This is a genomic window from Sedimentitalea arenosa (assembly GCF_016428585.1).
Taxonomy (GTDB): domain Bacteria; phylum Pseudomonadota; class Alphaproteobacteria; order Rhodobacterales; family Rhodobacteraceae; genus Sedimentitalea; species Sedimentitalea arenosa.
In genome coordinates, this window is record NZ_JAELVR010000013.1 from 1 (window position 1) to 56442 (window position 56442).

54 protein-coding genes and 1 pseudogene (1 of these 55 only partly in view) are annotated in these 56442 nt (G+C 64.8%); 25 read left to right on the forward strand and 30 right to left on the reverse strand.

Going from position 1 to position 56442, the window contains the following annotated elements:
- Positions 1 to 123, reverse strand: a pseudogene (locus tag JF290_RS17500) (S-(hydroxymethyl)glutathione dehydrogenase); the annotation flags it as partial.
- 165 nt (positions 124 to 288) lie between these two features.
- Here JF290_RS17500 and JF290_RS17505 point away from each other — a divergent pair.
- Complete coding sequence (locus tag JF290_RS17505) at positions 289 to 903, forward strand: hypothetical protein (protein WP_199026199.1); 615 nt, start codon at positions 289 to 291, stop codon at positions 901 to 903.
- Between the two features lie 4 nt (positions 904 to 907).
- On the opposite strand, the gene JF290_RS17510 is transcribed toward JF290_RS17505, so the two are convergent.
- Positions 908 to 1954, reverse strand: a complete 1047-nt coding sequence (locus tag JF290_RS17510) for a quinoprotein relay system zinc metallohydrolase 2 (RefSeq protein WP_199026200.1) — start codon at positions 1952 to 1954, stop codon at positions 908 to 910.
- 128 nt (positions 1955 to 2082) lie between these two features.
- On the opposite strand from JF290_RS17510, the gene JF290_RS17515 reads away from it, so the two are divergent.
- The gene (locus JF290_RS17515) at positions 2083 to 2895 is read left to right on the forward strand and encodes a quinoprotein dehydrogenase-associated SoxYZ-like carrier (protein WP_199026201.1); all 813 of its coding nucleotides are present in this window, start codon (positions 2083 to 2085) and stop codon (positions 2893 to 2895) included.
- 20 nt (positions 2896 to 2915) lie between these two features.
- Here the strand turns inward: JF290_RS17515 and JF290_RS17520 are convergent, their stop codons facing one another.
- The 15 genes from JF290_RS17520 to JF290_RS17590 form a co-directional block, all read right to left on the reverse strand.
- Positions 2916 to 3266, reverse strand: coding sequence for a hypothetical protein (locus JF290_RS17520; protein ID WP_199026202.1), 351 nt, complete (start codon positions 3264 to 3266; stop codon positions 2916 to 2918).
- Positions 3263 to 3916 carry a hypothetical protein gene (locus JF290_RS17525; protein WP_199026203.1) on the reverse strand — a complete coding sequence of 218 codons (654 nt, stop codon included), beginning with the start codon at positions 3914 to 3916 and terminating at the stop codon, positions 3263 to 3265. The genes JF290_RS17520 and JF290_RS17525 overlap by 4 nt, the downstream gene beginning before the upstream one ends.
- Positions 3917 to 4003: 87 nt before the next feature.
- Complete coding sequence (locus tag JF290_RS17530) at positions 4004 to 6250, reverse strand: hybrid sensor histidine kinase/response regulator (RefSeq protein WP_199026204.1); 2247 nt, start codon at positions 6248 to 6250, stop codon at positions 4004 to 4006.
- A complete protein-coding gene (locus tag JF290_RS17535; protein ID WP_199026205.1) occupies positions 6247 to 7416 on the reverse strand; it encodes an FIST N-terminal domain-containing protein in 1170 nt (389 codons plus the stop codon). The genes JF290_RS17530 and JF290_RS17535 overlap by 4 nt, the downstream gene beginning before the upstream one ends.
- 7 nt (positions 7417 to 7423) lie before the next feature.
- Positions 7424 to 8149, reverse strand: coding sequence for a response regulator (locus JF290_RS17540; RefSeq protein WP_199026206.1), 726 nt, complete (start codon positions 8147 to 8149; stop codon positions 7424 to 7426).
- A 58-nt stretch (positions 8150 to 8207) separates the two neighbouring features.
- Complete coding sequence (locus tag JF290_RS17545) at positions 8208 to 9431, reverse strand: urease accessory UreF family protein (RefSeq protein ID WP_233155512.1); 1224 nt, start codon at positions 9429 to 9431, stop codon at positions 8208 to 8210.
- On the reverse strand, positions 9425 to 10114 hold the full coding sequence (locus JF290_RS17550) for a tetratricopeptide repeat protein (RefSeq protein WP_233155519.1): 690 nt from the start codon (positions 10112 to 10114) through the stop codon (positions 9425 to 9427). The genes JF290_RS17545 and JF290_RS17550 overlap by 7 nt, the downstream gene beginning before the upstream one ends.
- Positions 10111 to 11025 (reverse strand): VWA domain-containing protein, encoded by a 915-nt coding sequence (locus JF290_RS17555; protein ID WP_199026207.1) that lies wholly within the window; start codon positions 11023 to 11025, stop codon positions 10111 to 10113. The genes JF290_RS17550 and JF290_RS17555 overlap by 4 nt, the downstream gene beginning before the upstream one ends.
- Positions 11022 to 11972, reverse strand: a complete 951-nt coding sequence (locus tag JF290_RS17560) for a VWA domain-containing protein (protein WP_199026208.1) — start codon at positions 11970 to 11972, stop codon at positions 11022 to 11024. The genes JF290_RS17555 and JF290_RS17560 overlap by 4 nt, the downstream gene beginning before the upstream one ends.
- Positions 11965 to 12336, reverse strand: coding sequence for a hypothetical protein (locus JF290_RS17565; protein ID WP_199026209.1), 372 nt, complete (start codon positions 12334 to 12336; stop codon positions 11965 to 11967). Before JF290_RS17565 ends, JF290_RS17560 begins: the two co-directional genes overlap by 8 nt.
- Entirely contained in the window at positions 12333 to 13217 is an 885-nt protein-coding gene (locus JF290_RS17570) for a DUF58 domain-containing protein (RefSeq protein ID WP_199026210.1), read from the reverse strand. The genes JF290_RS17565 and JF290_RS17570 overlap by 4 nt, the downstream gene beginning before the upstream one ends.
- Positions 13214 to 14173 (reverse strand): AAA family ATPase, encoded by a 960-nt coding sequence (locus JF290_RS17575; RefSeq protein ID WP_199026211.1) that lies wholly within the window; start codon positions 14171 to 14173, stop codon positions 13214 to 13216. The genes JF290_RS17570 and JF290_RS17575 overlap by 4 nt, the downstream gene beginning before the upstream one ends.
- A 91-nt stretch (positions 14174 to 14264) precedes the next feature.
- Positions 14265 to 15149 carry an isocitrate lyase/PEP mutase family protein gene (locus tag JF290_RS17580; protein WP_199026212.1) on the reverse strand — a complete coding sequence of 295 codons (885 nt, stop codon included), beginning with the start codon at positions 15147 to 15149 and terminating at the stop codon, positions 14265 to 14267.
- 43 nt (positions 15150 to 15192) lie between these two features.
- Positions 15193 to 16986, reverse strand: a complete 1794-nt coding sequence (locus JF290_RS17585; RefSeq protein WP_199026213.1) for a TRAP transporter permease — start codon at positions 16984 to 16986, stop codon at positions 15193 to 15195.
- 70 nt (positions 16987 to 17056) lie between these two features.
- Positions 17057 to 18007 carry a TAXI family TRAP transporter solute-binding subunit gene (locus JF290_RS17590; protein WP_199026214.1) on the reverse strand — a complete coding sequence of 317 codons (951 nt, stop codon included), beginning with the start codon at positions 18005 to 18007 and terminating at the stop codon, positions 17057 to 17059.
- 231 nt (positions 18008 to 18238) lie between these two features.
- Between JF290_RS17590 and JF290_RS17595 the strand changes: the two genes are divergently transcribed.
- The 6 genes from JF290_RS17595 to JF290_RS17620 are packed head-to-tail and all read left to right on the forward strand — an operon-like array spanning position 18239 to position 24868.
- Positions 18239 to 19831, forward strand: coding sequence for an ABC transporter substrate-binding protein (locus JF290_RS17595; RefSeq protein ID WP_199026215.1), 1593 nt, complete (start codon positions 18239 to 18241; stop codon positions 19829 to 19831).
- A 56-nt stretch (positions 19832 to 19887) separates the two neighbouring features.
- Positions 19888 to 20997, forward strand: coding sequence for a M24 family metallopeptidase (locus JF290_RS17600; RefSeq protein WP_199026216.1), 1110 nt, complete (start codon positions 19888 to 19890; stop codon positions 20995 to 20997).
- Positions 20991 to 21998, forward strand: coding sequence for an ABC transporter permease subunit (locus tag JF290_RS17605; RefSeq protein ID WP_199026217.1), 1008 nt, complete (start codon positions 20991 to 20993; stop codon positions 21996 to 21998). The genes JF290_RS17600 and JF290_RS17605 overlap by 7 nt, the downstream gene beginning before the upstream one ends.
- Entirely contained in the window at positions 21999 to 22904 is a 906-nt protein-coding gene (locus JF290_RS17610; protein ID WP_199026218.1) for an ABC transporter permease subunit, read from the forward strand.
- Positions 22905 to 22907: 3 nt separating this feature from the next.
- On the forward strand, positions 22908 to 23885 hold the full coding sequence (locus JF290_RS17615) for an ABC transporter ATP-binding protein (protein WP_199026219.1): 978 nt from the start codon (positions 22908 to 22910) through the stop codon (positions 23883 to 23885).
- Positions 23882 to 24868, forward strand: a complete 987-nt coding sequence (locus tag JF290_RS17620) for an ABC transporter ATP-binding protein (protein ID WP_199026220.1) — start codon at positions 23882 to 23884, stop codon at positions 24866 to 24868. The genes JF290_RS17615 and JF290_RS17620 overlap by 4 nt, the downstream gene beginning before the upstream one ends.
- Here JF290_RS17620 and JF290_RS17625 read toward each other — a convergent pair.
- Both JF290_RS17625 and lpdA read right to left on the reverse strand, forming a co-directional pair.
- Positions 24859 to 26463 carry an FMN-binding glutamate synthase family protein gene (locus tag JF290_RS17625; RefSeq protein WP_199026221.1) on the reverse strand — a complete coding sequence of 535 codons (1605 nt, stop codon included), beginning with the start codon at positions 26461 to 26463 and terminating at the stop codon, positions 24859 to 24861. The genes JF290_RS17620 and JF290_RS17625 overlap by 10 nt on opposite strands.
- A gap of 199 nt (positions 26464 to 26662) precedes the next feature.
- Positions 26663 to 28057 carry a dihydrolipoyl dehydrogenase gene (gene lpdA, locus JF290_RS17630; protein WP_199026222.1) on the reverse strand — a complete coding sequence of 465 codons (1395 nt, stop codon included), beginning with the start codon at positions 28055 to 28057 and terminating at the stop codon, positions 26663 to 26665.
- Positions 28058 to 28236: 179 nt separating this feature from the next.
- Between lpdA and JF290_RS17635 the strand changes: the two genes are divergently transcribed.
- Positions 28237 to 28680 carry a DUF6674 family protein gene (locus JF290_RS17635; protein WP_199026223.1) on the forward strand — a complete coding sequence of 148 codons (444 nt, stop codon included), beginning with the start codon at positions 28237 to 28239 and terminating at the stop codon, positions 28678 to 28680.
- Here JF290_RS17635 and JF290_RS17640 read toward each other — a convergent pair.
- The 4 genes from JF290_RS17640 to JF290_RS17655 form a co-directional block, all read right to left on the reverse strand.
- Positions 28677 to 29255: a DUF924 family protein gene (locus tag JF290_RS17640; protein WP_199026224.1), complete on the reverse strand. Its 579-nt coding sequence runs from the start codon at positions 29253 to 29255 to the stop codon at positions 28677 to 28679. The two genes, JF290_RS17635 and JF290_RS17640, sit on opposite strands and share 4 nt — an antisense overlap.
- Before the next feature lie 106 nt (positions 29256 to 29361).
- On the reverse strand, positions 29362 to 30633 hold the full coding sequence (locus JF290_RS17645) for an MFS transporter (RefSeq protein WP_199026225.1): 1272 nt from the start codon (positions 30631 to 30633) through the stop codon (positions 29362 to 29364).
- Positions 30634 to 30745: 112 nt separating this feature from the next.
- On the reverse strand, positions 30746 to 31792 hold the full coding sequence (queA, locus tag JF290_RS17650; RefSeq protein WP_199026226.1) for a tRNA preQ1(34) S-adenosylmethionine ribosyltransferase-isomerase QueA: 1047 nt from the start codon (positions 31790 to 31792) through the stop codon (positions 30746 to 30748).
- Between the two features lie 54 nt (positions 31793 to 31846).
- Positions 31847 to 35212 carry an AsmA-like C-terminal region-containing protein gene (locus JF290_RS17655; RefSeq protein ID WP_199026227.1) on the reverse strand — a complete coding sequence of 1122 codons (3366 nt, stop codon included), beginning with the start codon at positions 35210 to 35212 and terminating at the stop codon, positions 31847 to 31849.
- An 86-nt stretch (positions 35213 to 35298) separates the two neighbouring features.
- Between JF290_RS17655 and JF290_RS17660 the strand changes: the two genes are divergently transcribed.
- The 5 genes from JF290_RS17660 to JF290_RS17680 all read left to right on the forward strand — a co-directional run bounded on the left by JF290_RS17660 (position 35299) and on the right by JF290_RS17680 (position 39595).
- Positions 35299 to 35760: a peroxiredoxin gene (locus JF290_RS17660; RefSeq protein ID WP_199026228.1), complete on the forward strand. Its 462-nt coding sequence runs from the start codon at positions 35299 to 35301 to the stop codon at positions 35758 to 35760.
- 211 nt (positions 35761 to 35971) lie between these two features.
- Positions 35972 to 36616, forward strand: a complete 645-nt coding sequence (locus tag JF290_RS17665) for a DUF6778 family protein (RefSeq protein ID WP_199026229.1) — start codon at positions 35972 to 35974, stop codon at positions 36614 to 36616.
- A gap of 96 nt (positions 36617 to 36712) precedes the next feature.
- Positions 36713 to 37546: a ferritin-like domain-containing protein gene (locus tag JF290_RS17670; protein WP_199026230.1), complete on the forward strand. Its 834-nt coding sequence runs from the start codon at positions 36713 to 36715 to the stop codon at positions 37544 to 37546.
- 188 nt (positions 37547 to 37734) lie between these two features.
- Positions 37735 to 39108 (forward strand): DUF5930 domain-containing protein, encoded by a 1374-nt coding sequence (locus JF290_RS17675; RefSeq protein ID WP_199026231.1) that lies wholly within the window; start codon positions 37735 to 37737, stop codon positions 39106 to 39108.
- On the forward strand, positions 39056 to 39595 hold the full coding sequence (locus JF290_RS17680; protein ID WP_199026232.1) for a bactofilin family protein: 540 nt from the start codon (positions 39056 to 39058) through the stop codon (positions 39593 to 39595). The genes JF290_RS17675 and JF290_RS17680 overlap by 53 nt, the downstream gene beginning before the upstream one ends.
- Positions 39596 to 39679: 84 nt before the next feature.
- On the opposite strand, the gene JF290_RS17685 is transcribed toward JF290_RS17680, so the two are convergent.
- Together JF290_RS17685 and JF290_RS17690 are read right to left on the reverse strand one after the other, a co-directional pair.
- Positions 39680 to 40228, reverse strand: a complete 549-nt coding sequence (locus JF290_RS17685; protein WP_199026233.1) for a peptidylprolyl isomerase — start codon at positions 40226 to 40228, stop codon at positions 39680 to 39682.
- On the reverse strand, positions 40221 to 40727 hold the full coding sequence (locus JF290_RS17690; RefSeq protein ID WP_199026234.1) for a peptidylprolyl isomerase: 507 nt from the start codon (positions 40725 to 40727) through the stop codon (positions 40221 to 40223). The genes JF290_RS17685 and JF290_RS17690 overlap by 8 nt, the downstream gene beginning before the upstream one ends.
- A gap of 134 nt (positions 40728 to 40861) precedes the next feature.
- Between JF290_RS17690 and JF290_RS17695 the strand changes: the two genes are divergently transcribed.
- The 6 genes from JF290_RS17695 (at position 40862) to JF290_RS17720 (ending at position 47309) form a co-directional block, all read left to right on the forward strand.
- Positions 40862 to 42052: a phosphoglycerate kinase gene (locus tag JF290_RS17695; RefSeq protein ID WP_199026235.1), complete on the forward strand. Its 1191-nt coding sequence runs from the start codon at positions 40862 to 40864 to the stop codon at positions 42050 to 42052.
- 119 nt (positions 42053 to 42171) lie between these two features.
- Complete coding sequence (locus JF290_RS17700; protein ID WP_199026236.1) at positions 42172 to 43065, forward strand: fructose bisphosphate aldolase; 894 nt, start codon at positions 42172 to 42174, stop codon at positions 43063 to 43065.
- Positions 43066 to 43165: 100 nt separating this feature from the next.
- Complete coding sequence (locus tag JF290_RS17705; RefSeq protein ID WP_199026237.1) at positions 43166 to 43465, forward strand: FtsB family cell division protein; 300 nt, start codon at positions 43166 to 43168, stop codon at positions 43463 to 43465.
- A 90-nt stretch (positions 43466 to 43555) separates the two neighbouring features.
- A complete protein-coding gene (gene pdhA, locus JF290_RS17710; protein WP_199026238.1) occupies positions 43556 to 44566 on the forward strand; it encodes a pyruvate dehydrogenase (acetyl-transferring) E1 component subunit alpha in 1011 nt (336 codons plus the stop codon).
- Between the two features lie 12 nt (positions 44567 to 44578).
- Positions 44579 to 45973 (forward strand): pyruvate dehydrogenase complex E1 component subunit beta, encoded by a 1395-nt coding sequence (locus JF290_RS17715; RefSeq protein ID WP_199026239.1) that lies wholly within the window; start codon positions 44579 to 44581, stop codon positions 45971 to 45973.
- A gap of 10 nt (positions 45974 to 45983) precedes the next feature.
- Positions 45984 to 47309: a pyruvate dehydrogenase complex dihydrolipoamide acetyltransferase gene (locus tag JF290_RS17720; RefSeq protein WP_199026240.1), complete on the forward strand. Its 1326-nt coding sequence runs from the start codon at positions 45984 to 45986 to the stop codon at positions 47307 to 47309.
- Positions 47310 to 47342: 33 nt separating this feature from the next.
- Here JF290_RS17720 and cysE read toward each other — a convergent pair whose 3' ends face one another.
- Positions 47343 to 48155 carry a serine O-acetyltransferase gene (gene cysE / locus JF290_RS17725; RefSeq protein ID WP_199026241.1) on the reverse strand — a complete coding sequence of 271 codons (813 nt, stop codon included), beginning with the start codon at positions 48153 to 48155 and terminating at the stop codon, positions 47343 to 47345.
- 456 nt (positions 48156 to 48611) lie between these two features.
- Between cysE and JF290_RS17730 the strand changes: the two genes are divergently transcribed.
- Positions 48612 to 49439: a DUF1194 domain-containing protein gene (locus JF290_RS17730; RefSeq protein ID WP_199026242.1), complete on the forward strand. Its 828-nt coding sequence runs from the start codon at positions 48612 to 48614 to the stop codon at positions 49437 to 49439.
- A 144-nt stretch (positions 49440 to 49583) separates the two neighbouring features.
- Here the strand turns inward: JF290_RS17730 and JF290_RS17735 are convergent, their stop codons facing one another.
- Positions 49584 to 50807 carry a cytochrome P450 gene (locus tag JF290_RS17735; protein ID WP_199026243.1) on the reverse strand — a complete coding sequence of 408 codons (1224 nt, stop codon included), beginning with the start codon at positions 50805 to 50807 and terminating at the stop codon, positions 49584 to 49586.
- Between the two features lie 101 nt (positions 50808 to 50908).
- On the opposite strand from JF290_RS17735, the gene JF290_RS17740 reads away from it, so the two are divergent.
- The gene (locus JF290_RS17740; protein ID WP_199026244.1) at positions 50909 to 51274 is read left to right on the forward strand and encodes a TfoX/Sxy family DNA transformation protein; all 366 of its coding nucleotides are present in this window, start codon (positions 50909 to 50911) and stop codon (positions 51272 to 51274) included.
- Here the strand turns inward: JF290_RS17740 and ndk are convergent.
- Positions 51241 to 51663 (reverse strand): nucleoside-diphosphate kinase, encoded by a 423-nt coding sequence (gene ndk / locus JF290_RS17745; protein ID WP_199026245.1) that lies wholly within the window; start codon positions 51661 to 51663, stop codon positions 51241 to 51243. The two genes, JF290_RS17740 and ndk, sit on opposite strands and share 34 nt — an antisense overlap.
- Before the next feature lie 139 nt (positions 51664 to 51802).
- On the opposite strand from ndk, the gene JF290_RS17750 reads away from it, so the two are divergent.
- From JF290_RS17750 to JF290_RS17760, 3 genes are read left to right on the forward strand one after another with little or no spacing between them, the layout of a single operon-like run.
- Positions 51803 to 53647, forward strand: a complete 1845-nt coding sequence (locus tag JF290_RS17750) for an ABC-F family ATP-binding cassette domain-containing protein (protein WP_199026246.1) — start codon at positions 51803 to 51805, stop codon at positions 53645 to 53647.
- Positions 53644 to 54264 carry a MarC family protein gene (locus JF290_RS17755; protein WP_199026247.1) on the forward strand — a complete coding sequence of 207 codons (621 nt, stop codon included), beginning with the start codon at positions 53644 to 53646 and terminating at the stop codon, positions 54262 to 54264. Before JF290_RS17750 ends, JF290_RS17755 begins: the two co-directional genes overlap by 4 nt.
- Positions 54265 to 54315: 51 nt before the next feature.
- Positions 54316 to 54897, forward strand: a complete 582-nt coding sequence (locus JF290_RS17760) for a retropepsin-like aspartic protease family protein (RefSeq protein WP_199026248.1) — start codon at positions 54316 to 54318, stop codon at positions 54895 to 54897.
- Here JF290_RS17760 and JF290_RS17765 read toward each other — a convergent pair.
- Positions 54889 to 55359, reverse strand: coding sequence for a DNA polymerase III subunit chi (locus JF290_RS17765; protein ID WP_199026249.1), 471 nt, complete (start codon positions 55357 to 55359; stop codon positions 54889 to 54891). The two genes, JF290_RS17760 and JF290_RS17765, sit on opposite strands and share 9 nt — an antisense overlap.
- A gap of 1 nt (position 55360) precedes the next feature.
- Positions 55361 to 56442, reverse strand: partial view of a leucyl aminopeptidase gene (locus JF290_RS17770; RefSeq protein WP_199026250.1) — the 3' portion only. The gene runs 403 nt beyond the window's last position; the window shows 1082 of its 1485 coding nt (coding positions 404-1485); its start codon lies off the right edge, out of view; the stop codon is at positions 55361 to 55363.

Genomic DNA, 56442 nt, shown 5'->3' on the forward strand with positions numbered 1-56442 from the left:
GTGGCACAGCCCCGTCGCCTTGATTTCAACCAGAACCTCGCCCGCCCGCGGACCCTCGAGATTGACCTCCATCACCTCCAGCGGCTTCCCCGCCTCCATCGCAACAGCCGCTCGCGTGCGCATCCATACCCCCATCAAAGTCTTAGGCGGGCTGTGCGCCCGGTTTCAAAAGGCTACATCCCGGATGTCGCGCCGCACAATTAAGACATAGGTGTGTGTTGGCCCTGATGGACAGGCTCGGCTCAACCTATAGGATGGCAGCCGAGCGAACCGGGAGGACTCCGAACGATGCAGATCGCACGCGCCTTGACCGCCACCCTGACCGCGCTGATCCTCGGCGGCACGATGCAGGCCGCGGATTTCTCTGACCCGACATGGCCCTGCATTCAGCGCAAGGTTGGCGAGCTGTCGCTTGGCCTGATGTGGCCGCATCCGGTGCCCGAAGGCCCGCTGCCGGACGCGATCGCCGAGGACGCGACAACGCTGATCACCGCGCTGTCGCTACGCCGGGTCGGTATCGACGAAGCCAGAGTGAGGATCGCGGCCTTCGCAGATGCTCATCCCGACCTGACCCAGGATGACCTGGGCAAGGTGTTCCGCGCCGTGTTCGACCGTGTGCAGCGCGATCGTTCCGCGATCATTTCCGGGATCGAACGCTATTCTCTGAAGCAGATCGCCCTGTCGGAAGCGATCGAGGACACGCGGGTGCGGATGGACACTCTGATGAAGGCCGACGCGCCCGATTTCGACCAGGTCGACGAGCTGGAAGAGAAGCTCGACTGGGATGAACGCATCTTCCGAGACCGGGCGCAATCGCTGACCTATGTTTGCGAGACCCCGGTGCTGCTGGAACAGCGCATCTATGCGATCGGCCAGGCCTTGATGGCGCAGATACCGCAATAGGGGCTCATTCCCATTCGAGCTCGGTATAGGCGACGGTCGCGTTGCGCGCGTTGAACTGCTCGAACAGCTGCCAACGGCCCGCCTCGGAGGTTGCGATGGTATCGACCGCGATGCTGAGCGCCGCGCCGCGGTCGAGCGCCCTGCGCGTGTCCGCGATCAGAACGGACAGGTAGCGCGACAGGTCGGCGCCCCCATCTGGCCAAGGCAGCACCGGCCCGCCGTGGCCCGGCACGATCTGCGCCACTCGTTGCCCTTGCATCCTATCCAATACCGACACCCAGCCGCGCACCGAACCGTCGAGCGCCGGGGCGTGGTCGTTGAATACTAGGTCGCCGGTGAACATCACACCCGTTTCGCGATCCAGCACCGTCAGGTCGTTGGTGCTGTGGGCCGTGGGCCAGGCCATGAGTTCGAGTTCCCTGCCGCCGAGGTCGATCACCGACCGGTCAGCGACCTCAACCTCAGGCAGTACGATCTTCGAGCCGATGAACGGCGCGTCGCCGATGACACGTTCGAAGGCGGTCCGGTAACTTTCCCGCCGATCCATGAGGGCTGTGGCGAGTTTGACATGGCCGACTATTATTGCACCAACTTCTTCAAATACCGATGCCCCGAACACGTGATCAGGATGCATGTGGGTCAGGATTACATGGCTGATCGGAAGATCCGTCTGCGCCCGGATCGCGCGATAGAGCCGTTCGCCGATCACCCTTGACCCTCCCGTGTCTATGACGGCGACCGAGTCCGCACCAATCACGAACCCCGCGTTGGACACTGCCCCCACGTTGTCCGCAGCGGGTTCCGCGACTTGACCGTGAAAGACGAAAACACCGTCCGCAGCTTCGTGCACCTCCGCGACCGCGCCCAACGGAACGCAACGGGCCGTGCCCTTCGCCAAGAGGCCGGGAAAGCGGGATACAGCTCTCTCCAGGCGCTCGGACAAACCGGCCTCGCACGCCGCGCGTGTTGCGGCCTCGTAGCCGGGCAGAAGGACGTCGCGACAGGTTTCGGTCTGCGCCGCGAGACATAGCGTGACGATCAGTTCGAACATGGCTCTTCCCGTCCTTTCGACACGTTCAATCTATCAAGCTTCCGTGCGCCTAGGTTCATATCCGTAAGTCTGCGTTTCGCCTGGGCCACGATTATGGTAACTTTCGCCATCAAAGGTGGAGGTCCGTCATGAAACCACTCGTTCTCGCAATGCTTGTCGCAATGCTTGCCCAAGCTGCGCTGGCGCAGGATGGTGCGCGCGACAATCCTCTGATTGACGGGCCGACCTGGCAAGAGCTTCGCGACGATTTCGTTCCGTCCGGCACCGATGTTCGGGATGGCGCGGCGCTCTTCACCGTGGATGCACCCTATCGCGCAAACGATGCGGCCACCGTGCCCGTGGTGATCCGTCAGGTCGATCCAACGGTGACACTTAGAAAGGCGCAGGTCATCATCGACGAGAACCCCGCCCCGATGGCGGCCGATCTGACCTTCGGCGACCGGATGCAGCCAGTCGACTTCGAACTGCGGGTTCGGATCGACCAGTATTCCAACGTCCGCGTCCTGGCGACAACGGAAGCGGGCACCTTCATGTCGGGCCGTTTCGTGAAGGCGTCGGGCGGGTGTTCGGCCCCGGCCACCAAGGATCCGACCGCGGCGCTCGCGTCGATGGGACAGATGCGGCTCAAGCATTTTGACGAGTCCGACAACATGTCGGGGCAGCGGCGGGATGCGCAGATCATGATCCGCCACCCGAACTATTCAGGGTTGCAGCGCGACCAGATCACACAGCTGTTCGTCAGCGCGCATTTCATCGACTCGCTCGAGGTTTATCAGGGCGAGGAGCTGTTGTTTTCGCTCGAGGGCGGCATCTCGGTCAGCGAAAACCCGGTCTTTCGGTTCGTTTATACCGACAATGGCGCGCCGACCCTGACGGTGCGGGCGCATGACACCGAGGGCAACCTGTTCGAACAGGTCCTGCCGAAATCGGTGCAATCCTGAGGTCGCGCCGCCCGACACGATCAGAAACAGAGAATCTCGGCCTCGGCCTGTGCGCGGCGCAGGTCGGCCACGAGATTGCTGGCCATGGCAGAAGAGCGGAAGATCGATGTCCGCTCTCCCCCGACAAGCTGCATGGACAGCACCGTCTCGGCTTCGACGTATTTCTCGTACGGCAGGATCGATGCGATCACGTCGATCGAACAGGAACACTTTTCGAGCGCCCTGCGGCTCTGCCCGTTGGTGGCCATGCAGGCAAAGACGTAATCTGCCCGTGCGACGGTCGGATAGTCGTTGAATCGTTCCTCGGCCGTCTGCGCCGAAACGCCAACTGCGAGGCTCGCGGCCAGAGCAATTGTCACCGCGCGGATCATTGTGTTGTCTCGACAGCTTGCAGGGTCAGGGCATTGGTATATAGCGGCGTCTCGTCGGATTCACCGGGTACCTTTGCGACGAGGGATCCGTACCATCCTGGGATCTCCTCGGACATGGTGAAGGTCAGGGCAAGATCGCCATAGCCCTTCATCCGTTCACGGTTCTCGTCGTTCTCGAACGGATGGAGGGTCACCTCCCGCGAGGCCAGCGCGCGCCCGTCGAACCGGAACTGCGCGGCATGGATGTCAGCCTCCTGAACGAGTGCGTCCTTGATCCTGTTGCGGATGTAGAACGGGCTGCCACCGGCCTGATGCGCCACGTCACGCAGAACCGTCTCGACAAAATACATCACCACCGGGTTTCCGACCGATGCGGGGAACTGGCCGAGCCCCCGGTGCTTGCCGTCCTGAAAGAACGTGAGCCGCGCCATGTCGTCGGGCTCGAACGTCAGGTTGACCGAACCCGTATTGCGCGCCGCGCGATCGGGATCTGCGGCGATAACGACGTTGCGGTCGTAAACCAGGACCGAAGCCGTCGAAACGTCCGACAGGGTTTCGGTCTTGAAGATCAGGTCATAGGCTTCCTCGGCTTGCGCCGCCGCCTGATTCAGCGCCAGAGCCGCCACGACCGCGATCAATTTTGTTCGCATGATTGCCTCCCTTGTCGGCGACCAGCCTATGTTTTTTCCTCGCCACGTCACGGGATACTTTGGTCGGCGCGCAGGCGGTCGCGGCGATCAGGAGGACGAGGCATGTGCCAGCGTCTTCCAATCGATCAGCGACCGGAGCCGCGACAGGTTGACCGGCTTGGTCAACACCGAGAACCGATGCCGATACCCGGCTTCCTTGATGTGATCCTCGTGATTGGCGGTGATCATGATGGCGGGAATGTCGCGATCGAGCCTGTCGCGCAGCGTCAGGATCGCCTTGATCCCCGTGTCATCCCCGTTCAGGTGATAATCCGCAAGGATGATGTCCGGCGGCATCCCGATATCCTCGACCAGACCGAGCGCCTCCTGAGTGCTCTGCGCCGCAAGAACGCTGGCTCCCCAGCCCTCCAGTTTCTGAACCATCGCGAACGCAACGCCCGGATCGTTTTCGACCAACAGGATGATCAGGTCCATGTCCTCGTCGCCGTTACGCGCCGCGCTGTCCGTGCTGCCGGTCATCAGTGCGTTGGGAGCGACGACCGGCAGGGTCAGTGAAAAGACCGAACCGACCCCGGGTTTGGAGCGCACGGCGATAGGGTGGCCCAGCAGGCGGCAGGCACGGTCGACGATGGACAGGCCCAGCCCCATGCCCTGGCTGTTGTTGCCGGAGCGGTCGGCACGCGTGAACTCGCCGAAGATCAACTGCTGATCCTTGCGCGGAATCCCGACTCCGGTGTCCCAGACCTCGATCGTGGCCGTGTCACGGTGACGTCGGCAACCGACGAGGATCCGGCCCTCGTTGGTGTAGCGGATCGCGTTGTCGACGAAATTCTGCACCGACCGGGCAAGATAGCGCTGGTCGCTCTTGACCCAAAGGCTTGTCGGTACGAAGCGTAGGTCCAGTCCCTTTTCAACCGCCAGCTGTCCCAGATCCTCGTGCACGCCCTGCAAGACATCCTGCAGCGGGAAAGAGGTCACGACCAGGTTGGTATCGGTGGCTTCCAGCCGGGCAATATCCAGAAGCGCATGCAGCAGACCCTCGATCGAGCGGAACGAGCCTTCGAGCCGGCGCACGGTTTCCTCGATATCGCTTCCCACGGTGCGGTCGAGAACCGTCGAGATCAGCAGCTTGGCCGCATTGATCGGCTGAAGCAGGTCATGACTCGCCGCTGCGAAGAATCGGGTCTTCGATGTCATGGCCGTCTCGACCTCTGCCTTGGCAACGCGCAGGTCTTCCTCGACGCGGGCCTGTTCCTCGTATTGACGGCGTAGCTGAACGTTGGCCTCGGTCAGTTCCGAAGTGCGTGCCTGGACCCGCATCTCCAGCATCTCCGTGGTCTGGAATTCGACCGTCACGTCCATCACATTGACGATACATCCGCCGTCAGGCAGCGGATGCATGTCGATGTCGAGTATTCTGTCGTTCACGTGACGCACCCGCTGGCGCAGGTTTCCGGCCCGGCGCAGGAACCGGATAAGGCTGGCGAAATCGTCATGCGGCAGGTCGCCCACCAAGGCCTGCGCCTTGAGATATTCGATGATCTGACCAAAGGCCGTTCCCAATGTCGTCAGCTGGATCGGCAGGGTCAGCAGCGCCCCGAACTGTGCATTGTTGATCAGCAGCGTGCCCTCGGCGGAAAAGGTCGCAACCCCCTGCGGCATGTGATCGAAGGCTGCCTGCAGAAAATGCTCCTGCTCGTCGATCAGACGGTTCTTTTCCAGTCGGTTGTTGCGCACGACGGCGGTGATTTCGGTCTGCAGGATCACCGTGTTGTTGGACCGCGTGCGCCTTGACGTGATGACGAACCAACGGTCGTTCCGCAGACCAAGTACGAAGGGCGCCGCCGGCCCCTCACCCAATTGCAGGATCGACCGGCGCAAGCCGAACCGCGTCAGCCCGTCGCGCGGGTGGATGCTCTTGCTGCGGGCAAGCGCCTCGACATAAGCCGAGAATTCGAGGCCGGTCTCGACCAGGGATTGGACATCCGGGATCAGGTGCTTGAAGAAATCGTTGAAAACCTGCAGGCGCCCTTCGGCGAACAGCGCGAACCCGCCCTCCATGGTTTCAAGCGCGTCCTCGAGCGTTCGCTGCGTGCGGGCGCGCGCCACTTCCGAGCTTTCCAACCGGTTGCTTGCCCGTCCGAGCGTGGTCAGCGCGTCCTCGAGATCGCGCGTCTTTTCCGACACCTTGCTTTGCAAGCGGATCGCGGACTGGAACAGCGAATAGGCCGAGCCGCCCAGTTCATGCTGCTGATTGGCCCGGCGCACCAACGCATCGATGATCTTGGCCTGCCGTTGAACCTGAACCTCAAGCGGTTCGTTGGGATCAATCATGACAAGTCCGCCCGTCCCGGCGAAAAAAATGCGATCCCGACGAAGGTCTGGTTCATGTGAACGCCGCGATGTTGCTCGCCATAGGTGTTGAAGCCCAGCACACGATGGGCCGACAGAATGCGCGAGGCTTCGGCAACAAGCTGGTTCTGCTCGACCTCGAGCCGCCGCAACACGCAATCAAAGCCGAGTATGAAATCGGGTACGTGTCCGTTCCGTCCCACGCCCGAAAGCTCGGCCTCCAAGGTCTCGAGGATCGCCTTCCCCCGGCCCAGCGTCAGCACTAGGCCGTTCTCGATAGCCGACAGGAAAGCGAGGCTTTGACCATCCACGACCTGCTGGATCGCGCGCACGTGCCAGGTGTCGTGGTTACGCACCAGAACCGGGTTCTCGGCAAAGACGCGCGGCGACAGCTCCGATACGTCGTGCCCGACGAGCCGTGCGTATTCGCGTGCCGCGGGAGAACCGTTGATCTCGGTCACGATGCGGTCCTCGGGCTGCGCTTCGGTCACGACAAGCTGACGATCCGTCGGCATGAAGTGGTCGAACTCCAGTCCTGCGAATTGCAGATCGGTCTCGACCAGGATCAGAAGCGCCGCATCGGCGTGGAACTGGCCGCCATGCAGTACCAGGGTCTCGTCAAAGGCAAGCCCGTGCCCGGCCGAACCGCCGAAAGTCGGCAGGTCCCCCAGCCCCGCGTCCAGCGCCGCGACAAGAATGTCCTCCTGCTTGGAAAGCCCATCTGCGAAGGTGACCGCGAAACGGTTCCAGTTGGCGGTTTTCTGAAAACGCTCCGCCAGGGTGCGTGCCTGCAGCGCCGTCGCTTCGATCGACAGCGGCTTGAGCGGATGTATCAGGGTCGAGGAACAGCGGAAATGTCGCCGCGGAAAAGCCACCAGCAGCAGCGCGTCGTTCTGGTACCCTTTCGGCGTGATCTGGCCGGCCGTGGTGCAGCCGAACGCCGGCGTCTTGGGCAGCGATCGGTTGAGCGCCTGGGCAACCCTGTCGTGATCCAGACTGTCGGGCACGAAGACCAGCACGAAGCAGTGACCCGCCACACCGATCTGTTCTACGACCTGTTGCACCGCCGCGTCCGGATCGCTTGCATAGGACACGCCGAAGGCGACGAGTTCGGGTGACCTTATGAATCCGGGCGGCTGCACGTTCATGGCGACCTCAACTCAGCAAAGCGCGGGCGTCCTCGTCCGACATCTTGCTCCGGCTCGGAAAGCCAACCTTGTTGACCAGAACTGCCGCCTGCGTCCGGTTGCGCACCCCCAGCCGCCGCAACAGCGCCGTGATGTGCGCCTTGACCGTGGCTTCGGCCAGAGACATCTCATAGGCGATCTGCTTGTTGGGCTTGCCCGCGCAGATCAGCCCCATGATCCGCCCCTGCTGCGGGGTCAGGTCGGCGATCCTCTGGGCGATCTCCTGCACCGTTGTCGCGTCGGCGACATCGGGGCGGGCCTGGGGTCTGAAACCGTCCGGCACGACCTTGCTGCCCCTTTCGATCTTCTCCAGAGCGATGCGGAAATCCTCCTGAGAGGCACCTTTCGGCACGAACCCTGCCGCCCCCGCCTCCAGCAACATCTGGATCGTCTCGTCTGAGGAGTCCGCCGAAATCACCAACACCGGCACCTCGGGCAGACGTTCCTTGATCGCCAGGAATCCGCTCAGTCCCGTCACGTCGGGCAGCCGCAGGTCGAGCAGAACGAGATCCGGCGTTTCGCCGCCCTCGAGCAGCCGAACCGCCTCTGCCAAACTATTGGCCGAGCGCACGGATTGCGCCTGGCACCGTTCGGACAGGGTGGCCACGAGCGCATCGCAATAGAGTGGATGGTCATCGATGACGAGGATCGAGCGAATGACGATCGCATCGTCCTTCTTCTCCAAGGTCTTCATGAATGGTCCTCCCGGCTTGACGCTACCAAAACAGGCGTCGGCATGGCAAGGAAACCGATCACGTCCGCAGCTCCCCGTTTTCCGGCACGCGCCCGGCAAGGCTGCCCAGAAAAGTTCGCGTGAAGCGGCGGGTGTCAACGGACGCAGGCTCGGCAGCAAAAATATCCGTATCGAGCTGGTCCAATAGTGCCGAGCGCGTCTCATTTGACGGCGCTAGCGCGTCCAGCCGATGCGCTGCGCGACGCAAGGCGGCAAGGTCGTTGTCGCGGCTGGCCCGATGCAAGGCCTGCCGCAGCCGCAGCCGCGTCAGCCAATATCGCAAGGGGTCCAGCGTGATGCGACCGCCCGGTATACGCCCGAACAGCACCCCGGCGAGACCGGCTGCCACCGTCGTGAGAGATACAATCGCTGCGTTCAGTCGCACCGGATCGGGCGGCGCGACTTCCGGGGACGTTTCTCCCGTCAGCGTAGTGTCATAAGCCACTCGCTGCGGCGAGATCACTGCCTCGTGCATCTGGCGCGCATCGGTATCGAAATAGGTAAACCGGATCGGCTCGACGATCGCCGAGGTCGCATTGCGTGGCTTGATCGTCCAGCGCCAGAACGCGACGGACTCCGGACCCTTGGAGGTCAGATCGACAAGTCTCTTTTCGGGATGGGGGAAGATGAGCGCACTGGGCGAGGTCAGTTCAGGCATCGGCGGGATCATGTCGGGGCTGGCTCCCAGCGCCGACACCCGGACGATCCGCAGAACCCCTTCGCCCGGGGCCAACTGATCGGGCGCGTTGGACCAGTTGTCGCTGATCTGCAACCGGCGTACCGGAAACCACCAGCCCTCGGCAACGGGCGCGTCGAGGACAGTCAGACGCAACGGTTCGGATTCGATCGTATGTTCGAACCACGCGTTGTTTTCGTCCAGCAGCGTCAGGCGATGCCGGAACGGGCCGATCTCGATCTCGCCGGCCCGGTCGGGAAACAGTGCCATGCGCCGGCGCATGTTCTTGACCGATTTGCCATCCAGAGTGCTCGCATACCAGTGGTCCTCCCCAAGCTGCATCCAGTTGAACCCGTCCAGGTCAGGCTGTTGGAGCGTTTCCAGCGTGATGTGGCGCTTGTAGATCCCATGGATCGTCAACAGAACCATTTCGCCCTGATAGGGAACGTGCTCCATCTCCTCAAACGTGACGTTCAGGATCAGTTCGTCGGGCGCCACGCTACGTGTCTGGGCGTGCACGCACACAGGCAAGAGACACATCAGCGTCAGCCGGCACAGCTTCACCATGGGTCCTCCGCCTCCGGTTGCGCCCGCCCTTTGGCGAGTCGAGCTTTGCGCTCATGCGCAATGCGTTCGGCGAGAAAGGCGCCGGGCACGTCTTCGAGCGTGGCCAGCCAGCGCGGACTCGCCACAACGAAGGCATCGTCGAACACCTTGCGCACGCTTTTCTGCTCGTGGCTCTGAAGTGCAGGCAATCCGACAGTCGCGCCTGTATTGGTCACCTCGTCTCCGGTGCCCGACGCCCGCCCCGAACCGCGCCCGGTCTCGGCCTCGACGGTCACTCCGTCGCGCTCGACACCCCAGCGGACAATCGAGTCGGCGTCCAACCGTGTCGCGCCGTAGAAGGCGCGCACCAGATCGAAATTGGTCTCGGCCTGGCTGTCGGGCCGGTACGCCATTGCGATGTCATAGGCTTCAAGCGCGGCGGCGTAGTTGCCGCGCTGCGCTTCGGCGTTGCCGAGGTTGAAGGCCGCATCGGGACCCGCGCGCGAGAAACTCTCGGCTGCCTCCTCGATCCGCCCAGCCCGTGCCAGCGCGAGGCCGCTCCATTGAGCATCGGTAAGAACCTGCGCGGCAAGCGACGGCAGGCCGAGCGCCAAAAACACGCGCCCGAACGGGGCCACACCACCAAGCATCGCGGCGAGGATCGCAAGGGACAAGGCCAGCGGGAGGGCGATGCGCAGGATCATCTCGAACGCCTGCGAAACAGCCCGGCCAGCGGGACCAGCGCAAGGCACAACAGGAACCGGCCGTAGTCGGTCCAGATCGCAAGACCGAAATCCTGCGCCCTGAAGCGCGCGCCATCGCTGTCCCCCAGAAGGTCCATGAACCGGTCGATATCGGTCGCGGCCACGCGTTCGGCAGATGCACTGCGGATTAGCCGTTCGATCCCGGAGGCATCGCCGTGCTCGCTTTCCAGATGCGCTACGATCAGGCGGGCGCCCTCCGCTTTCAGGTCGCGCGCGGCGGCCAGCGCGGCGTCGTCGAGTCCGGCCCCGTCGCTGAACAGCACAACGTCTCCCGCCAGGATATCGGCCCGCGACAACATAATTGCCGCGTCCCGCAGCCCGAGCGCGGGCCGACTGCCCCTGTCCGGCACGGTGTCGCCGGTCAGGAGCGCAATGGTCTGGCCCAACGGGCGATGATCTGTCGTCAGGGTCGCCGCCTCGTAGCTGTCCCCGGCAAAGACGATCAGGGCGGCGGGCCGCGTGGCCAGCACGCTCAGGCCCGCGCGCGCCAGCGTCACCACTTCGTGCCAACGCGGATCGCGGGTCATCGAAGGCGAAACGTCCATCACGAACACTACACCATCGAGGTTGCGAAAACTCTGCCCCTCGCCGATTTGCACGGCCGGCCCGGTCAACGCCACCCCCACTACACCGGCGGCGAGAAACGCCGCAAGGCCCGCGCCACGGCGGCCGGACCGTTCGATGCGCCCCAGCCGGTCCATCGCCTGCATCAGGTGTGCATCGATAGCGCGGGACCAGTCGCCCAGCTCGCCCCGCCGGCGATGCGACCACCACGCCAATGCCACCACCAGAGGAACCGACAGCAGCCAGTAGGGGCGCAACAGAGCGAAGGTGTCGAGCGCGTCGATCATGCGTCGCGCCACCCGATCCAGAGGCACCCCAGCCCCGCCGCCACCGCCGGCCAGACCCAGAGATCGCGATAGACCTCGGCGGCAAGTCCGGCACGCGCGGTCGGTTCGAGCCGGTCGATCTCCTCCACCACGGCGCGCAGATCCTCGGTGGTGCGTACGCGAAACATCTCGCCCCCGCTGAGGTCGGCCACGGCGGCGAGCGTCACCGTGTCGACCGCACCGCGTTCATCCGGATCGTCGGCGAGATCCACCGGACTCATCGCGATGGTGTGAATCCGCACGCCACGTTCCGCCGCCAGCTTGGCCACATCGCGCGGCGTCGCCGCGCCGGCGTTGTTGGCCCCGTCCGACAGCAGGATAACCACCTGGCTTTCCGCCTCAGAGGTCTCGAACCGCTTGAGCGCGAGCCCCAGCGCGTCGGACATGTTCGTGGCACGGCCAGAAATTCCGATCACCATGCCTTCGACGGTTTCGGCGACCGCGTCGACATCAAAGGTCAGCGGCGCCGCAACGTAGGCGTCGGAGCCGAATACGACAAGGCCAACCCGGTCGCCGCCGCGCCCTCGCACGAAGGACGCGCCGACGTGTTTCAGGGCATCCAGACGCGCGACCTGGCGCTGGTCGATCACGAAATCATCGCGCACCATCGATCCCGACAGGTCCAGCGCCAAGATCAGATCACGCCCGGAGATCGGCAAACCCTGCACCGGCAAAACCTGGCGTGGCCCGGCAAGCGCCAGAACCAGCAGTCCCCAGACCAGCATTGGCACCGCGAATGAGCCGATCGCGCCCGTGCCGCGCGTCACCGCGCCGATCAGGATGCGCCGTCCGACCCCCTCTGGCACCAGCAACCCTGCCCCACGCGCACGGCGTGGCGGCGCAAGCAGAAGGATGAGTGGCGGAACGAGCAGCAGGACGAAGGCCCAAGGCGTCGCGAAGTCAGACATGACGACGCACCCTGTCCTCGAGGTCGGCCAGGGCCAGCGGCGCATCGCGGCGATAGAGCTGGTCGCGCAAGGCCCTCACCGCATCGGGATCATGCTCGCGCAGCAGGTGCAACAACGCCACGGTGCGGTCCGCCTCTGGCAACCGGTCAAGCGCGTCGAGCCGGTCTGCCAAAGACGGCTGCCGCGCGGCGGGATGAGGCCGGCTGACCAGCGAGAACAGCAGCGCCAGCACGCAGCCCGCCAGCAGGCCGACCGCACCGGCGGCGGCAAGGTCGGCCAGCAGCCCGCCCGGAGCGGCATCCGGCAACCGCATGCCGTGCAGACCGGCAATCAGATCGTCATGGGTGAGAGCCGAGTCCGTCATGCCGCCGTCCCACGCAGGGCTTCGGGCATGACGCTGCCCGCGTCGAGGAACGCGACCGGCCAGTCGTTCAGCACTTCGATCTGCGGCGCTCCAGCCTCGGCCGCACCGCCGTAGCGCAGCGGCATCATCCCGCCATCTGCCCGCACCACCGGGTAGGAACCCGCCGGCAGGCGGTCGAGACCGGCATCGCCGACCAAAAGGCATCGCAGGTTTCGGTGGCGCGACAGTTCGCCCAGCACGCTGTCGAGATCCGCTCCGGGCGTGTCCAGCGAACTTGCCAGCAGCACTTCTGAACCGCGCGGCACCAACTTGTCGAGCCCGGTCAGGCTGTTGTCGAGTGGCGGATCTGCAAGCCCGCGTGGCGCCGCGTCTATCGCGACCCGGTGCGCACGCACCAGCCCGCCGATCACCGCCAGCATCCCGCTCACGCGACCTCGGGACGGCACGTGCACCCGCTCTCCGGCGGTGATCGCCAGAAGACCGACCCGCCCGCCGCTGTCGACCGTCTGCCAACCCAGCCACGCCAACGCCTCGGCCGCGGCGACCGAGCGGAGAGCCCGCCGCATCCCCCAGAGCATGCAGGGCCGGAAATCCGCGATCAGGAAGCGTACGCGGTCGCGCTCTTCGTGATAAGTGCGGATGTGCAACTCACCGGTCCGGGCGGTGGCGCCACGATCAACGTGGCGCAACTCGTCACCCGGCATGTAGAGTCGACTGTCCGCGATGATCTGACCGTTGCCGCGACGCGATATCGCGAAACCGCCGGGAAGCGCACTGGTGCCGCCGCCCTCGGCAAGATGCCGGCGCGCACCGTGGCGCAGAGCGATCAGGCTGTCGGCCGTGACGGACACCCCATCGCCGACACCGGCTGCCGCACTCACAGCGGTTCGGTCGCCGCGAGGATGTCGGCGATCATGTCCCGTGACGTCCGCCCCTGCGACGTGGCCTTCCAGCTGAGCGACATGCGGTGGGCCAGCGCGTCGGATGCGACCGCCTGCACGTCCTCGGGCACCGCGTGATCGCGGCCACGCAGATAGGCCCGTGCCTTGGCGGTCGCCGCGACCGCAAGCGATCCGCGCGGCGAAACGGCGTGTTCGATATCCTCGGCGAACTGCGAACTGCGCGTCGCGACCACCAGCCGAACGATGTAGTCCCTCAGCGCAGGCGACAGGTGCACGGCGGCGGCCTGTTTCTGCGCTAGGCGGACCGTATCGAGCCCGACCTCGGGTGGAGCGGACACCCCGTTCACGCTCTCGTCCATGACGAGGTCGAGAATACGCCGCTCGGTTTCAAGATCGGGCTGTGTCAGGTTGACGTGCAGCATGAACCGGTCGAGCTGCGCCTCCGGCAGCGGAAACGTGCCTTCGTGCTCGATCGAGTTCTGGGTGGCGACGACGAGAAAGGGATCGGGCAGCGCGTGGGTTTCGCCCGCGCTTGTCACCTGCCGTTCGGCCATCGCCTCGAGCAGGGCCGATTGCACCTTGGGCGGTGCGCGGTTGATTTCGTCGACCAGCACGAGGTTGTGAAACACCGGCCCCTGCGCAAAGCCGAAACTGCCCGTGTCCGGGCGGAACACGTCGGTTCCCGTGAGGTCGGAGGGCAGCAGGTCGGGTGTACACTGGATCCTTGCGAAACTACCGCCGAGCGCCGCACTCAGCAGCTTGACCGCCCGCGTCTTGGCCAAGCCCGGTGCGCCCTCGATCAGCAGATGCCCCCCGGACAGCACGCCGAGCAAGAGCCGTTCGATCAGAACCTCGCTCCCGACCAGCCCGCGCGACAGGGCCTCTGTCAAACGGGCGATGGCATCGCCGGCCTCCGGTGTATGATCTTCGGCCAACAGATCCTCCCAAATCCGTCCTCCCCGATCCCAAGGGATCAGGCCCACACTCTGACCGGGAAAGCCGTGCGCGACCACCTAGCCCAAAGTCTCAATCCCGGTCTGATGGGCCGGGGCGCGACGAACTCTCGTAGGCGGAGGAGGTTTCGTAGTAGTCATCGAACCCGATGCGTCTGCGCAGGTCGCCGAACGGCATCAGCAACTCATCGCGCGGATGATCCGCCGCCAGCGCGGAAAGGGCCGCGTCCATCGCGCGCATCGCCGCCGACATCAGGGTCAGCGGATAGGCCGCGATCGAGAAGCCGATCTCCTTCAACTCGGCCTGCGTCAGGTCGGGCGTCGCGCCGCCTTCCAGCATGTTGGCCATCTTGGCACCGGGAAGTTCGTCACAGATCTGACTCATCTCCGTTTCCGAACGCGGTGCCTCGACGAACAGGATATCGGCGCCCAACTCGTGAAACGTCGCCGCCCGGTCGATGGCTTCGGCCAGCCCGTGATCATGGCGGGCATCGGTCCGCGCAAGGATCAGGATGTCGGACTCCGCACGGGCATCAACCGCCGCGCGAATCCGGTCGAAGGCCTCGTCGCGCGTCACCACCGCCTTGCCCGGCGTGTGGCCACAGCGTTTGGGGGCCAACTGATCCTCGATCATCACGGCGGCGCATCCGGCCCGCGCAAACCCCTGAACCGTGCGGCGCACGTTCATCGCGTTGCCATACCCCGTGTCGCCATCGGCGATCAGCGGAATCGTGACCGCCTCGCGAATGTTGCGCGCGCTGTCGAGCACCTCGCCATAGGACATGAGGCCGAGGTCGGGCGCCCCGATCCGCGCGGCGGAGGCCGCGAACCCCGACATGAATGTCAGGTCGAAGCCGGCCTGCTGGATCATCTTGGCCGACAACGCGTCAAAGCAGCACGGCATGACGAGCAACCGCTCCTCGCTCAGCAGCGCGCGAAGTGTGTCGGGTGGAGTCATGGTGCGTTTCCTTTCTTGCGGGCGACGGAATTCGACATCGCTCTCACAGAAGCACACCGGACATCGCAATGGCCAGACCGACCGCGCCGGCGCCGAACTTGCTGGGCCAGCTGCGCAAGGCGATCAGGCCATAGCTCAGCACCCACAGCCCGAGAGCCAGCCTGGCGCAGGCGAAAAGCGCCGCGCCCGGTGCCTCGGCAAGACGCAAGATGTTCGGGTTGGCGATCATCCCGAGCGGAATGACGTAGAGGCCGATCCCCAGTGCCATCGCGGTGAGCGCGACCTTGATCCAGTTCTCGCCGATCATGCCCGCCGCGATGAAAACAGCGCCACAAACCGGTGGCGTGATGGTGGACAGCAGCGCGAACCAGAAGACGAACAGATGCGCCTGGAGCGGCTCCAGCCCCTGCTGGATCAACGCAGGCCCCGCAACCGAAACACAGATCACGTAGGCCGCGGTGGTCGGCACCTCCATGCCCAGTACGAGGCAGGCAATGGCGGTCAGCAAAAGCGTCGGCCACAGCATGCCGCCCGAACCCGACAGGATCAGCGAGGTGATCTTGACCCCCAGCCCGGTGATCGACAGCACGCCGATGATGATCGAGGCGCAGAAGATGATCGACGCAATCATCGCGATCTGCCGTGCTGCGGTCAGCAGGGCGGATGAAATGCGGTCGCCGATCTGTGCCGGGGAGCACAGCCCCGTCCGGGTGAACCCCAACAGGCAAGCGCCGGCAAGGATCGCCAGGCAGGCGGCGTATTGCGGCGTGTACCCCCCCACGAACATGCCCCAGAGCAGTACCGAGAAAGGGACAAGGAAAAAACCCGAGGTGATCAGCACGTCGCGCGCGGGCGGGCTGTCCTCCGGCGCGATGCCGCGCAGATCGAACCGGCGCGCATAGGCATTGATACCAACCCAGACCGCGAAAAAATAGAGCAGCGCCGGCAGGATCGCCGCGGCCATGATGCCGGTATAGGGCACCCCGGTCAGCTCGACCATGACGAAGGCGCCGGCCCCCATCAGCGGCGGCATGATCTGACCACCCGAGCTTGCGACCGCCTCGACGGCCGCAGCCAGCCGCTTGGGATAGCCCAGCCGCGTCATCGCCGGAAGTGTGATCGCACCGGTCGAAGCCACGTTGGCCGAGGCCGAGCCCGAGATCGACCCGAAGAGTGCGGAAGAGATCACCGAGACCTTGGCTGCGCCTCCCTTCAGGTGCCCCGCCGCCGCGGCAGCCACGTTCATGAATCCCTGCCCCGCTTCGCCTGCGTTCAGCACCGCGCCGAAGATCACGAAGATCGCGACGACGCCGACGGACACGGCAGTCAGGCTGCCCCAGATGCCGCCCTCGGCGATCGTCAACGTGCCGAGAAAGCTCGCCATCGGTGTACCGGAATGGCCGAACTCGCCGGGGATATGCACCCCCCAGACGGCGTAAGCCAATGCTGCCACCGCGACCAGCGGCAGCGGCCAGCCGATCGCTCGGCGGGCGGCCTCTATGACACAGGCCAGCAGAACGATGGCGACGGCGACCTGGAAATCGGTTTCGAGGAACCCGTATTGGTCGCCCAGCATATCGTGATTGACCGCGACCCAGAGCGCCGCCGCCACGCCAAGCGTCGCCAGAGCGATGCCGGTGACGCGCTCCCATTGGCCCTTCGCATCGAACACGAAGACCCAAGGCAACACGAAAGCCAGATGCAGAGGACGGCTGACGAGATTGGGGACGAGACCCCAGAAGATCAGCCCGATGTGAAAAGCCACCATCGCCGCCGCGAGACCCAGCCACCCGGCACGGGCCAGGGTCGACGCGGCGTCGCGGTTGATTTCAGTCATGTTGGAGAATCCTGCCGAAGAGCCGGAGCGGCGAAACCCTCCGCCGCTCCCTACTATTCAGGGCCGCACGCTATTTCTGTGCGTCGGTCAGTTCGATACCCGCCTCGGCATAGTATCGCTGCGCGCCGGGATGGATGGTGGTCGTGATGTTCGCCATCAGGTCTGTATCGACCCCGTTCCACCAGGCAGCACCTTCGCTCATCTTGGCCTTCTGCTCCCAGAACGTACGGGTGAGTTCATAGGCCGTGTCGTCATCCATCTTTGTCGTGGTGAACGCGGCGACCGGCAGCGATGTGGTGACGATGTCACTGTCCTGCCCGGCATAGGTCCCGGCGGGAATGACGAGTCGGGCCCGCTTGGTGGCGGCGATCTGCTCGTCGCTCAGCGACAGGATCTCGACCCCGGTCGAGGCCGCCGCCTCGATCACGTTCGGCGCCGGCCACGACCCCGCGGTGACGAATCCGTCGATCTGGCCGTTCTTCAGCGCGGCGACGGCGCCTGACAATTCCACGTCCGCCACCTCGACCTTGCCCTCCAGCCCGAAGAGGCCGAGATATTTCTCGCCCTCGGTGGCACCGAAACTGCCCTTGCCCAGAAGGATCGTCTTGCCTTCCATGCCGGCGAAATCGGTGGCTCCCGATGCTTCGGACATCACGAAATGCATGGTCAGCGAGGGAATCGGGAACAGCGCCCGGATCTCGTCGAAAGCCGGGTCGCCCTTGCCTTCGAACATCGCCTTTCCACCCTGTGCGAGGCCGACCAGCGCAGGCGGCGTGGTAAAGACGTAATCACCGCCGCGCGCCTTCACCTCCATCACGTTCTGTACCGAGCCCTGGCTTTCCTCGACGGTGACAATAATCTCACCCCCTGTGCCCGCCTTCATCGCCTCGGCGATCTGCACCCCCATCTGGTAGTAGGACGACGCGGCCTTGGCCGACTTGTAGGTGACGCGCGTTTCGGCATAGGCCGGGGCCGCGACCAACAGCGCTGCGGCGAGCGCGGGTTTCAGAAATCGGATCATGTCTCTCTCCCTGTTATGCGTTGCGATCTGTCTATCAGGGATCGCGGAGACGTCGAATCCAAAATCCCTGGTCCCACCTGGTCCGGTGGTCCCGGTGCACCCGCCGTCACCTCTTTTCTCTTCCGGACGAAAATGTCAGGGTATGCGGCAGGCAGCGCGCGCGCCGTTTCGCCGCGCGTTGTTCAATTGCACACGTCGAGACTGCAAACGACGTGAAAATGGGAGACTTACATGAAACTGAAATCATACCTAGCGGCAGGGGCGACGGCGCTCGCGCTTTGCGCGGGTTCGGCCTCGGCGCAGGCACTGGTCTACTGCTCGGAAGGTTCGCCCGAGGGCTTTGACCCCGCGCTCTACACCGCAGGCACCACCTTCGATGCGTCGAGCCACCCGATCTACAACCGCCTGACCGAGTTCAAGGTCGGCACCACCGAGGTGATCCCCGGTCTCGCCGAGAGCTGGGAAGTGTCCGATGACGGCATGACCGTCACGTTCAAGCTGCGCCAGGGCGTCAAGTTCCACTCCAACGACTCGTTCACGCCGACCCGCGACTTCAACGCCGACGACGTGATCTTCTCGTTCGACCGTCAGGGCAACCCCGACCACCCGTTCCACACGGTCTCGGGCGGTACCTGGGAGTACTATGGCGGCATGTCGATGCCCGAACTCGTCAAGAGCATCGAGAAGGTCGACGACTATACCGTCCAGTTCAACCTGACCCGTCCCGAAGCGCCCTTCATCGCCAACATGGCGATGGATTTCGCTTCGATCGTGTCGGCGGAATACGCCGAGGCAATGATGGACGCCGGCACGCCGGAAATGGTCAACCAGGCGCCGATCGGCACCGGTCCATTCAAGTTCCAGGCCTACCAGAAGGACGCCGTGATCCGCTATCTGCGCAACGACGACTACTGGGGCGAGCCGGCCAAGGTCGAAGCCCTGATCTTCGCGATCACACCCGATGCCAGCGTGCGCTACCAGAAGGTGCAGGCAGGCGAATGCCACGTGATGGCCTATCCGAACCCGGCCGACATCGAAGAGATGAAGTCCAACGAGGATATCGTCGTGATGGAGCAGGAAGGCCTGAATGTCGGCTACCTGGCCTACAACACCACCATGCCGCCCTATGACAATCCCAAGGTGCGCAAGGCGCTGAACATGGCGATCGACAAGCAAGCGATCATCGACGTGGTGTTCCAGGGGTCGGGCCAGATCGCCAAGAACCCGATCCCGCCGACCATGTGGTCCTACAACGATTCCATCGAGGATGACCCGTATGATCCCGAAGCGGCCAAGGCGATGCTCGCGGAAGAAGGCGTCACCGATCTCAACATGAAGATCTGGGCGATGCCGGTGCAGCGTCCCTACAACCCGAACGCCCGCCGCATGGCCGAACTGATGCAGGAAGACTTTGCCAAGATCGGCGTCACGGTCGAGATCGTTTCCTACGAATGGGGCGAATACCTGTCGCGCTCGCGCGCGCTGGACCGCGACGGCGCTATTCTGCTGGGCTGGACCGGTGACAACGGCGATCCGGACAACTTCCTGGCCGTGTTGCTGGGCTGCGACGGGCGCGAGAACTCGAACCGCGCGCAATGGTGCCACGAGCCCTTCGAGGAGCTGATCCAGAAGGCCAAGGTGCTGCCGACGCAGGCCGAACGTGCGCCGCTGTATGAAGAAGCTCAGGTGATCTTCAAGGAGCAGGCCCCCTGGGCGACCATCGCGCATTCGGTCGTCTACATGACCATGCGCCCCGAGGTCGACGGTTATGTCGTGCACCCGCTGGGTGGGCACATCTTCAACCAGGTTGGCCTGTCCAACTGATCCATCGGGGGCGGCTCCCGGGCCGCCCCCGTACTCCTGACGCGAAAGCTGCCGCCGTGACCAAGACACTGACCGACCGACTGGCCGAATACGCCACCGTCGCCGCCGATCTGGGCGTCGATGCAGTGGCGCTCGTGCCGGGTCCGAATTTCACCCGCGCGCTCAACCAGAGTTTCATGAGCCATGAGCGTCCCTTTATTCTAGTCATTCCCGCCGATCGCCCCACCGCGGCACTGGTGCCGAACCTCGAATTGCGCAGCTGGGACCTCGTCGGATTTGACGGCGCAGTGTTCGACTGGCGCGACCAGGACGGATACGACGCCGCATTCTCCGAACTCCTGTCGCACCTGCGCATCTCCTCGCTGGCCGTCGAAGGGCAAGTGATGCGCGTCTTCGTGCATCATGCGCTGAAACGCGCTCAGCCCGATCTGCGCATCGTCGACGGCGAGGCCGCGATTTCCGGACTGCGCATGATAAAGACGCCTGAGGATATCGATGCGCTCAAGGCCGCCATCGCGATCTCGGAACGCGCGCTGGCCCGTACGCTCGAGTCCGTGCGCCTCGGGCAGACAGAAACCGAGATCGAACAGGTGCTGATCCAGTCTCTCTTCGCCGAGGGTGCCGAGGACCTGGCCTTTCCGCCCATCGTGGCCGCGGGCGACGGTTCGGCGCGCCCGCACGCCCACGCGCGACCCGACTACCGGGTCAAAGCGGGCGACGCCCTGCTGCTGGATTTCGGCGCCCGCAAGCACGGGTTCGCCGCCGACATCACCCGCACGGTCTTTCTGGACCATGCCAGCGACGAAGCGCACGACGTGTATGACACCGTTCTGCGCGCCAATCTCAAGGGCTTCGAGGTCACACGGGCCGGGGTCACCGCGCATGATATCGACGACGCGGTGATCGGCGTGCTCGAGTCCTCGCCCTATGCGGATCGCATTCGCACCAAGACAGGCCACGGGCTGGGCCGGGACGTTCATGAAGCCCCTTACATCATGCGCGGCAACCCGCTGCCCCTACCCGCCGGCACCGTCTACACCAATGAGCCCGGCCTCTACGAGATCGACAATTTCGGTGTCCGCATCGAAGACGATGTGCTCGTCACCGAGTCCGGCGGCACCTCGCTCACCACCTTTCCCAAGGAGCTGACGATCCTGCCATGCTGAAATATTTCGGATCCCGCCTCCTGACCTTCATCCCGACCTTCCTCGGCGTGACGCTGATCTCCTTTGCCTTCATCCGCGTGTTGCCCGGTGATCCGATCATCGTGATGGCCGGCGAACGTGGCCTGACGGATGAACGCTATCAGGAACTGACCGAGCAGTTCGGGTTCGACCTTCCGATCTACGTCCAATTCTGGGACTATTTCACCGGGGTGCTTCAGGGCGACCTTGGAAATTCCTTCGTCACCAAGCGCCCGGTCTGGGACGAGTTCTTCGCCCTCTTCCCGGCGACCCTGGAACTGTCGCTCTGCGCCATGATCTTCGCGGTGCTTCTGGGATTGCCCGCCGGTGTCATCGCGGCGGTCAACCGCGGCAAGTTCTTCGACCGGGCGCTCATGTCGACGGCTCTGGTCGGCTACTCGATGCCGATCTTCTGGTGGGCGCTGCTGCTGATCATCGTGTTTTCCGGCAACCTGCAATGGACGCCGGTATCGGGCCGGATCGACCTGACCTACTATTTCCCGAACGCCACTGGCTTCATGCTGATCGACAGCCTCGCCTCTGGGCAACAGGGGGCGTTCCTGTCCGCCCTGCGGCATCTGCTGCTGCCGACCATCGTTCTGGGCACGATCCCGCTGGCCGTCATCGCGCGGCAGACCCGCTCGGCCATGCTCGAGGTGCTGGGCGAGGATTACATCCGGACTGCCCGCGCCAAGGGGTTGGCGCCGGGACGCATCAACGGCATCCACGCCTTGCGCAACGCCCTGATTCCGGTCGTCACCGTGATCGGGCTGTCGGTCGGCACGCTGCTGGCCGGCGCGATCCTGACCGAGACCATCTTCAGCTGGCCCGGCATCGGCAAGTGGATGGTCGACAGCATTTTCCGCCGCGACTACCCGGTCGTTCAGGGCGGGTTGCTGATGATCGCGGTGATCGTGATGCTGGTCAACCTGACCGTCGATGTCCTCTACGGCGTCATCAACCCCAAGATCAGGAAGAGATAGATGACCGACACGCTGTCCGCCACGCCTGACACCGCCGTCGCCCGCCCCAGCCGGCTGAGCGAATTCTGGTTCTATTTCCGTGAGAACCGCGGCGCCGTCATCGGCTTCTACGTCTTCCTGGCCTTCGTGCTGGTGGCGGCCTTCGCCCCGCTATTGGCGCCCTATGATCCGACCGAGCAATTCCGCCAGCACGCGCTGCAACCACCGGCTTGGCAGGAGGGCGGAAGCTGGGCCTTTCCGCTCGGCACCGATCCACTGGGCCGGGACATGCTCTCGCGGCTGATCATGGGCGCGCGCTTCTCGTTCTTCATCGGGGTCGTCGTGGTCGCCATCGCAGCGACCGGCGGCATCCTGATCGGCCTGATCGCCGGGTTCGCGCCCAACTGGCTCGACACGATCATCATGCGGGTGATGGACATCATCCTCGCCTTTCCGTCGCTTCTGCTGGCGTTGGTGCTGGTGGCCATCCTCGGCCCGACCCTGACCAATGCCCTGATCGCGATCGCCATCGTGCAGCAACCGCATTACGTGCGCCTGACCCGCGCCAGCGTGATGTCCGAACTGCAGAAGGATTATGTCACCTCGGCCCGTGTCGCCGGCGCCGGGATCCTGCACCTGATGTTCATCACGGTCCTGCCGAACTGTCTTGCGCCGATCATCGTGCAGGGCGCACTGTCCTTTTCCAGCGCCATTCTCGACGTCGCCGCGCTTGGCTTCCTCGGCATGGGCGCGCAACCCCCGACCCCGGAATGGGGCACCATGCTGGCCGAAGCGCGCGAGTTCATCCTGCGCGCCTGGTGGGTGGTGACCTTCCCCGGCCTGACCATTCTCGTGACGGTGTTGGCGATCAATCTGATGGGTGACGGGCTGCGCGATGCGCTCGATCCGAAACTGAAGCGGAGCTGATCCATGTCCCTGCTGCGCATCCGCAACCTGAGCGTCGAATTCGCAACGTCCGCCGGATCGTTCCGTGCGGTCGACGGGGTCGATGTCGATGTCGATACCGGCGAAATTCTTGCCATCGTGGGCGAATCCGGCTCGGGCAAGTCGGTCTCGATGCTGGCCCTGATGGGCCTTTTGCCCTGGACCGCCACGATCACCGCCGACGAGATGCTGTTCGACGGTCACGACCTCGCCACCCTGTCCTCCAGTGCCCGGCGGAAGATCGTCGGCAAGGACCTGGCGATGATCTTCCAGGAGCCGATGTCCTCGCTCAATCCCTGTTTCACCGTGGGCTGGCAGATCAAGGAGGCTCTGCGCTTCCACCTGGGTCTTGATCGCGCCGCGCGCCACACCCGCGCCATCGAGCTGTTTGAGCAGGTCGGCATCCCTGCCCCGGAAAAGCGCCTTTCGGCCTTTCCGCACCAGTTGTCCGGCGGGATGAACCAACGCGTGATGATCGCTATGGCCATTGCCTGCCGGCCCAAGCTGCTGATCGCGGACGAGCCGACGACGGCGCTTGACGTGACGATCCAGGCGCAGATCCTCGACCTTTTGACCAGCCTGCGCGCGGACACCGGCATGGGGCTGGTGCTGATCACCCATGACATGGGTGTGGTGGCGGAAACCGCCGAGCGCGTCAGCGTGCAATACGCGGGCCAGAAGATCGAGGAACAGCCGGTGGCCGAGCTGTTCGAGCACCCGCACCATCCGTACACGGCAGCACTTCTCAGCGCCCTGCCGGAGCGCGCCACCGAAAAGCGCCTGCCGACCATTCCCGGAGTGGTGCCCGGCCAGTTCGACCGCCCGAAGGGCTGCCTGTTCTCGCCGCGTTGCCAGTTCGCCGATGCGCGCTGCAAGTCAGAGCCGCCGAAACCGCAGGGCGAGGATCTCGGCCGCGCGCGCTGCCACTACCCGCTCAACGGCTCCGAAAGGATCGCGTCATGACCGCCGCTTCCGCTCCCGTGATGACAGCGACCGGGCTTGCCCGCCACTACGAGGTGGGCGGCGGGCTCTTTTCCAAGCCGCAGGTGTTGCGCGCCGTTCAGCGCGTCGACTTCAACCTCTATCCCGGCAAGACGCTGGCCGTGGTGGGTGAATCCGGCTGCGGCAAGTCCACGCTGGCCCGGATGGTGACCATGATCGAGGAGCCGACCGACGGAAGCCTGACGCTGGACGGCCAGCCGGTCGTGCGGGCGGGTTGGCCGGCGCTGCGCTCCTCGGTGCAGATCGTGTTCCAGGACCCCTACGGCTCGCTCAACCCGCGTCAGCGGATCGGCACGATCCTGATGGAGCCGCTCAAGATCAACCGTCCCGACCTGCCGGTAAAGGAACGCGAAGCCAAGGCTCGCGACGTTCTGGGCCTGGTCGGGCTCAGGCCCGAGCATTTCGACCGCTATCCGCACATGTTCTCGGGCGGTCAGCGCCAGCGCATCGCGATCGCGCGCGCTCTGATGCTGGACCCCAAGGTTCTCGTACTGGACGAGCCTGTCTCGGCGCTGGATGTCTCTATTCAGAGCGCGATCCTGAACCTGCTGGTCGATCTGCAGGAACGTCTGGGATTGGCCTATCTTTTCATCAGCCACGATCTAAGCGTCGTGCGCCATGTCGCCGACGACATCATCGTGATGTATCTGGGACAGGCAGTCGAAACCGGCCCCAAGGAGGCGGTGTTCGCCGCGCCGAAGCATCCCTATACCAAGGCGCTGCTGTCGGCGACCCCGCGCGCTGAACCCGGTGCGGCCAAGGACCGGATCAAGCTGACAGGCGAATTGCCCTCTCCCCTGATGAACGTTCCGGGCTGCCCCTTCGCGCCGCGCTGCTGGAAAGTGCAGGAGAAGTGCCGCGCCGAGCGTCCGGCGCTCGGCGCCGAACGCCATGCGGCGGCCTGTTTTTTTCCGCTCGCAGACGGCGAAACCGCTCAGACATAGGTGCCGTCGACGGGTTCGAAACTGGCGGCGCGCGAGCGTTGCCACCGCATGAGATAGCCGAACTCATCCGGTTCCTCGCGCAGCAGGAACCCTTCGGGCAAGTAGGGATAGACCTCCTGCCCCGTGACCATGTCACGGTCGCTCTCCCGCATCAGCAGGTGATGCGGCAGGAACTTGCCCGGATGGTCGAGCCCGGCCGCGCCGGTCATCTCGGCAAGGGCCTTCATCGTGTTGTTGTGAAAGCGATAGACCCGCTCGGATTTCTCGGTCACATCGAGAGCACGCTGGCGCAGCGGGTCCTGCGTGGCCACGCCGACAGGGCAGCAGTTGGTGTGGCAGGCCTGCGCCTGGATGCAGCCGATCGAGAACATGAACCCGCGTGCCGAATTGGCCCAGTCCGCCCCCAGCGCCAGCGCCTTAGCGATGTCAAAGGACGTGACCAGCTTGCCCGAGGCACCCAGCTTGAGACGATCGCGCAGTCCGGCACCGCGCAGGGCGTTGTGAGCGAAGGTCAGCCCCTCGACCAGCGGCATACCCATGTGGTTGGCGAATTCCAACGGGGCCGCCCCGGTGCCGCCTTCCTTGCCGTCAACGACGATGAAATCGGGCACGATATCGGTTTCCAGCATCGCCCGGATCATGCACATGAATTCGCGCCGATGGCCGATGCACAGCTTGAAACCGACCGGTTTGCCGTCGCCGTTCTCGCGCAGCGTGCCGATGAACTCCATCATTTCGAGCGGGGTCCGGAACTCGGGATGGGCCGCGGGCGAGACGCAATCCTGTCCCATCGGCACGCCGCGAGCTTCGGCGATCTCGGGCGAAATCTTTGAAGCCGGCAACATGCCGCCATGACCGGGCTTTGCGCCCTGGCTCAGCTTCAGTTCGATAAGCTTGACCTGTGGATCGCTTGCCTGATCGCGGAATTTCGCCACGTCGAACCGCCCCTCGGCCGTGCGGCAGCCGAAATAGCCCGAGCCGATCTCGTAGATCAGGTCGCCACCACCTTCGCGGTGATACCGGCTGATGCCGCCCTCCCCCGTGTCATGGGCAAAGCCGCCTTTCTTTGCACCGCGATTGAGCGCGAGGATCGCGTTTGCGGACAAGGCGCCGAAACTCATCGCCGAGATGTTGTAGATCGAGGCATCGTAGGGTTTGGCGCATTCGTTGCCGCCGATCCGGACGCGGAAATCGTGGTCGGTGATGATCTTGGGCACGACCGAGTGAGTCAACCATTCAAAGCCCGAGTCATAGACCCGCTCGCGCGTACCGAATGGACGCTTGTCCTCGACCCCTTTGGCCCGCTGGTAGATGATCGACCGCTTGTCGCGCGAAAACGGCTCCTCGTCCTGGTCGCTCTCGATGAGGTACTGGCGGATTTCGGGCCGGATGCCTTCGAAGAGAAAGCGCATGTGGCCGATGACGGGATAGTTGCGCAGGATCGAGTGACTGGATTGCATGACATCATAGGCCCCGAGGGCGGTAAGGAAGCCGAAGAGCAGCAGTGGCAGCAGGAACCACCATGAGGCCCCGAGCCCGATCAGGCTGGCGAACGCCAGCACGGCCGACCCAGCGAAGGCGGTGTATCTCAGCATGATCTACTCTCCTGTCCGGATGCACGGCCCGGCGTTTGGCGGGCCGTCACGCGGATGTTCCTCAATCCCGGCGGGGTCTCACCCGCGCTGGTGTTTCGATTAGACTCACCTGCCTTAAGGCCACGTCAACGGGTACACGCGCCGACGTTTTGCATCTCGGCGGAAAACGCGTGACACCCGTCATCGGCCTTGGACCGGCTTACATGTGAATGACCCTGCCATAGGCATCCAGAACGCTTTCATGCATCATTTCCGACAGGGTCGGGTGCGGAAAGACCGTGTTCATCAGGTCTTGTTCCGTGGTTTCCAACTGGCGGCCCACGACATAGCCCTGGATCAGTTCGGTCACCTCGGCCCCGACCATGTGCGCGCCCAGCAATTCGCCGGTTTTGGCGTCGAAAACCGTCTTGATCATCCCTTCTGGCTCACCCAGCGCGATGGCCTTGCCGTTGCCGATGAAGGGGAAGCGTCCGACCTTGATGTCGTATCCCAACTCCTTGGCGCGGGCCTCGGAGTAGCCGACGCTGGCGACCTGGGGTTGGCAATAGGTGCATCCGGCAATGCTCTCGGGTTTTACCGGATGCGGATCGCCACCTGCGATCAACTCGGCGACCATGACCCCTTCGTGACTGGCCTTATGCGCCAGCCATGGAGCGCCGGCAATGTCACCTATCGCGAAAAGCCCCTCGACCCCGGTGCGGCAGAACTCGTCGGTGACCACATGGCTACGGTCGATCTTCACCCCCAGCGCTTCGAGGCCGAGATCCTCGACATTGCCAACGATGCCGACGGCCGAAATGACCGTGTCAAAGTCGAGCTTCTGAACCTTGCCGCCGGTTTCGATATGTGCCGTGACCGTGCCCTTGGCGCGATCCAGCGACTTGACGGTCGACTTTTCCAGAATGGTCATGCCCTGCTTCACGAACTGCTTCTTGGCAAAGCTGCTGATCTCGGCGTCCTCGACAGGCAGGATGCGGTCCATCACCTCCACGACGGTCGTGTCCGCGCCGAGCGTGTTGTAAAAGCTGGCGAACTCGATCCCGATGGCGCCCGATCCGATGACCAGGAGCTTTTTCGGCATCCGCTTGGGCGTCAGCGCATGCTTGTAGGTCCAGACCCGATCCCCGTCCGCTTCCAGCCCGGGCAGCTCCCGCGCCCTTGCACCGGTGGCGAGAACGATGTTCTTCGCCTCCAACGCCTCTTCGCCCTTGTCGGTCTTGACCTGGACCTTGCCGGGCGCCGGAAGGGTCGCATGCCCCATAACGGTCGCAATCTTGTTCTTCTTCATCAGGTGGGCGATCCCGCCCGACAACTGGCCCGCAACCGCGCGGCTGCGCTTGACCACCGCGTCCAGATCGTAACCTACCCCGTCGGCCTTGAGCCCGAAATCGGCGGCGCGTTCCATGAGATGGAAGACCTCGGAACTGCGCAGCATCGCCTTGGTCGGGATGCAGCCCCAGTTCAGGCAAATACCGCCCATGTGCTCGCGTTCGACGATCGCGACCTTCAGACCCAACTGCGCGGCACGGATTGCGGCGACATAGCCACCCGGCCCGGCCCCGACGACGATCAGATCAAATGATTTGGGGGCCATGGTTTTCTTGCCTTCGAGTGTCTGATTTCACTGGCGTCGAGACTAGCAACCGGTCCGAAACAATGCAAAGACTTCGGCGCGCGCCGATTGTTTCCACCCAAGGAACAATCCCGGAGCAACTTGTGGCTTCGTCGTCCCGGCGGCGATATAGACAGAGGCATGACAGCCGGAGATCCGACATGGCCAAGACCCTCAAAGACCTTTTCCTCGCGATGCTGAACGCAACACTGATCCTCGTCGCCCTGTGCCTGGTGCTGGCGCTGTTGGTGGTCAATCGCGCCAATTCCCTGACTGCGACCTTCGCCCAGAACCTGAGCGTCGTCGGGCCGTTGCAAGAAGCGGTGCAGGAGGCCGGCAGCGAGATCGCAGCACTCAGAGCCGACCTCGCCACCATCGGGAGCCAGTCCGAGGAGGTTTCCTCGGCCACGATGGAGCGCCTTCAGGCGCGCGCTGCCGCGATGGAAACACGCTTGCAGCAGATGCAGGACAATTTGGCCGAGCTGCGAAACGCGCCCGAACAGATGATCGATCATGCCATCGAAAAGGCCGGAGACGAGGCCGTCTCCAGCGTCGCGCGGATCAGGGGATGCGTTCCGCCTGAGACCGTATCGACGGGCTCCTAGCCCGCCGCCTGCAACTCGCGCACGGTTTCGCCGTAGCCACCACCGCTTACATACGCCATTTCAGGACCGGTCGAACTGCGTGACAGGGCTTCGTTGCGATAGGGGAAGCGGCCGAATTGGCGGATCACCTCGCGGTGGGCGCGCGCATGCAGCAGGTTCGACGCACCGTATTCGGGCATCCGCTCGCACATCAGCCGCACGCAGCGCTCCTGGTCGCAGAGATTCTCCGAATGCATCAGAGGCAGGTAGAAGAATTGCCGCGCCGGCTCGTCGATGCGCATGTCCCAGCGCCGATCGATCGCGGCTTTCGCCGTGGCCAGCGCCGCCCGGTCGGTCGAAAAGGCCCGACGCGAGCCGCGGAACATGTTGCGCGGAAACTGATCTGTCAGGATGATGTAGGCCAATGCGCCGCTGGGATAAGTCAGCCAGAGAGAATACCGCCCCTCACGCGCGCCTTCCCACGCCGATCCGAACCGCCGCGTGATCTCGGCATCGAGGTCGTCGTCCTGGGCATACCAATTCGCCGCTCCGACCTCGTCCAACCAGAAACTCAATACTTCTTCAGGGCCAACCATGAGTTGCTCTCCACTCCTAATCTCCCCCCAGCACATATTTACCTGACCGGGTTTTAAAACGTTTTTACAGTAACAAATTGCTTCATTCGCAACAAAATCGGCAAAGTCATGCCGTTCCCTTGCTCTGTGCCTCTTCCAGGTCGGCCTCAATGGCAAGTTCCTGGGCGACCCCCAGCGCGACCTGCGTCGCTGCCGGATACATCGCGGGCATCTGGCCGGTTTCTTCGACCGGAACCGTCGGACGCTGTGTCGAGCGGTAGGCGGCATAGGCTGCCAACGCGAACATCAGCGCGGCCATGAACAGGAAGAATCCCGACGGTCCGAACACCGCGTCGCCCATCAGCCAGCCGATGATCAGCGGGCCGGTGATGGCCCCCAAGCCGTTGATGAAGACAAGCCCGCCGGAAGCCGCCGCCATGTCCTCGTGCTGCAGGTAGTCGTTGGTATGTGCGATCAGCAGCGAATAGAGCGGGTTCGACAGCCCGCCGATCAGGAAGGCAGCAACCAGCAGGATCGAGAAACTGGAGCCGAACAGCATGCCGACGACCGCGCCGCCCGCACCCACCGCCGAGACCAGCAGGATCAGGAAGCGACGGTCCATCCGATCCGACAGCCACCCGAGCGGATACTGCATGAGCATCGCCCCGACATAGAAGGTCGCCACGAAGATCGAGATCTGCGCGAGGCTCAGCCCGACCTTGGCGCCATAGACCGCGCTCATCCCGAACTGCGAGGCAAAGACCCCGCCAAGCAGGAACATGCCGACACAGCCCAGCGGCGAGATCTTGAGCAACTCGCGCAAGGTCATCGGCTTCGTCGTGTCAAAAGCAGGAGTCGGGCTGATCGACAGCAGGATCGGCGCGAAGGAGATCGAGATCAGCACCGAGGCGATCACGAAAGTTTCATAGCCCGCCGGATCGCCCGCCAGCAACAGGGCCTGCGCGCTGACGATCCCGACCATCTGCACGATCATGTAGAGCGACAGCGCCTGCCCCCTGTTCTCGTTGTTGGCCGCGTTGTTGAGCCAGCTTTCGGCGGTCACGTAAACGCCCGAGAAGCAGAAGCCGATGATGACCCGGCCCACCGACCAGGCAATCGGGTTGGTGAAGGTGGGATAGAGGATCATCACCGCCGAAATGAACGAGGCCAGAGCCGCGAAGACCCGCACGTGGCCGACCCTGCGGATCATCTCGGGCGCCATGCGCGAGCCGCCCAGAAAACCGAGGAAATAGGCCGACATCACCACCGACATTTCGAGCGTCGAGAAGCCTTCGATCTCGCCACGCACACCCAGAAGTGTTCCCTGAAGGCCGTTGCCGACCATCAGGAGCATCATTCCCAAGAGCAGCGCCCAGGCGCTGGACAGGACTTGTATCATCTGGTGCCTCCCAGAGCTGTGGCGGGTCGAACCGGTCCCGTATCGGGGGTGTGACCGACTCGGTCGCATTTGGCAACGACACTTTGGAAGTCGGTTTCGGCGCTTTCGCGTCTCAGGGAACGAGCAGGGACGCATCCCCGTAGGAAAAGAACCGATAGTCGTTCCGGATCGCATGATCATAGATCTCGGCGATCCGCCGCCGCCCCATCAACGCCGAAACCAGCATCATCAGCGTCGATTTCGGCAGGTGGAAATTGGTCATCAAGGCGTCGGTCACGTGGAAGCGGAACCCGGGATAGATGAAAATGTCCGTGTCGCCCTCCCAGGCCCGTATCGCGCCATCGCGTGCGGCGGTCTCGATCAGGCGGAGGGCGGTGGTCCCGACCGGAATGATCCGCCCCCCGACGGCCCTCGTGGCGGCGATCTCGGCGGCGGCCTTTTCGCTGACCTGCCCCCATTCAGCGTGCATCTTGTGCGTGGTCACGTCATCGACCTTGACGGGCAAGAAGGTCCCCGCCCCGACATGCAAGGTCACATAGCTGATGTCGACGCCTCCGTCGGTGAGGCGCGCCAGCAGCGCGTCGTCGAAATGCAGCGAGGCGGTCGGCGCGGCGACGGCTCCGGGCACGCGGGCAAAGACGGTCTGGTAGTCGGTCTTGTCGCGCGTGTCGGCGGGGCGCTTGGCCGCGATGTAGGGCGGCAACGGCATCGCGCCGGCCTCGGCCAATGCCGCGTCGAAGTCGTCGCCGACAAGGTTGAAGCGCAACAGGCCCTGCCCCTCGGCCGTATCCACCAACGTCGCCGACAGCCCGGCATCGAATTCCACCATTTCACCGGGCTTCAGTTTCTTGAGTGGCTTGATCAGCGCGGCCCAACTGCCATCCGCGCGCGGCTCGAGCAGCGTCACCTCGATGCGCGCCGCGGTCTCGCCCTGGGCGCCGGTGCGCCGGCGCCGACCCGACAGGCGCGCGGGAATGACGCGGGTGTTGTTCAGCACCAGACGGTCACCCGGACGGATCCACAGGGGCAAGTCTCGCACATGCGCATCGGTGATGCTGTCGCGCGTCGCCACCAGCAGCCGCGCAGCGCTGCGCGGCATCGCGGGACGCGTTGCGATCCTGTCTTCTGGCAAGTCGAAATCGAAATCACTCAGTTTCATGCGCCGCCTTCTATGCGCCCGCGAAGAGAATGGCCATCCGTCTCGGATCTGACCTCAGCGGCCCGAAAACGCATCGTCTGGCCGCGTCGCCGGCGTGCGTTGCACCGGCGGCGCGTTCTCGTCGATGGGCGGCGGCGCGCTGCGCATGATGTCGCGCAGGATGCCCGGCGCCAGCACAGACAGCGGGTTCACCTGGACCCGCGGGTTCTGCGCCGGTCCCGTGAGCGAGTAGTTGAAGCCGATGACCCCCTCGCCACGCCGCGACACCAGGTTGCCGATCTGGTTCAGCATGTAGATCGGCGAGATCACCCCCTGCATCTGCATGGTGCCGCGCACCACGTCGAACACGCCGTCCATCGACAGGCCGATCGAGGGGCCGGTCGCGCTGCTCTCGAAGACGGTGATCCGTCTGGGTCCAAGCCGGAACCGCGCCACCACCTCCGAGAACTGGATGCCCTGGCCCGAGAGCTCGTCGAGCAGTCCGACCAGGCTGATCGAATTCAACAGCGCGGCGATCGCCGGCGCGTCCTGGATCTGGGTGTTGGTGATGCGCAATCGCCCGTCAAACTGCCCTGCTGCCGGTGCGGGCAAGAGCGTCAGGTCGAAACTGCCGCCGCGCGCCTGTTTCAGCAGTCCGGCCGAGCGTACTACCCCGCCAGCGTCCTCCGACCGCACCCGCACCGCACTGCGCCCTGCGCTGGGGCTGATTTCGCCGGTCACCTCGGCCTGCCCGTTCACCTTTCCGCGAAATCGCCCTGTCAGTCCCCCCGCCAGAGTGAAGGCGCCGGCAAAGTCGGTCAGGGCCAGCGTATCGGTGACGCGCAGAGTGTTGAGCGCCACCTGCAGCTCACCGGAATCGATCCCGGCCCCGCCGCCGGATGCGCCGAACTCGGCCCGTCGCAGGTCAAGCGTGCCGCCCCGGATACGGATGTCGGGCGCCCCGGCGCTGCGGCCGATCAGGTCGACCGGCGCGTCGAGCCAGCCACCGAGGCTGACCGAGTCGAAACTGGCCCGGTCGAGCCCTCCGCCCGGACGGATGTCGATCTCGCCTCTGGCGGCAAGTCCAGCTGCGCGCAGGGTCAGGTTGTCCACCCGCGGTTGCGCTCCAAGTCGCGCGGACAGCGACAGCTCACCCGTCGATCCCCGTGACTTGGACCAGCCGAGTTGCGGGATGCTCAGCCCAATGCCGGCCAGATCCGACTCGACACTCAAGACGGGCGGCGCAGCGGGCACGATATCGACGGCGACGCGGGCGGACCCGCGGCCCGAGACGCTCCCGGGCGGCAAGCCGATCCGGAACGTGTCGATGGTTTCGGGCGACAACTCGATCCGCCCCTCGACCCGGCTGCCCTGCTTCGCCTCCGGTCCCAGTGGCTGCCGCCAACTGACCTCGATCGGAAGGTCCTCGATGCGTCCCGTGCCGGCGATGGTGATGCCCTCCTGGTTGCCGCTGACTTCAAGCCGCGGGGCTGCGACGTTGTATCCGGGCACCAGGACATCGCTGGACACGTCCTCGACTGTTCCGGACAGGTGGAACTCCATCTCCTCCAGCGGCACCTTCGGCTTCAGCGGCAACGCGAGCGTGCCGCCCACCCGCGCCATGCCCTGTGCCATGTCAACAGGCAATGTGGTGTCCTTCAGCACCGAAAGCGGTGGGCGATCCAGCAGCGACAGGATCGTCGTGACCGAGCTGCGCGCCGTGATGCGCACCACCGCGGGGGTCGCCGGCTTCACGTCCACGTCGGGAATGATGAAAGAGGTGCCCGCGACATCGAGCGGCCCGCCCGCATCGGGCGTGATCCGGCCCTCCGTCGCGGTGACAACGAACCGCCCGCCAGCGAGCGTTGCCTGCCCGGACGCGTTCGTCATCATCGGCAGAGTCTTGACCGCGCGCACCGTCGCGTCGGCATAGTCGAAATCGAGATAGATATCGGGCTTGGCATCCTGCCTGAGGCGGAGCGCGAAGTTGATGTCCTCGAGTCGTCCGCCAGACAGGTTTTCCGTCACCCATTTGCGCGGCTTCGGCACCGCGCGTTCCGGCCACAGGCTCAGAAGCTGATCGGGAGTGACCACGTCCGCCGTACCGTCAAGCGCGACCTTCCAGCCTGCGGCATCGGCGGAAAACCCGCCCGAAAACAGCAGACGCGTATTCTGTTGGGTGGCTTGCAACTCTCCGAGCGCAACGCGGAAGGGCGCGAAGCCGACCCTGAAATCCGCCGTCGCGCGCGAGATCGACAGCGGCGTTTCATAGAGGTCGTCAGGATTGATCGACAGGTTGGTCAGGGTCAACTGTCCGATCAGGTTACGCAGGCTCCCGCCCTCCACGCCCAGATAGGCGCGGCCCTCGGCCGTGCCCCGGCCCCAGTCGCTCGACACCATCACCTCGTCAAAGACCAACGCCTGATCCTCGGGGTGATAGGTGAAATAGCTGTGCGCGCCCTGGAACGGGATCGGACGCGCGGCCTCCGTCGGCTGCACCGCACCGGCGCCGATCTGGAGCGACGCCGACAATTGCCCAAAGCGGCCGTCGGCATTCACGCTCCCCCGAAGCGCGCCGGAAATCGGCGCGCGCAGCACGTCAAGCCAACCGAGCGCAACGCTCTGTGCGGCGATGTCCGATGCCGCCACATCCTCGACGACAATGCCGAACTCGGCCTCGGGCGAGCCGAAGCGGCTGGAATAGTTCATCTCGAAGCTGCTGGCATAATCCGCTCCGGTCAGTAGCGCGAAGACACTCGACGCGCGCAGATGGTCCGCGTCCCGGTCCAGCCGGATGCGACCGCCATCCAGCGTCCAGGCACGGTTCTTGAACGCATCCTCGTATTGCAGGGTCACCCCGTCCACTTCGACCGAAACCAGCGCACTCAGAAGCGGAGTCGCGAACATCGCGTCCAGCGTCTCGACCAGTTCGGGCAGATTGCCGGCGCGGTTGATGGGGGCGCCACCATTGCCGAGCGTCAGGGACAGATTGCCCTCGGAGTCCCGACGCAGGAACGCGAAAACACCCGACAGCGAGATCGACTTGGGCTGCACCTGGCCGCGCAGCAACGGACGCATCGCCAGGCTTGCCTGGGCATTGGCCAGCTGCGCGATCGGCAGACCATCCGCCGTCTCCAGTCGCACGTCTCTCAACCCGACTCGGGGCCGCCAGCCCCGGTTCACGACCAGTTCGACATCGCCGAATTCGATTTCCATTCCGGGCAGGTTTCGCTCGATCCGCGCCTCGATGCGATCGCGCACCCAGACCGGGACGGTCAGCGTCTGGCCGAGCCCCGCGATGACGAGGCCGCCCCCCAGCAGCATCAGGAACGCGACGATGGCCAGCGACCACAGACCGGCACGGCGCATCCGGCCGCGCGACTCGGGCCGGCCGGGTCTGTCCGCCCGGTCGCCGTCAGGGGAGTTGCTCTCTCCAGTCATGCGTTTTTTGCCAACACGCCTTTTTGTTTCGTCCGGGCGCCCTATTGTGCTCGATGACCTTCACGCGATCAAACGGAGTTGATTCCATGCCCGACGTCAATGACATGGCCCCCGATTTCACCCTGCCCCGCGACGGCGGCGACATGGTCAGCCTGTCGGACCTGCGCGGCCAAGCGGTCGTCCTCTTCTTCTATCCCCGCGATGATACGCCGGGCTGCACGAAGGAATCCATCGGATTTTCCGAAAAGCTCGCCGCCTTCACCGAGGCCGGAGCCACCGTACTCGGCCTCTCCAAGGACAGCGTCGCGAGCCACGAGAAATTCGTCGCCAAGCGCGAACTGTCCACGCCCATGCTGTCGGACGAGAACGGCACCACTTGCGAAGACTACGGCGTCTGGAAGGAAAAGAAGATGTACGGCAAGAGCTTCATGGGCATCGAGCGCAGCACGTTCCTGATCGACCGCGACGGAAAGATCGCGGCGATCTGGCGCAAGGTGAAGGTGCCGGGCCACGTCGACGAGGTGTTGAAGGCCGTGCAGGCACTGTAACGGCGCGACGCCGGATCGGCCGGTCTGAAGGACTTGTTTACCAAAAGCCACTACCAGCGGACCAAATGAGGTCGTGCCCTTGCGCAGGCTTGGATTGACTGCAAGTTGCCGGCATTCTGCGGCATGACCTGCGGTGACCGACACGGAAAGAGGATGATGGGGCGCGATGCACTATTGTGACACAAGGGCAGCCAATGGGCCTGTCGCGGGCTTGCTGCCCACCAGCGCGCGTATCGGTACATGCACTCGACGCATCAGGGTCGTTGCACTACTGGTTCTGCTACCTGCGCTGCTGGCAGCTTGCGGCGGCACGTGGAAGACAGAGTATGGCGACCCGCTCGATCGGGCGGTCACATCAAACTGGCGGGTGAGCCAGGTCAACGTGTCGGTGCCGGAAACGCTGACCGTGTCAGACGAGAACGTCTATTTTCCGCGTGCCGACATCGTGTGGCACGGCGACCCACCGGGCGATCGCCGCGCCCAGGCGCAAAGGATCGTCCGCGACTCCGCGCGCACGGCAACCGCCCCGATGCGGGGCGGCCGGCCGGTCGCAATGAACCTGACAGTGCGCGAATTCCACGGCATTTCACCCATCACGCTCGCGAAAGCGCCATCGGCTGTCTACAACATGGCGTTCGACGCGCAGATCGTCGACGCGCGCACCGGTGCTGCCCTGACGCCGCCGACCCAGATCCATGCCGATGTTCCGGCCCTTGTCGGCGAGGCGGGGATTGCCGCAGCGCAGTTCGGTCCGACGCAGAAGGAACAGGTGACGGGCCACCTTGTTGCGGTCTTCGAGGGGTGGCTCGGGATCGGCCCCGACGTGCGCGGCACCTTCAGCAGCTTCGGCCGCTGAACGAATCGCCCGGCGTCGCCCAAGGACGACACCGGGCTTCTCAGCCTCACGCGATCCGCGGACCGGTACCGCAGATCCCATGCCGAAAGGTTTGTCATGCCCCGGACACTCTCAGACATGGCGGTCGAAGTTCTGACAACCGCGGAGGGCAGGCAAAAGACAGCACTCTCGCGCAGACACGCCGCCGCATGGTTCGCCGCGCGGCGGGGCGACGCCGCCGCGATCGAGATCGGACGGGCTGACCCGCCGCTGCACCCGGCACGCCCCGCCGCCCCACAATTGCTCTCACCCCGCGACGTGCCGCGCCGACGCCCGGGCAGCCCGGCAGGCCGCATCGCGCTGCTGCATGCCGTCGCGCATATCGAACTCAACGCCGTCGATCTGCACTGGGACATCATCGCGCGGTTTGCGGAAATACCCATGCCGATGGGCTTCTATGACGACTGGGTCAAGGCCGCAGACGAGGAGAGCAAGCATTTCAACCTGATGTGCGATTGCCTCGAGGAGCTTGGCAGCCACTACGGCGCCCTGCCCGCCCATGCCGGAATGTGGCGCGCGGCCGAAGACACGGCCGAGGATATCATGGGACGGCTGGCCGTGGTGCCGATGGTGCTGGAGGCGCGCGGGCTCGACGTCACGCCCGGCATGATCGACGTGTTTCGCAAGGCCGGCCTGACCTCGCCGGTGGCCGCGCTGGAAACGATCTATGCCGAGGAGGTGAGCCATGTCGCCTATGGCTCCAAATGGTTCCACTTCCTCTGTGGGCGGCACGAGCTCGACCCCAAGGAGGTATTTCACACCCTGGTGCGACGCTACTTTCACAGCACGCTGAAGCCGCCCTTCAACGAGGAAAAGCGCGCCGAGGCCGGCCTGCCGCCGGATTTCTACTGGCCTCTGACCGAAAATGAGGCAGACGCCAACCCGGCGTGAACCGCCGATCCCCGCTGAAAAAGCCCCTGCAAATCGGCGGTTTCTTGCCAGTTTGCGGCGTTTCGTCCCGCCTCCGGCCAAATCCGGCCCGATCGGCTTGCCCGAAGTTTGAGCGCCGACTATGCAGCTTCGGAGCGGATGGAAAGCCACGTGCTTTCGCCGCGAGGGGGATGGACAAGGAACGGCGCGTGCGCACACGCTTGGCAATAAAAACCCATGCGATCTTGGAGAGCATCTTTCCGGAACGCAGACTCTTCCTGAAATCCGACACCGACACGCGGTTCATCCGACTGCGACCCTCGACGCAGCTCGTGGCCTTCACGGGCACCGCCGTCGTCGTCGCCTGGGCGATCGTGGCGACCGCCATCCTGCTGATGGACGGGATCGGCGCGGGCAATTTCCGCGAGCAGGCCCGCCGGGACCAGGTCGCCTACCAGGAACGGCTGAACGAATTGTCCCGCGAACGCGATGCGCGGGCGGACGAGGCGCTGGCCGCGCAGGAACGTTTCAACGCGGCGCTGTTGCAGATTTCGGCCATGCAGTCCGAATTGCTGCAATCCGAAACCCGCCGGCACGAGCTGGAGACGGGCATAGAGGTGATCCAGAGCACGCTGCGCGACACGATGAAGGACAACAAGAATGTTCGCGCCCAGATCGTCGCCCTGCAGGAACAGATCGACCCGTCGACTGATACCCGCATGGCTGACGCCGGGTCGCCCGTGCCGATGACCTTCATGGCGGATGCGCTGTCGCGCACCGCCGAGGAGCGCGACCAGATTCTCGCCGACGCGCAGGCGGCGCTGCACAGCGCCGAGGAACTGGAACACGAACTCAAGCTGGTCAACGAGCGCAACGACGAGATTTTCCGCCAGCTCGAAGAGGCGATGACGATTTCGGTCCAACCGCTGGACAAGATGTTCCGCAGCGCCGGTATGCCGACCGATTCGATCCTCGAACAGGTGCGCCGGGGCTATAGCGGCCAGGGCGGCCCCCTGACCCCGCTCAGCTTCACCACGCGGGGCGAGGACGATCCGTCGCCGGACGAACTGCGCGCCAACCGCATCCTCAGCCAGATGGACCTGTTGAACATGTACCGCATCGCCGCCGAACGCGCGCCGTTCGCCAGCCCGGTCAAATCGGCGGTCCGATACACCAGCAGCTTCGGCTACCGGCGCGACCCCAAGACCGGCGGACGCCGGATGCACAATGGCGCGGATTTCGCCGGTCGTCCCGGCACCAATATCTATGCCACCGCGGACGGGGTCGTCACCTTCGCCGGTTGGCAATCCGGCTTCGGGCGCCTGGTCCGGATCCAGCACGACTTCGGGATCGAAACCTACTATGCGCACAATTCGCGCATTCGGGTGAAGAAGGGCCAAAGGGTCTCGCGCGGGGATCACATCTCTGATATGGGGAGCACCGGACGGGTTACCGGAACCCACCTTCATTACGAAGTCCGGGTCAACGGAAAACCTGTTAATCCCATGATCTACATCAAGGCTGCCAGAAATGTTTTCGAAGAGCAAAATCAACGAGCCAGCGTCCAAAACAACGACAGATGACGCTAAGCCCACGGCGACAGGCGCACCCTCGGCCCCGGTATCCGGCGACTACAAACCCAGCGCACCCAAGCCAAAGCCGCCCGCGTCGACCCTGTCGGCAGACCTGCACATCACCGGCAACATCAAGACCAGCGGCGACATCCAGGTCGAAGGCACGGTCGAAGGCGATATCCGCGCCCACCTGCTGACGATCGGCGAGAGCGCGACGATCAAGGGCGAAGTGACGGCCGATGACGTGGTGATCAATGGGCGAATCGTTGGACGCGTGCGCGGCCTGAAGGTGCGCCTGACCTCGACCGCGCGGGTCGAAGGCGACATCATCCACAAGACCATCGCGATCGAGAGCGGCGCCCATTTCGAAGGCTCGGTGCAGCGCCAGGACGATCCGTTGAACCCCGGCCGCAGCGGCAAGTCGCCCGGCGCGAATCCGGCAGCCACCGGCGGGAACCAGGCAGCGCCCGCTTCCAAGACAGACGCGGTCGGCTGATCGATCAGACCAAGCGCGGTCCGAACAACAAAGGGCGTCCCCGGTCAGCCGGGGACGCCCTTTTCCTTTGAGTGACCGGCCGCGTCAGTCCGTGACCGTCACCGAGGTCATCACGTCGGGTTGTCCGATGACGGCCCCGTTGCGCCCCTCGCCGCGCTTGATCGCGTCGACCACGTCCATGCCATCGGTCACGCGGCCGACGACCGTGTAGTCGCCGTTCAGGAAATGGCCGGCATCGAACATGATGAAGAACTGGCTGTTCGCACTGTCGGGACTCTGGGCGCGCGCCATGCCGACGACGCCGCGGTCGAACGGCACATCCGAGAATTCCGCCGCGAGGTTCGGCTTGTCCGAACCGCCCATCCCGGCACGGCGCATGTCGCCGCCCATCTTGCCGAACTGGACATCGCCGGTCTGCGCCATGAAGCCGTCGATCACGCGGTGAAACACCACCCCGTCATAAGCGCCTTCCTCGGCAAGTTCGGAAATCCGGGCCACGTGGCCCGGAGCCACCTCTTCCAGCAGGTCGATGGTGACGGTGCCATTGGCCCCCTCGCCTTCGATCTGGATCTGCAATTCGGTGGCGAGCACCGGGCTCGCCAGAAGCGCGAAGGCGCAGGCCAGCTTACGCATCGGCGGCCACCTTGACGCTGATCATCCGGTCGGGTGCCGCTGGCGGCTCGCCGCGCGCGATGGCGTCGACATGTTCCATCCCCGACAGAACGCGACCGTAAACGGTGTATTGCCCGTTCAGGAAATCATTGTCCTTGAAATTGATGAAGAACTGCGAATTCGCGCTGTTTGGGTTGGACGACCGCGCGGCGCCCAGCGTGCCGCGGCTGTGCGGCAGCTTCGAGAACTCGGCCGGAAGGTCGTCCATGTCCGACCCGCCGGTTCCGGCCATGCGGATGTTGAACCCGTCTTCCATGTTGCCGTGCTGCACGTCCCCGGTCTGCGCCATGAAGCCGTCGATCACGCGGTGAAAGCACACGTTGTCATAGGCTCCGGCACGGGCAAGGTCCTTCATCCGCTGCGTGTGCAGGGGCGCCACCTCGGCCAGAAGTTCGATCACCACGGTGCCGTCCTTCAGTTCCATCAGAATGGTGTTTTCGGGGTCTTTGATCTCGGCCATCTGGCTCTCCTGTCGTATTGAATTGCCGCGATACCTAAGCCGCGGGGCGACGAATGCCAAGTGAGGCATTGACGATGGGCGGATTTGCGGGAAAAAGCGGCACAAAAGGTATTTTGGGACGAGGGATTTTCAGGATGGCGTGGAACAGACTGGACGACATGGACCTGTCCGGAAAACGGGTTCTCGTGCGCGTCGACATCAACGTTCCGATGGACGACGGCGAAGTCACCGACGACACGCGGATCAGACGGCTCAAGCCGACGCTTGACCACATCCTGGCCATGGGCGGCAAACCGATCCTGTTGGCCCATTTCGGCCGCCCCAAGGGACAGCATGTGCCGGACATGTCACTGCGCCCGCTGGTGCCGGCGCTCGAATCCGCCTTCGGCGTGCCGGTCGCCTTCTGCGCCGACAGCCGCGGCCCCGCCGCCGAAGCCGCCGTCGCCGGGCTCGCCGAGGGCCAGATCCTGCTGCTCGAGAACACCCGGTTCCATCCCGGGGAAGAAAAGAACGATGCAACGCTGGCCGCCGAGTTCGCGGCACTGGGCGACGTCTATTGCAACGATGCCTTCTCCTGCTCGCACCGGGCACACGCTTCGACCGAAGCCATCGCGCACCTCCTGCCCTCCTGTGCCGGTCGCCTGATGGAAGCCGAACTGACGGCGCTCGAAGCGGCGCTCTCGCGTCCCGAACGCCCGCTCGCGGCGCTGGTCGGCGGCGCCAAGGTCTCGACCAAGCTGACGCTGCTGGGCAACCTGGTGGAAAAGGTCGATCATCTCGTCATCGGCGGCGGCATGGCCAACACCTTCCTCGCGGCGCAGGGCCACGACGTCGGCACGTCGCTTTGCGAGCACGACATGGCCGACACCGCGCGCGAAATCCTCGATCAGGCGCGCGAGGCGGGCTGCGCGATCCTGCTGCCGTCGGATGTGGTCGTGGCGCGCGAGTTCCGCGCCGGTGCCGAGAACGAGGTCGTGACCGCCGACAATTGCCCCTCCGACGCCATGATCCTCGACGCCGGCCCCGAGACCGTTTCGCGCATCAACGCCGTGCTTCAGACCGTGCGCACCCTGATCTGGAACGGCCCGCTTGGCGCCTTCGAACTTCCGCCCTTCGATGCAGCCACGGTCGCGGCGGCGCGCAAGGCGGGCGCTCTCACGGGCGAAGGCCAGCTGGTCAGCGTTGCCGGCGGTGGTGACACGGTGGCAGCGCTGAACCACGCCGGCGTGGCACAGGATTTCACCTATGTCTCGACGGCAGGCGGCGCGTTTCTGGAATGGATGGAAGGCAAGGTCCTGCCCGGCGTCGCCGCGCTCGAGCGCTGACCGGACCGGCGTCGACTTGCTAGCGCAAACAGACTCCATGACCATTGAAACACCCCTGACCCTGGCCTAATCAGGTCCGGAAATCGACCCATGCCCGCGCAGCCACAGGAAGCAAACCCATGTCCAAAGAAATCCAGACCAAGCAGATGACCACGGGCAGCGGATTTGTCGCGGCATTGGACCAGAGCGGCGGATCGACCCCCAAGGCGCTCAAGCTCTACGGCGTGGAAGAAGACGCCTATGGCAACGAAACCGAGATGTTCGATCTGATCCACCAGATGCGCGCCCGGATCATCAAGTCGCCGGCCTTCACCGGTGACAGCATCGTCGGCGCGATCCTGTTCGAACAGACCATGGATCGCGAGATCGACGGCACGCCCACCGCGCAGTACCTTTGGGAGACCCGCGGCGTGGTTCCGTTCCTCAAGATCGACAAGGGCCTCGCCGATGAGAAGGACGGCGTGCGCCTCATGAAACCGATGCCCGATCTCGACGCGCTGCTGGCGCGCGCGGTGCAGGCCGGAATCTTTGGCACCAAGATGCGCTCGGTAATCGATGCCGCGTCGCCCGGCGGCATCGCGGCCATCGTCTCCCAGCAGTTCGAAGTGGCGCGCAAGGTGCTGGCGCATGGCTTGGTGCCGATCATCGAACCCGAGGTCACCATCAGCATCGCCGACAAGGCCGAAGCCGAAGATCTCTTGCGCGACGAGATCGCCCGCCATCTCGACGCCCTGCCCGAAGACGTGCAGGTGATGCTCAAGCTGACCCTGCCGGAAACGCCGAACCAGTACGCCCCGCTGGTCGATCACCCCCGGGTGATGCGCGTCGTCGCGCTCTCCGGCGGGTACAGCCGCGACGAAGCCAACGCGCGCCTGGCGCAGAACCGGGGCATCATCGCCTCCTTCTCGCGCGCCCTGACCGAAGGCCTGAGTGCCGACCAGAGCGACGAGGCGTTCGACCGGACCCTGGCCGAGACGATCGAAAGCATCCGCTCCGCTTCGGTCGCCGGCTGAAACCCTTCGCTCCCCGAAAACGGGGGATTCACAAGGCGAATCACCTGTGCCATAGTGCGGTCAGACACCCGCCAAAAGGGTGCATGTGAGGCAGCAGATCGTGACCCGTTCGACCCGACCCGGCTTTGGAGCGCTGATCTATTTCGCGATCACCTTCGCGCTCGGTGCCTATTTCACCTTCGCCGCCGTGCAGGGAGATTACGGCCTGTTCCGGCGGGTCGAGATCACGGCCGAGACCGACGCGCTTCGCCAGACGCTCGGCCAGTTGCAGATCGAAATCGCCGCGCTCGAAAACCTGACTCGGCGGCTGTCCGACGAGTATCTCGATCTCGACCTGCTCGACGAGCAGGCCCGCTCGGTGCTCGGCCTGCTGCGCCCGGATGAGCTGGTCATCCGCTGACCGGACCCCGATTTTCACTCGCAACCGGGCGCGATATTCGATATTGATAGTTTAAGGCTAAACTATTCATCCGGACGGGGAGTGACCGCGATGGCAGCGCGCAAGAGTGCGAAGAAACCGAACGTGTCGGCGGACGAACTCAAGACCTATTACCGCGAGATGCTTCTGATCCGCCGCTTCGAGGAAAAAGCCGGCCAGCTCTACGGCATGGGACTGATCGGCGGCTTCTGCCACCTCTACATCGGGCAGGAAGCGGTCGTGGTCGGGCTCGAAGCCGCCGCCGAAGAGGGCGACAAGCGGATCACGTCCTATCGCGATCACGGCCACATGCTCGCCTGTGGCATGGACCCGAACGGTGTCATGGCCGAACTCACCGGGCGCGAGGGCGGCTATTCCAAGGGCAAGGGCGGCTCCATGCACATGTTCTCCAAGGAAAAGGATTTCTATGGCGGGCATGGCATCGTGGCGGCCCAGGTGCCGCTGGGCGCGGGGCTCGCCTTCTCGGACAAGTACAAGGGCAACGACCGGGTGACCTTCACCTATTTCGGCGACGGTGCAGCGAATCAGGGCCAGGTCTATGAAAGCTTCAACATGGCCGCCCTCTGGGCATTGCCGGTCATCTTCGTGATCGAGAACAACCAGTATGCCATGGGCACGGCGCAACAGCGCTCGACCTCCTCGCCCGACATCTATCACCGGGGCGAGGCCTTCGGGATTCCCGGCGAGATGGTCGACGGAATGAACGTGCTGGCGGTCAAGGAGGCCGGCGAGAAAGCCGTGGCCCACTGCCGCGCCGGCAAGGGCCCCTACATCCTGGAAATCAAGACCTACCGCTACCGCGGTCATTCGATGTCGGACCCCGCCAAGTATCGCACCCGCGAGGAGGTGCAGAAGATGCGCGAGGAACGCGATCCGATCGAACAGGTGCGCGGCCTGTTGTTGACCGGCGAGCACGCCAGCGAGGACGACCTCAAGGCGATCGACAAGGAGATCAAGCAGATCGTCAACGCCGCGGCAGACTTCGCCAAGGACAGCCCGGAACCGGCGCTGGACGAATTGTGGACAGACATCACCGCCGAAACGGCGCCGCAGACCGCATGAGGGGCTGAACCGATGGCAACCGAAATCCTGATGCCCGCCCTGTCCCCGACGATGGAAGAGGGCACGCTGGCAAAATGGCTGGTCAAGGAGGGCGACAGCGTGTCCTCCGGCGATATCCTGGCCGAGATCGAAACCGACAAGGCCACGATGGAATTCGAGGCGGTGGACGAAGGCACCATCGGAAAGCTGCTCATCGCCGAGGGCACCGAGGGCGTGAAGGTCAACACCGCCATCGCGCTGCTGCTGGAAGACGGCGAGTCGGCGGACGACCTGCCGGAGGCCGCGCCCGCGGCCGACGCGGGCAAGGAGGCGGCCGCCGATGGCGGCTCCGACGCGCCCGCTCCTGCTCCGAAAGCCAGGGAAACCGATCCGGGCGACCATGCGGAACCGGAGGCGCCCGAACCTGACTGGCCCGACGGCACCAAGCTGAAACAGCAGACCGTCCGCGAAGCCCTGCGCGACGCCATGGCCGAGGAAATGCGCGCCGACGACACCGTCTTCCTGATGGGCGAGGAAGTCGCCGAGTACCAGGGCGCCTACAAGATCAGCCAGGGCCTTCTCGACGAGTTCGGCGCCAAGCGCGTCATCGACACCCCGATCACCGAACATGGCTTCACCGGCATCGCGGTCGGTGCGGCCTTTGGCGGGCTCCGTCCGATCGTCGAATTCATGACCTTCAACTTCGCCATGCAGGCGATGGACCAGATCATCAACTCCGCCGCCAAGACGCTCTACATGTCCGGCGGCCAGATGGGCGCTCCGATGGTGTTCCGCGGTCCCAACGGTGCCGCCGCCCGCGTCGCCGCCCAGCACAGCCAGGACTTCGCCGCCTGGTTCATGCAGATCCCCGGCCTCAAGGTGGCGATGCCCTTCTCCGCCTCCGACGCCAAGGGCCTGCTGAAGACCGCGATCCGCGATCCCAACCCGGTGATCTTCCTGGAAAACGAAATCCTGTACGGACGCAGCTTCGACGTGCCGGATCTCGACGACTACACCGTGCCCTTCGGCAAGGCCCGCATCTGGCGCGAAGGCGATGACGTGACCATCGTCAGCTTCGGCATCGGCATGAAATACGCGCTCGAAGCCGCCGAAAAGCTGGCCCAGGACGGCATCGACGCCGAAGTTCTCGACCTGCGCACCCTGCGCCCGATGGACACCGACGCGATCATCCGCTCCGTCAAGAAGACCAACCGCTGCGTCACCGTCGAGGAGGGTTGGCCACAGGGCTCGGTCGGCAGCTACATCAGTTCGGTCCTGATGCAGCAGGCCTTCGACTACCTCGACGCGCCGGTCATCACCTGCACCGGAAAGGACGTGCCCATGCCCTATGCCGCAAATCTCGAAAAGCACGCGCTGGTCACCACCGAGGAGGTGATCGAAGCCGTCAAGCAAGTGACCTACAGCTGAGGAACGCGCCATGCCCACGGAAATCCTGATGCCGGCCCTCTCTCCCACGATGGAGGAAGGCACGCTCGCGAAATGGCTGGTCAAGGAAGGCGACACCGTGTCCTCGGGCGACCTTCTCGCCGAGATCGAAACCGACAAGGCGACGATGGAATTCGAAGCGGTGGACGAAGGCACCATCGGCAAGCTGCTGATCGCCGAGGGCACCGAGGGCGTGAAGGTCAACACCGCCATCGCGCTGTTGCTGGAAGACGGCGAATCCGCCGATGACCTGAGCGCGCCCGCGACGGAAAAGCGCGGGGAGGCCGCGCCCGCGGCCGACGCGGGCAAGGAGGCGGCCGCCGATGGCGGCTCCGACGCGCCCGCAAGCAAGGCACCCGCCGCGCCCAAGGACTCCGACGGCGACCGGATCTTTGCCTCTCCCCTCGCGCGCCGCATCGCCGCCGACAAGGGGCTCGATCTCGCGCAGATCAAGGGCAGCGGCCCGCGTGGACGCATCGTCAAGGCCGACGTGCTCGGCGCCGAAGCGACGCCGGCAGACACCAAACCCGACAGCAAGCCCGCGTCCGGCACCTCTGCGGAACCGGCCACGCCAGCGGCGAAACCCGCGCCGTCCGCGGACGCGGTAAAACGCATCTACGAGGACCGCGCCCACACGGAAATCCCGCTGGACGGCATGCGCAAGACCATCGCCGCCCGGCTGACCGAAGCCAAGCAATCCATCCCGCATTTCTATCTGCGGCGCGACATCCGTCTCGACGAGCTGCTGGCCTTCCGCGCCGATCTGAACGCAAAACTGGACTCGCGCGGCGTCAAGCTCTCGGTCAACGATTTCATCATCAAGGCCTGCGCGCTGGCTCTGCAATCGGTGCCCGACGCCAACGCCGTCTGGGCCGGCGACCGGATTCTGCGCCTCAAGCCCTCGGACGTCGCGGTCGCGGTCGCCATCGAGGGGGGGCTCTTCACACCGGTCCTGAAGGATGCCGAAACGAAATCGCTCTCGGCCCTCTCCTCCGAGATGAAGGATCTCGCCGCCCGTGCCCGGGACCGCAAACTGGCCCCGCATGAATACCAGGGCGGCAGCTTCGCGATCTCCAATCTCGGCATGTTCGGCATCGACAGCTTCGATGCGGTGATCAACCCGCCCCACGGCGCCATTCTCGCCGTCGGTGCAGGGGTGAAGAAGCCGGTCGTGCAGGCGAACGGTGCGCTCGGGGTCGGCACGGTCATGACGGCCACCCTGTCGGTCGATCACCGGGTCATCGACGGCGCCCTCGGTGCGCAGCTTCTTCAGGCTATCGTCGACAACCTGGAAAACCCGATGGTGATGCTCGCCTGAACCGGCCCGCCCCGGCAGTGCCGGGGCCGCCGCTCAACTTCCGCCGCAGGGAAAGAACTGGTCCATGTTGACCGAGGGCTGATCGCAGCCCGCCTCGCCGACGATCTTGGCCGGCACGCCGGCTACCGTCTTGCAGGGCGGCACGTCCGACAGCACCACCGACCCGGCGGCGATACGGCTGCAATGGCCGATGCGGATGTTACCCAGAACCTTGGCCCCGGCTCCGATCAGAACACCATCCTCGATCTTCGGATGGCGGTCCTCCTCTTCCTTGCCCGTCCCGCCCAGGGTCACGGAATGCAGCATCGACACGTTGTCCCCCACCACGGCGGTCTCGCCGATCACGATGGAATGGGCATGGTCGATCATGATGCCGCGCCCGATCCGGGCGGCCGGGTGAATGTCGATCCCGAAGATCTCGGACACCCGCATCTGGAAGAAATAGGCCAGGTCGTGCTGCCCGTTGGTCCAGAGCCAATGCCCGACCCGATAGGCCTGCATCGCCTGGTAGCCCTTGAAATAGAGGATCGGCTGCAGCAGCCGGTGGCAGGCAGGGTCGCGCTCGTAGACCGCGACCAGATCCGCACGCGCCGCATCGACAAGCTCGGGACTCTCCTCATAGGCCTGGTCCGCGATCTCGCGCAGGATCACCATCGACATCTCGTTGGACGACAGCTTGGCCGCGATCCTGTAGGACAGCGCCCTCTCGAGCGTCTTGTGATGCAGGATGCAGGCGTGAATCAATCCGCCCATCAGGGGTTCGTTGCGCACCGCCTCGCGCGCTTCCGAGGTGATCCGCTCCCAAGCCGGGTCGACCTGTGAAATCTGTCTGCTGACCTGTGCCATGGCATGCCATCCTTCCTTGCATCCAAGCTAGGACCCTACACCGGGAAAGGCCAATCGCAAAGCCGTTAACTCCCGAACCTCCGCAAGGCACATCATCGGCCACGCGTCCGAACCTTGTCCCGAAACGCCCGGCAACGACCAAAGCAGACCATTCCGCCGGAAGACGAAAGGTGAGTCATCGCACCGTCCGCGCCGACTCGCTCGATCAGGGCCGGCACGGCGGCCCTTGCGAGCGCGCTGCGAGAACCGGCCCAGACCGGCATCAACCCATGGTTGCCAGCCACCGCCGCAACGTGTGAAAAGCACGCAAAATCAGCTCTGCCAGCCCCGGCCAAGCGAGAAATCGCTTAACGTGAGTTAACTTTTCGTTTACCGTTTCGAGTATCGGGGGCGACCTGCATTTGATGCGCCCGCTGCTTTTCTATTTGGGCAAATGGCACAAATCGTAACGCGCCCTTGAAGACTGAAAGTATTTTCAAATGGTTGAAAGGGATAGATATGTCGACCAGTAAACTACAACACGCTCTAGCCGCCGCAGTGATCGGCGTCGCCGGGGTTGCCGGCAGCGCCCACGCAGCGACCGTCGACACGGTCTTGTCGCTCGTCATCGACGTTTCGGGCAGTATCGACGGGACCGAATACACCACCCAGATGAAAGGCTATGCCGAAGCCTTCCGCGACACATCGATCCAGAACGGCATCCTCGACATGGGTGGTGGTGACGTCGGCAAGATCGCTGTGAACGTTGTGCAGTTCGGCACCAGCGCTTCCGAAGTCATCGGGTTCACCATTCTTGATTCGATCATGAAGATCAACGATTTCGCGACCGCTCTCGAAGGCCAATCACGGGTCGAAGGTGGCAGCACCGACATCGCCGAAGGCATCGATGTCGCCGCTCAGACCATCGCGTCGTGGCTGAATACGGCAGGCAACGCCGCTACACGCCGCGTGATCGACGTCTCCGGCGACGGTACTGACAACACTGGTGGCAGCGTCACAGTTGCACGTAACGCTGCTTGCCCGCCCAACGTGATCAACGGCATCACGGTTGGTGGTGGGGCATCGCTTCTGAACTACTACCAGAACAGCGTTCAGTGTGGCACGGGCAGCTTCTCTCTTGCCGCGGCGGACTTCGACGACTTCGGTAACGTCGTGAAGACCAAGCTTCGCGCCGAGATCACTGGCGAGCCGCCCACCGTTCCGCTGCCGGCGTCCGCCGTGCTGCTGCTGGCCGGTCTGGGCGGGTTTGCCGCCTTCAAGCGCAAGCCGTCCAAGAAGAGCTGAACCGCTCTTTCATGATCTGACGGAAACGCCCCCTGGTATCGCAGGGGGCGTTTTTCGTTCGCGCACGGGGCTGGATTTCAATCCGCATGCCGACTGTCGAGAACGGACACAGCGGCGCCCGCGGCCTGCACGAAAACGGATGGGTCAGCCCAGGTCCGCCGGCAGACACGCATAGCCTCGAAACCGCATGCGGCCGCCCCCGACGCGTACTTCGGCCAGCCGATAGTCCGGATAGCGCGCGAGGAACCGGCCAATGGCGACGCGCGCTTCCATGCGCGCCAGCGTTAACCCGATGCACACATGCGGCCCGCCGGCAAAAGCCAGGTGCCGATTGGGTTTGCGCGTGATATCAAAATGCTGCGGGTCATCGAAGACCTCGGGATCCCGGTTCGCGGCACCGATGCAGAGATGCAGGTTGGTCCCGGCCGGAATGGGAAGGCCCCCGATCTCGACCTCGGCGGAGGTCTCGCGGTTGCCCAGCTGGTTGGGCGAGCGAAAGCGCAGGGTTTCTTCCACCGCCGATGCGATCAGATCGCCGTTTTCCAGTAACATCTTACGCTGTTCCGGGTGATCGTGCAGCAACGCCAGCCCGTTCCCGATCAGGTTGGTCGTGGTCTCATGCCCGGCGTTCAGGATGAAGATGCAGTTCTGGATCAGCTCGGTCTCGCTCAACTGCGCATCCGCGCCCTCGCCCCGGATCAGCCGGGTCAGGACGTCGATATCCGGATCGCCCGGACACGCCCGACGGCGGGCTACAAGGTCCTCCAGATAGGCAGAAAACGCCTCGACCGCCCGGTTGCCCCGCGCCAGCTGCGCCGCGCTCGGCGCGGGCTCCAGCGCGCCTAGGATGGCCAACGACCAGTCCCGCAGCGGCCCGCGCTCGGCGGGCGGTACATCCAGGAGGTTGCCGATGATCTCGATCGGAATCCGCGCCGCGTAATCCTCGATCAGGTCGACCGTGCCGCGGCCCGCCAGCCCGTCGAGCAGCGCGTCGACCGTGGCGATCAGTCCCGGCTCCATCCGCGCGATGGCGCGCGGTGTCAGCGCCGCCGCCATGATCTTGCGGACACGGGTGTGCAAGGGCGGATCGCTGAACACGAGCGAGGTCGTATGATGCAGGTAAAGCGCCGAGTCGACACCGAATTTCGGCGCGAACATCGCCTTCTTGTCCGAGATGAACAGAGTCGTGTCACGATAGACCCGGTCCAGATCGGCATGGCGGCAGAGCAGCACCGACCCGTCCGGCTGCACCAGTACTGGTGCATGGGTCAGCAACGCGTCATAGACCGGGAACGGGTCGTCGACGAAGCCCTCCGGCGGCGCGGCCAGATCGAAACCCCGCGCGATCTGCTCCTCCTCGACCGTCATCCGCGCCTCCCTCTCCGACGCACAGGCTTGCCCGGCGCCGTCCTCAAGTCAACAGACACCGCCGGATGACAGCACGCCGAACAGGCGCTAAACCCGGTCGCATGTCAGAGCCGGTGTCCTCCATCCGCAATCTCGGCCCCGCCTTTCAGGCGGCCTGCACCCGTGCCGGCATCCACTCGGCGGACGAGCTGCGCGCGCTCGGGCCCGATGCGGCATATGCGCGGTTGCTGGCCAGCGGGACCAGGCCGCATTTCATCGGCTATTACGTGCTGGTGATGGGGCTGCAGGGCCGGCCGTGGAACGATTGCAAGGGCAAGGAGAAAGCCGAACTGCGCCAGAGGTTTGACGCCTTGAAGGCCCGCGGACACGACAAGGGCCGCTCCGAATTCGAAGCGGCCCTCGATGCGATCGGGGTGATCGAAAGGCGGCCGGCTCAGCCGACCAGTTCGAGACCCGAGAAGAAATAGGCGATCTCGACCGCGGCGGTTTCCGGCGCGTCCGACCCGTGGACCGAGTTCTCGCCGACGGATTCGGCGAATTCCGCGCGGATCGTGCCGGGAGCGGCGTCGGCGGGGTTGGTCGCGCCCATGATCTCGCGGTTCTTGGTGATCGCGTTCTCGCCTTCCAGCACCTGCACGACGACCGGCTCCGAGGACATGAACTCGCACAGTTCGTCATAGAACGGGCGTTCCGCGTGCACCGCATAGAACACGCCGGCCTGCGCCTTGGTCATGTGGATGCGCTTCTGCGCGATGATGCGCAGGCCCGCCTCTTCGAACTTGGCGTTGATCTTGCCGGTCAGGTTGCGGCGGGTGGCGTCGGGCTTGATGATCGAGAAAGTGCGTTCCAGTGCCATCGGGCGTCTCCTTGTCTGGTGGCGAGGCGCCTGGGCCCCGGCCGATACATATCGCGCGCCGCCTAACATGGGCCGTTGGCATTGAAAAGAGACTTGTGCCGCGATTGACAGCGCAGGATTGCTGCGCCACACCGCGCCCATGTTGCGCATCACCGATATCACCTATGCCGTCGAAGGCCGCCCGCTGTTCGAGAACGCCAGCGCCACGATTCCGACCGGTCACAAGGTCGGCCTGATCGGACGCAACGGCGCCGGCAAGACCACCCTGTTCCGCCTGATCCGGGGCGAGCTGCACCTCGAGGGCGGTTCCATCACCCTGCCCGCCCGCGCCCGCATCGGCGGCGTGGCGCAGGAGGTGCCGGGAAACGAGGTATCGCTGCTCGACACGGTGCTGGCCGCCGATACCGAACGTGCCGATCTGCTGGCCGAGGCCGACACCGCCACCGACCCGGCGCGCATCGCCGAGGTGCAGACGCGGCTGGCCGATATCGACGCCTGGTCCGCCGAGGGGCGCGCCTCGGCCATCCTGCGCGGCCTCGGGTTCGAGGCCGAGGAGCAGCTGATGCCCTGTTCGGCCTTCTCGGGCGGCTGGCGGATGCGCGTGGCGCTGGCCTCGGTGCTCTTCGCGCAGCCCGACCTGCTGCTGCTGGACGAACCGACCAACTATCTCGACCTCGAAGGCGCGCTCTGGCTCGAGAGCTACCTGATGCGCTACCCGCACACGGTCATCATCATCAGCCACGACCGCGAGCTTCTGAACCGCGCCGTCGGCGGCATCCTGCATCTCGAGAACCGTGGCCTGACCTATTACTCGGGCAACTACGACCAGTTCGCCCGCCAGCGCGCCGCCAACCGGGCGGTGCAGGCAGCGGCAGCCAAGAAGCAGGAGGCCCGGCGCGCGCACCTCGAATCCTTCGTCAACCGCTTCAAGGCCAAGGCCAGCAAGGCCAAGCAGGCCCAGAGCCGGATCAAGATGCTCGAGAAGATGGAAACCATCCGCGCACCGGAAGACGCCGCGCGCACGGTCTTCTCCTTTCCCGAGCCCGAGGAACTGTCGCCTCCGATCATCGCCACCGAAGGCGTGCAGGTCGGCTATGGCGACACGGTGGTGCTGCGTAACCTGAACCTGCGCATCGACCAGGACGACCGCATCGCGCTTCTGGGCAAGAACGGCCAGGGCAAGTCGACGCTGGCCAAGCTGCTGTCGGATAGACTGGCGCCGATGGCCGGCAAGATGACCAGTTCCAACAAACTGCGCATCGGCTTCTTTGCCCAACACCAGGTCGAGGAACTGCGCATCGACGAAACCCCGCTGCAACACCTGCTGCGCGAACGCCCCGCCGAGGGGCAGGCGAAGCTGCGCGCCCGGCTCGCAGGCTTCGGCCTTGGCGCCGATCAGGCCGACACCGAGGTCGGCCGCCTATCGGGCGGGCAGAAGGCGCGGCTGTCGCTCTTGCTGGCCACCCTGCCGGCACCGCACCTGCTGATCCTCGACGAGCCCACCAACCACCTCGACATCGAGAGCCGCGAGGCGCTGGTCGAGGCGCTGACCGCCTATTCCGGTGCGGTGATCCTCGTCAGCCACGACATGCACCTTCTGTCGCTGGTGGCCGACCGGCTGTGGCTGGTCAGCGACGGCACGGTGAAACCCTATGACGGCGACCTGCCCTCCTATCGCACCCTGCTTCTGAGCCGGGACAAACCGGCGCCCAAGCCCGAGGCCCCCAAGCCCAAGCGTCCCTCGCGCGATGCGATCCTCGCGCTCAGGGCCGAGGCGCGCAAGGGCGAGGACCGGGTCAAGAAGCTCAACGACATGCGCGACAAGCTGGCCAAGAAACTGGCCGATCCGGCGCTCTATGAAGACGGCAAGAAGGGCGAGGCCGAGGTCTGGCAACGCAAGTATGCCGAGGTGATGGACGGTCTGGACCGCGCCGAAGCGCTCTGGATGAGCGCGCTCGAGAAACTGGAGCAGGCCGAGGCATGATCGTCGACAGCGCCTTCCTCGTCACCGCCTTCGTCACGCTCTTCGTGGTGATCGACCCGATCGGGCTCGCACCGCTGTTCATGGCGATGACACACGGGATGGCCGGCGCACAGCGCCGCGCCATCGGCCTGCGCGCCTGCCTGGTGGCGATCGGCATCCTGACCCTGTTCGCGGCCTTTGGCGAGGCACTGCTGGGCTTCATCGGCATCTCCATGGCCGCGTTCCGCGTCGCCGGGGGCATCCTGCTGTTCCTGACCGCGCTCGACATGCTGTTCGAACGCCGCACCAAGCGGCGCGAAGACCAGACCAGCGACGACGGCCACGACCCGTCCGTCTTTCCGCTCGCCATCCCGCTGATCGCCGGACCAGGCTCGATCGCGACGATGATCCTGCTGGTCGGCCAGAAACCCGGCATCGAAGGCTTCGCCCTCGTGGTCGGCGTCATGGTCTCGGTCGTCGCGCTGGCCTTCCTGCTGTTTCTCGTCAGTGGCATCCTGGCCCGCCTGCTGGGCAAGACCGGCATCAACGTGGTCACCCGGCTCTTCGGCATGCTGCTGGCCGCGCTGGCGGTGCAGTTCGTGCTGGACGGTCTGCGCGAATTCGGCTTCGCCGCCTGAAATCTGGCCGAACCGCGCCTATATCTGCCCCATGACACGGAGAGCGCGCGCATGAGTTCCTTTCAATGGGGCAACCTGATCTACCTGATCCTGCTTCTGGCGATGATCCTGTTCTGGTTCGTGATCCAGAACCGCGGCTCGCTGGGCAAGATGGCGCAGCAGGCGCTGGCCTGGGGGCTGATCTTCGTCGGTGTGATCGCCGCCATCGGCGTCTGGGACGACATCCGCCACACCATGGTGCCGACCCAGGGCGTGCTGACCGAGACCGGCCAGATCGAGGTGCCCCGCGCCCGTGACGGGCACTACTACCTGACCCTCGGAATCAATGGCAAACCGGTCGATTTCCTGGTGGACACCGGCGCGTCGCAGGTCGTGCTGTCGCAGTCCGATGCCGAACGGCTCGGCCTCGTGACGTCCGACCTCGCCTACACGGGGCGCGCCATGACCGCCAATGGCGAAGTGCGCACCGCGCCCGTGCGACTCGACACCGTCGAACTGGGCCCGGTGGTCGACCGCGACGTGCGCGCCTGGGTCAACGAGGGCGAGATGGACAAGTCGCTGCTGGGCATGACCTACCTGCAACGCTGGAGCCGGATCGAGATCGCAGACGGCGCGCTACTGCTGTCACGCTGACGCCGGCCGCTGCGCCTTCATCTCCCAGCGGCCGGATTCCTCGGACCAGTATTGCGCCGGGCAGCCCGCCTCGGCCAGGGTCTTCCACTGGCCGCGCGCGCGCTCCACCGCGGACCCGTCATTGCCGTCGAACAGGATGCAGACCCGCGCCAGCGCGTCGACCTCGCCGCTGGCCACCTCGGCCCCGTCCACCGTCATCAGGCACTCGGGCGCGTTCGCGGCCTCGGGCGTGGTGGTCAGCAGGATCGGCTGGTCGGCGTCATGCGGTCCCCCGGCAAGCCCGTGCGGCAGAAACGCGTCCTCGGGCCCCAGCCAAAGCTGCGCGTCCAGCTCGGCCATGCGCGCGGCGTCGGTGCCGCGCACCGCGACGCGCCACCCGGCCGAACGCGCCTTGCCCAGCAACTGGGGCAAGGTGTGTTCCAGAGGGTGCCGCGTCAGGTGATAGAAATAGGCTTCGCCCATCTCAGCCTTGCTCGAACTTGTCCTGCACCAGCCGGTTCAGCGCCGCCACACCCCAACCCGTCGCCCCCTTGGGCGCGAAATCCGTGTCGCTCTTGACCGAGGCGACACCGGCGATGTCCAGATGGATCCAGGGCGTCTCGTCCTTGACGAACCGCGCAAGGAACTGCGCCGCGGTGATCGATCCCGCCGGACGCCCGCCGGTGTTCTTGATGTCGGCGATGCGCGACTTGATCAGCTCGTCATAGGCCTTGCCCAGCGGCATCCGCCAGGCCCCTTCGCCCTCGGCTTCGGCGGCTTTCAGAAAGGCGTTGCAGAGCGCGTCGTCGTTGGAGAACACGCCGGCATTCTCGTGGCCCAGGCCGATGATGATCGCGCCGGTCAGGGTCGCAAGGTCGATCATGCCCACGGGCTTGAACCGTTCCTGCGCGTACCAGAGCACATCGGCCAGAACCAGCCGCCCCTCGGCGTCGGTGTTGATCACCTCGACCGTCGTGCCCTTCATCGACTTGATCACGTCGCCGGGCCGCGTCGCATTGCCCGAGGGCATGTTCTCGACCAGACCGACCAACCCGACCACGTTGGCCTTGGCCTTGCGCAACGCCAGCGCGCGCATGGTGCCCGCGACGACACCCGCACCGCCCATGTCCATGGTCATGTCTTCCATGCCCGCGGCCGGCTTCAGCGAAATGCCACCGGTGTCGAACACGACGCCCTTGCCGACCAGCGCCAGCGGCGCGTCATCCTTCTGGCCGCCGTTCCACTGCATCACGACCACCTTTGAGGGGCTGTCCGAGCCCTGGCCGACGCACAGCAGCGTCCGCATCCCCAGCTTTTCCAGCTCGTCTTCGTCCAGCACCTCGACTTTTAGTCCCAGCGACGTCATCTCGGCCAGCCGGTCGGCGAACTCGGTCGTGGTCAGCACGTTGGCCGGCTCGTTGACCAGGTCGCGCGTCATGTGCGCGCCCTCCGCCACCGCCAGCAGCGGCGCCGCCGCCGCGGTCATGTCCTCCGGGCTGGTGTGATGGATGACCACGGCGGCCGAGTCGCGATCCTCGGAGTCGTCGTCAGAGGACTTGTAGCGAT

What these genes read in the sequence shown, in the direction of transcription:
- JF290_RS17505 (WP_199026199.1), top strand. Translation starts at nt 289, where the DNA reads ATGCAGATCGCACGCGCCTTGACCGCCACCCTGACCGCGCTGATCCTC.
- JF290_RS17510 (WP_199026200.1), bottom strand. Translation starts at nt 1,954, where the DNA reads ATGTTCGAACTGATCGTCACGCTATGTCTCGCGGCGCAGACCGAAACC.
- JF290_RS17515 (WP_199026201.1), top strand. Translation starts at nt 2,083, where the DNA reads ATGAAACCACTCGTTCTCGCAATGCTTGTCGCAATGCTTGCCCAAGCT.
- JF290_RS17520 (WP_199026202.1), bottom strand. Translation starts at nt 3,266, where the DNA reads ATGATCCGCGCGGTGACAATTGCTCTGGCCGCGAGCCTCGCAGTTGGC.
- JF290_RS17525 (WP_199026203.1), bottom strand. Translation starts at nt 3,916, where the DNA reads ATGCGAACAAAATTGATCGCGGTCGTGGCGGCTCTGGCGCTGAATCAG.
- JF290_RS17530 (WP_199026204.1), bottom strand. Translation starts at nt 6,250, where the DNA reads ATGATTGATCCCAACGAACCGCTTGAGGTTCAGGTTCAACGGCAGGCC.
- JF290_RS17535 (WP_199026205.1), bottom strand. Translation starts at nt 7,416, where the DNA reads ATGAACGTGCAGCCGCCCGGATTCATAAGGTCACCCGAACTCGTCGCC.
- JF290_RS17540 (WP_199026206.1), bottom strand. Translation starts at nt 8,149, where the DNA reads ATGAAGACCTTGGAGAAGAAGGACGATGCGATCGTCATTCGCTCGATC.
- JF290_RS17545 (WP_233155512.1), bottom strand. Translation starts at nt 9,431, where the DNA reads ATGGTGAAGCTGTGCCGGCTGACGCTGATGTGTCTCTTGCCTGTGTGC.
- JF290_RS17550 (WP_233155519.1), bottom strand. Translation starts at nt 10,114, where the DNA reads ATGATCCTGCGCATCGCCCTCCCGCTGGCCTTGTCCCTTGCGATCCTC.
- JF290_RS17555 (WP_199026207.1), bottom strand. Translation starts at nt 11,025, where the DNA reads ATGATCGACGCGCTCGACACCTTCGCTCTGTTGCGCCCCTACTGGCTG.
- JF290_RS17560 (WP_199026208.1), bottom strand. Translation starts at nt 11,972, where the DNA reads ATGTCTGACTTCGCGACGCCTTGGGCCTTCGTCCTGCTGCTCGTTCCG.
- JF290_RS17565 (WP_199026209.1), bottom strand. Translation starts at nt 12,336, where the DNA reads ATGACGGACTCGGCTCTCACCCATGACGATCTGATTGCCGGTCTGCAC.
- JF290_RS17580 (WP_199026212.1), bottom strand. Translation starts at nt 15,149, where the DNA reads ATGACTCCACCCGACACACTTCGCGCGCTGCTGAGCGAGGAGCGGTTG.
- JF290_RS17585 (WP_199026213.1), bottom strand. Translation starts at nt 16,986, where the DNA reads ATGACTGAAATCAACCGCGACGCCGCGTCGACCCTGGCCCGTGCCGGG.
- JF290_RS17590 (WP_199026214.1), bottom strand. Translation starts at nt 18,007, where the DNA reads ATGATCCGATTTCTGAAACCCGCGCTCGCCGCAGCGCTGTTGGTCGCG.
- JF290_RS17595 (WP_199026215.1), top strand. Translation starts at nt 18,239, where the DNA reads ATGAAACTGAAATCATACCTAGCGGCAGGGGCGACGGCGCTCGCGCTT.
- JF290_RS17605 (WP_199026217.1), top strand. Translation starts at nt 20,991, where the DNA reads ATGCTGAAATATTTCGGATCCCGCCTCCTGACCTTCATCCCGACCTTC.
- JF290_RS17610 (WP_199026218.1), top strand. Translation starts at nt 21,999, where the DNA reads ATGACCGACACGCTGTCCGCCACGCCTGACACCGCCGTCGCCCGCCCC.
- JF290_RS17615 (WP_199026219.1), top strand. Translation starts at nt 22,908, where the DNA reads ATGTCCCTGCTGCGCATCCGCAACCTGAGCGTCGAATTCGCAACGTCC.
- JF290_RS17620 (WP_199026220.1), top strand. Translation starts at nt 23,882, where the DNA reads ATGACCGCCGCTTCCGCTCCCGTGATGACAGCGACCGGGCTTGCCCGC.
- JF290_RS17625 (WP_199026221.1), bottom strand. Translation starts at nt 26,463, where the DNA reads ATGCTGAGATACACCGCCTTCGCTGGGTCGGCCGTGCTGGCGTTCGCC.
- lpdA (WP_199026222.1), bottom strand. Translation starts at nt 28,057, where the DNA reads ATGGCCCCCAAATCATTTGATCTGATCGTCGTCGGGGCCGGGCCGGGT.
- JF290_RS17635 (WP_199026223.1), top strand. Translation starts at nt 28,237, where the DNA reads ATGGCCAAGACCCTCAAAGACCTTTTCCTCGCGATGCTGAACGCAACA.
- JF290_RS17640 (WP_199026224.1), bottom strand. Translation starts at nt 29,255, where the DNA reads ATGGTTGGCCCTGAAGAAGTATTGAGTTTCTGGTTGGACGAGGTCGGA.
- JF290_RS17645 (WP_199026225.1), bottom strand. Translation starts at nt 30,633, where the DNA reads ATGATACAAGTCCTGTCCAGCGCCTGGGCGCTGCTCTTGGGAATGATG.
- queA (WP_199026226.1), bottom strand. Translation starts at nt 31,792, where the DNA reads ATGAAACTGAGTGATTTCGATTTCGACTTGCCAGAAGACAGGATCGCA.
- JF290_RS17655 (WP_199026227.1), bottom strand. Translation starts at nt 35,212, where the DNA reads ATGACTGGAGAGAGCAACTCCCCTGACGGCGACCGGGCGGACAGACCC.
- JF290_RS17660 (WP_199026228.1), top strand. Translation starts at nt 35,299, where the DNA reads ATGCCCGACGTCAATGACATGGCCCCCGATTTCACCCTGCCCCGCGAC.
- JF290_RS17670 (WP_199026230.1), top strand. Translation starts at nt 36,713, where the DNA reads ATGCCCCGGACACTCTCAGACATGGCGGTCGAAGTTCTGACAACCGCG.
- JF290_RS17680 (WP_199026232.1), top strand. Translation starts at nt 39,056, where the DNA reads ATGTTTTCGAAGAGCAAAATCAACGAGCCAGCGTCCAAAACAACGACA.
- JF290_RS17685 (WP_199026233.1), bottom strand. Translation starts at nt 40,228, where the DNA reads ATGCGTAAGCTGGCCTGCGCCTTCGCGCTTCTGGCGAGCCCGGTGCTC.
- JF290_RS17690 (WP_199026234.1), bottom strand. Translation starts at nt 40,727, where the DNA reads ATGGCCGAGATCAAAGACCCCGAAAACACCATTCTGATGGAACTGAAG.
- JF290_RS17695 (WP_199026235.1), top strand. Translation starts at nt 40,862, where the DNA reads ATGGCGTGGAACAGACTGGACGACATGGACCTGTCCGGAAAACGGGTT.
- JF290_RS17700 (WP_199026236.1), top strand. Translation starts at nt 42,172, where the DNA reads ATGTCCAAAGAAATCCAGACCAAGCAGATGACCACGGGCAGCGGATTT.
- pdhA (WP_199026238.1), top strand. Translation starts at nt 43,556, where the DNA reads ATGGCAGCGCGCAAGAGTGCGAAGAAACCGAACGTGTCGGCGGACGAA.
- JF290_RS17715 (WP_199026239.1), top strand. Translation starts at nt 44,579, where the DNA reads ATGGCAACCGAAATCCTGATGCCCGCCCTGTCCCCGACGATGGAAGAG.
- JF290_RS17720 (WP_199026240.1), top strand. Translation starts at nt 45,984, where the DNA reads ATGCCCACGGAAATCCTGATGCCGGCCCTCTCTCCCACGATGGAGGAA.
- cysE (WP_199026241.1), bottom strand. Translation starts at nt 48,155, where the DNA reads ATGGCACAGGTCAGCAGACAGATTTCACAGGTCGACCCGGCTTGGGAG.
- JF290_RS17735 (WP_199026243.1), bottom strand. Translation starts at nt 50,807, where the DNA reads ATGACGGTCGAGGAGGAGCAGATCGCGCGGGGTTTCGATCTGGCCGCG.
- JF290_RS17740 (WP_199026244.1), top strand. Translation starts at nt 50,909, where the DNA reads ATGTCAGAGCCGGTGTCCTCCATCCGCAATCTCGGCCCCGCCTTTCAG.
- ndk (WP_199026245.1), bottom strand. Translation starts at nt 51,663, where the DNA reads ATGGCACTGGAACGCACTTTCTCGATCATCAAGCCCGACGCCACCCGC.
- JF290_RS17750 (WP_199026246.1), top strand. Translation starts at nt 51,803, where the DNA reads ATGTTGCGCATCACCGATATCACCTATGCCGTCGAAGGCCGCCCGCTG.
- JF290_RS17755 (WP_199026247.1), top strand. Translation starts at nt 53,644, where the DNA reads ATGATCGTCGACAGCGCCTTCCTCGTCACCGCCTTCGTCACGCTCTTC.
- JF290_RS17760 (WP_199026248.1), top strand. Translation starts at nt 54,316, where the DNA reads ATGAGTTCCTTTCAATGGGGCAACCTGATCTACCTGATCCTGCTTCTG.
- JF290_RS17765 (WP_199026249.1), bottom strand. Translation starts at nt 55,359, where the DNA reads ATGGGCGAAGCCTATTTCTATCACCTGACGCGGCACCCTCTGGAACAC.